General features: G+C 51.6%; 54 protein-coding genes, 1 tRNA gene and 1 other annotated feature (1 of these 56 running past the window's edge). Of the genes, 35 read left to right on the top strand and 20 right to left on the bottom strand.

Annotated elements, in window-relative coordinates; translation table 11 throughout:
* The 4 genes in view from AC5JO6_RS02375 to AC5JO6_RS02360 are tightly spaced (at most 50 nt apart) and all read right to left on the bottom strand, a layout consistent with a single transcriptional unit that may run on beyond the window.
* Window positions 1–428 carry the 5' portion of an energy-coupling factor ABC transporter ATP-binding protein gene (locus AC5JO6_RS02375; protein WP_496079434.1) on the bottom strand. Its footprint begins 343 nt before the window's first position, so the window shows 428 of its 771 coding nt (coding positions 1–428); the start codon lies at window positions 426–428; its stop codon lies beyond the left edge, outside the window.
* A gap of 29 nt (window positions 429–457) precedes the next feature.
* Complete coding sequence (gene cbiQ / locus AC5JO6_RS02370) at window positions 458–1,240, bottom strand: cobalt ECF transporter T component CbiQ (protein ID WP_496079433.1); 783 nt, start codon at window positions 1,238–1,240, stop codon at window positions 458–460.
* A gap of 41 nt (window positions 1,241–1,281) precedes the next feature.
* Window positions 1,282–1,638 carry a PDGLE domain-containing protein gene (locus AC5JO6_RS02365; protein WP_496079432.1) on the bottom strand — a complete coding sequence of 119 codons (357 nt, stop codon included), beginning with the start codon at window positions 1,636–1,638 and terminating at the stop codon, window positions 1,282–1,284.
* Between the two features lie 50 nt (window positions 1,639–1,688).
* Window positions 1,689–2,387: an energy-coupling factor ABC transporter permease gene (locus tag AC5JO6_RS02360; RefSeq protein WP_496079498.1), complete on the bottom strand. Its 699-nt coding sequence runs from the start codon at window positions 2,385–2,387 to the stop codon at window positions 1,689–1,691.
* A gap of 393 nt (window positions 2,388–2,780) precedes the next feature.
* Between AC5JO6_RS02360 and rplS the strand changes: the two genes are divergently transcribed.
* From rplS to rplL, 8 genes are all read left to right on the top strand, one after another.
* Window positions 2,781–3,146, top strand: a complete 366-nt coding sequence (gene rplS, locus AC5JO6_RS02355; RefSeq protein ID WP_496079431.1) for a 50S ribosomal protein L19 — start codon at window positions 2,781–2,783, stop codon at window positions 3,144–3,146.
* Window positions 3,147–3,263: 117 nt separating this feature from the next.
* A tRNA-Trp gene (locus tag AC5JO6_RS02350) sits at window positions 3,264–3,336 on the top strand.
* A 253-nt stretch (window positions 3,337–3,589) separates the two neighbouring features.
* Complete coding sequence (gene secE, locus AC5JO6_RS02345) at window positions 3,590–3,814, top strand: preprotein translocase subunit SecE (protein WP_496079430.1); 225 nt, start codon at window positions 3,590–3,592, stop codon at window positions 3,812–3,814.
* Window positions 3,811–4,452, top strand: a complete 642-nt coding sequence (gene nusG, locus AC5JO6_RS02340) for a transcription termination/antitermination protein NusG (RefSeq protein ID WP_496079429.1) — start codon at window positions 3,811–3,813, stop codon at window positions 4,450–4,452. Before secE ends, nusG begins: the two co-directional genes overlap by 4 nt.
* Window positions 4,453–4,460: 8 nt before the next feature.
* Entirely contained in the window at window positions 4,461–4,886 is a 426-nt protein-coding gene (rplK, locus tag AC5JO6_RS02335) for a 50S ribosomal protein L11 (RefSeq protein ID WP_496079428.1), read from the top strand.
* A gap of 147 nt (window positions 4,887–5,033) precedes the next feature.
* Window positions 5,034–5,747, top strand: coding sequence for a 50S ribosomal protein L1 (gene rplA, locus AC5JO6_RS02330; protein WP_496079427.1), 714 nt, complete (start codon window positions 5,034–5,036; stop codon window positions 5,745–5,747).
* Between the two features lie 109 nt (window positions 5,748–5,856).
* Window positions 5,857–6,018 (top strand) — a sequence feature (ribosomal protein L10 leader region).
* 66 nt (window positions 6,019–6,084) lie between these two features.
* Window positions 6,085–6,618 (top strand): 50S ribosomal protein L10, encoded by a 534-nt coding sequence (gene rplJ / locus AC5JO6_RS02325; protein ID WP_496079426.1) that lies wholly within the window; start codon window positions 6,085–6,087, stop codon window positions 6,616–6,618.
* A gap of 99 nt (window positions 6,619–6,717) precedes the next feature.
* On the top strand, window positions 6,718–7,110 hold the full coding sequence (gene rplL, locus AC5JO6_RS02320; protein ID WP_496079425.1) for a 50S ribosomal protein L7/L12: 393 nt from the start codon (window positions 6,718–6,720) through the stop codon (window positions 7,108–7,110).
* Window positions 7,111–7,255: 145 nt separating this feature from the next.
* Here rplL and AC5JO6_RS02315 read toward each other — a convergent pair whose 3' ends face one another.
* From AC5JO6_RS02315 to AC5JO6_RS02305, 3 genes are all read right to left on the bottom strand, one after another.
* Window positions 7,256–7,882, bottom strand: a complete 627-nt coding sequence (locus tag AC5JO6_RS02315) for a cytochrome c oxidase subunit 3 (RefSeq protein ID WP_496079424.1) — start codon at window positions 7,880–7,882, stop codon at window positions 7,256–7,258.
* Between the two features lie 67 nt (window positions 7,883–7,949).
* On the bottom strand, window positions 7,950–9,698 hold the full coding sequence (gene ctaD / locus AC5JO6_RS02310; RefSeq protein ID WP_496079423.1) for a cytochrome c oxidase subunit I: 1,749 nt from the start codon (window positions 9,696–9,698) through the stop codon (window positions 7,950–7,952).
* A 74-nt stretch (window positions 9,699–9,772) separates the two neighbouring features.
* On the bottom strand, window positions 9,773–10,831 hold the full coding sequence (locus tag AC5JO6_RS02305) for a cytochrome c oxidase subunit II (RefSeq protein WP_496079422.1): 1,059 nt from the start codon (window positions 10,829–10,831) through the stop codon (window positions 9,773–9,775).
* 632 nt (window positions 10,832–11,463) lie between these two features.
* On the opposite strand from AC5JO6_RS02305, the gene AC5JO6_RS02300 reads away from it, so the two are divergent.
* From AC5JO6_RS02300 to AC5JO6_RS02280, 5 genes are all read left to right on the top strand, one after another.
* Entirely contained in the window at window positions 11,464–12,450 is a 987-nt protein-coding gene (locus tag AC5JO6_RS02300) for a COX15/CtaA family protein (RefSeq protein ID WP_496079421.1), read from the top strand.
* A 131-nt stretch (window positions 12,451–12,581) separates the two neighbouring features.
* Window positions 12,582–13,559 carry a heme o synthase gene (locus AC5JO6_RS02295; RefSeq protein WP_496079420.1) on the top strand — a complete coding sequence of 326 codons (978 nt, stop codon included), beginning with the start codon at window positions 12,582–12,584 and terminating at the stop codon, window positions 13,557–13,559.
* A 151-nt stretch (window positions 13,560–13,710) separates the two neighbouring features.
* The gene (locus tag AC5JO6_RS02290; protein WP_496079419.1) at window positions 13,711–14,730 is read left to right on the top strand and encodes an ABC transporter ATP-binding protein; all 1,020 of its coding nucleotides are present in this window, start codon (window positions 13,711–13,713) and stop codon (window positions 14,728–14,730) included.
* A gap of 160 nt (window positions 14,731–14,890) precedes the next feature.
* Window positions 14,891–15,766 (top strand): ABC transporter permease, encoded by an 876-nt coding sequence (locus AC5JO6_RS02285; RefSeq protein WP_496079418.1) that lies wholly within the window; start codon window positions 14,891–14,893, stop codon window positions 15,764–15,766.
* Window positions 15,767–16,062: 296 nt separating this feature from the next.
* Entirely contained in the window at window positions 16,063–16,434 is a 372-nt protein-coding gene (locus AC5JO6_RS02280) for a hypothetical protein (protein WP_496079417.1), read from the top strand.
* A 104-nt stretch (window positions 16,435–16,538) separates the two neighbouring features.
* Here the strand turns inward: AC5JO6_RS02280 and AC5JO6_RS02275 are convergent, their stop codons facing one another.
* Together AC5JO6_RS02275 and AC5JO6_RS02270 are read right to left on the bottom strand one after the other, a co-directional pair.
* Complete coding sequence (locus AC5JO6_RS02275; RefSeq protein ID WP_496079416.1) at window positions 16,539–18,914, bottom strand: bifunctional serine/threonine-protein kinase/ABC transporter substrate-binding protein; 2,376 nt, start codon at window positions 18,912–18,914, stop codon at window positions 16,539–16,541.
* Between the two features lie 221 nt (window positions 18,915–19,135).
* A complete protein-coding gene (locus AC5JO6_RS02270; RefSeq protein ID WP_496079415.1) occupies window positions 19,136–19,510 on the bottom strand; it encodes a c-type cytochrome in 375 nt (124 codons plus the stop codon).
* 579 nt (window positions 19,511–20,089) lie between these two features.
* Between AC5JO6_RS02270 and petG the strand changes: the two genes are divergently transcribed.
* Entirely contained in the window at window positions 20,090–20,203 is a 114-nt protein-coding gene (gene petG, locus AC5JO6_RS02265) for a cytochrome b6-f complex subunit V (RefSeq protein ID WP_075600448.1), read from the top strand.
* A 31-nt stretch (window positions 20,204–20,234) separates the two neighbouring features.
* Here petG and AC5JO6_RS02260 read toward each other — a convergent pair whose 3' ends face one another.
* The 4 genes from AC5JO6_RS02260 to AC5JO6_RS02245 all read right to left on the bottom strand — a co-directional run bounded on the left by AC5JO6_RS02260 (window position 20,235) and on the right by AC5JO6_RS02245 (window position 26,391).
* Window positions 20,235–20,363, bottom strand: a complete 129-nt coding sequence (locus AC5JO6_RS02260) for a hypothetical protein (protein ID WP_496079414.1) — start codon at window positions 20,361–20,363, stop codon at window positions 20,235–20,237.
* Between the two features lie 14 nt (window positions 20,364–20,377).
* A complete protein-coding gene (locus AC5JO6_RS02255; protein WP_496079413.1) occupies window positions 20,378–20,869 on the bottom strand; it encodes an ureidoglycolate lyase in 492 nt (163 codons plus the stop codon).
* Between the two features lie 79 nt (window positions 20,870–20,948).
* Window positions 20,949–21,863, bottom strand: coding sequence for a peptidoglycan recognition protein family protein (locus AC5JO6_RS02250; protein ID WP_496079412.1), 915 nt, complete (start codon window positions 21,861–21,863; stop codon window positions 20,949–20,951).
* Window positions 21,864–21,966: 103 nt separating this feature from the next.
* Complete coding sequence (locus AC5JO6_RS02245) at window positions 21,967–26,391, bottom strand: WD40 repeat domain-containing protein (protein WP_496079411.1); 4,425 nt, start codon at window positions 26,389–26,391, stop codon at window positions 21,967–21,969.
* Window positions 26,392–26,919: 528 nt separating this feature from the next.
* Here AC5JO6_RS02245 and AC5JO6_RS02240 point away from each other — a divergent pair.
* From AC5JO6_RS02240 to AC5JO6_RS02215, 6 genes are all read left to right on the top strand, one after another.
* On the top strand, window positions 26,920–28,113 hold the full coding sequence (locus AC5JO6_RS02240; RefSeq protein ID WP_496079410.1) for a BMP family ABC transporter substrate-binding protein: 1,194 nt from the start codon (window positions 26,920–26,922) through the stop codon (window positions 28,111–28,113).
* A 3-nt stretch (window positions 28,114–28,116) separates the two neighbouring features.
* Complete coding sequence (locus AC5JO6_RS02235) at window positions 28,117–29,259, top strand: ABC transporter permease (protein ID WP_496079409.1); 1,143 nt, start codon at window positions 28,117–28,119, stop codon at window positions 29,257–29,259.
* Between the two features lie 98 nt (window positions 29,260–29,357).
* Window positions 29,358–30,308, top strand: a complete 951-nt coding sequence (locus tag AC5JO6_RS02230) for an ABC transporter permease (RefSeq protein WP_496079408.1) — start codon at window positions 29,358–29,360, stop codon at window positions 30,306–30,308.
* Window positions 30,309–30,485: 177 nt separating this feature from the next.
* Window positions 30,486–32,051 carry an ABC transporter ATP-binding protein gene (locus AC5JO6_RS02225; RefSeq protein ID WP_496079407.1) on the top strand — a complete coding sequence of 522 codons (1,566 nt, stop codon included), beginning with the start codon at window positions 30,486–30,488 and terminating at the stop codon, window positions 32,049–32,051.
* 125 nt (window positions 32,052–32,176) lie between these two features.
* Entirely contained in the window at window positions 32,177–32,869 is a 693-nt protein-coding gene (locus AC5JO6_RS02220) for a cysteine hydrolase family protein (RefSeq protein WP_496079406.1), read from the top strand.
* 161 nt (window positions 32,870–33,030) lie between these two features.
* Window positions 33,031–33,927 (top strand): carbohydrate ABC transporter permease, encoded by an 897-nt coding sequence (locus AC5JO6_RS02215; protein WP_496079405.1) that lies wholly within the window; start codon window positions 33,031–33,033, stop codon window positions 33,925–33,927.
* Between the two features lie 14 nt (window positions 33,928–33,941).
* Here AC5JO6_RS02215 and AC5JO6_RS02210 read toward each other — a convergent pair whose 3' ends face one another.
* Window positions 33,942–34,706, bottom strand: a complete 765-nt coding sequence (locus AC5JO6_RS02210) for a DUF1997 domain-containing protein (protein WP_496079404.1) — start codon at window positions 34,704–34,706, stop codon at window positions 33,942–33,944.
* A 490-nt stretch (window positions 34,707–35,196) separates the two neighbouring features.
* Here AC5JO6_RS02210 and AC5JO6_RS02205 point away from each other — a divergent pair, with 490 nt between their 5' ends.
* A complete protein-coding gene (locus AC5JO6_RS02205) occupies window positions 35,197–35,856 on the top strand; it encodes an NAD(P)H-binding protein (protein ID WP_496079403.1) in 660 nt (219 codons plus the stop codon).
* A 22-nt stretch (window positions 35,857–35,878) separates the two neighbouring features.
* Here the strand turns inward: AC5JO6_RS02205 and AC5JO6_RS02200 are convergent, their stop codons facing one another.
* The gene (locus AC5JO6_RS02200; RefSeq protein ID WP_496079402.1) at window positions 35,879–37,486 is read right to left on the bottom strand and encodes a Ppx/GppA phosphatase family protein; all 1,608 of its coding nucleotides are present in this window, start codon (window positions 37,484–37,486) and stop codon (window positions 35,879–35,881) included.
* Between the two features lie 431 nt (window positions 37,487–37,917).
* On the opposite strand from AC5JO6_RS02200, the gene AC5JO6_RS02195 reads away from it, so the two are divergent.
* Window positions 37,918–38,736 (top strand): sensor histidine kinase, encoded by an 819-nt coding sequence (locus tag AC5JO6_RS02195; RefSeq protein ID WP_496079401.1) that lies wholly within the window; start codon window positions 37,918–37,920, stop codon window positions 38,734–38,736.
* 14 nt (window positions 38,737–38,750) lie between these two features.
* On the opposite strand, the gene AC5JO6_RS02190 is transcribed toward AC5JO6_RS02195, so the two are convergent.
* The 3 genes from AC5JO6_RS02190 to pgl form a co-directional block, all read right to left on the bottom strand.
* Window positions 38,751–40,169 carry a protein kinase domain-containing protein gene (locus AC5JO6_RS02190; protein WP_496079400.1) on the bottom strand — a complete coding sequence of 473 codons (1,419 nt, stop codon included), beginning with the start codon at window positions 40,167–40,169 and terminating at the stop codon, window positions 38,751–38,753.
* A gap of 245 nt (window positions 40,170–40,414) precedes the next feature.
* A complete protein-coding gene (locus AC5JO6_RS02185) occupies window positions 40,415–41,203 on the bottom strand; it encodes a double zinc ribbon and FHA domain-containing protein (RefSeq protein WP_496079399.1) in 789 nt (262 codons plus the stop codon).
* 312 nt (window positions 41,204–41,515) lie between these two features.
* Complete coding sequence (pgl, locus tag AC5JO6_RS02180; RefSeq protein WP_496079398.1) at window positions 41,516–42,241, bottom strand: 6-phosphogluconolactonase; 726 nt, start codon at window positions 42,239–42,241, stop codon at window positions 41,516–41,518.
* A gap of 103 nt (window positions 42,242–42,344) precedes the next feature.
* Between pgl and AC5JO6_RS02175 the strand changes: the two genes are divergently transcribed.
* From AC5JO6_RS02175 to AC5JO6_RS02125, 11 genes are all read left to right on the top strand, one after another.
* Window positions 42,345–43,118, top strand: a complete 774-nt coding sequence (locus AC5JO6_RS02175) for an HpsJ family protein (RefSeq protein ID WP_496079397.1) — start codon at window positions 42,345–42,347, stop codon at window positions 43,116–43,118.
* Window positions 43,119–43,610: 492 nt separating this feature from the next.
* The gene (locus tag AC5JO6_RS02170; RefSeq protein WP_496079497.1) at window positions 43,611–44,330 is read left to right on the top strand and encodes a DUF502 domain-containing protein; all 720 of its coding nucleotides are present in this window, start codon (window positions 43,611–43,613) and stop codon (window positions 44,328–44,330) included.
* Complete coding sequence (locus AC5JO6_RS02165; RefSeq protein ID WP_496079396.1) at window positions 44,318–44,734, top strand: hypothetical protein; 417 nt, start codon at window positions 44,318–44,320, stop codon at window positions 44,732–44,734. Before AC5JO6_RS02170 ends, AC5JO6_RS02165 begins: the two co-directional genes overlap by 13 nt.
* Before the next feature lie 105 nt (window positions 44,735–44,839).
* The gene (nusB, locus tag AC5JO6_RS02160) at window positions 44,840–45,493 is read left to right on the top strand and encodes a transcription antitermination factor NusB (RefSeq protein ID WP_496079395.1); all 654 of its coding nucleotides are present in this window, start codon (window positions 44,840–44,842) and stop codon (window positions 45,491–45,493) included.
* Window positions 45,483–46,964 (top strand): signal recognition particle-docking protein FtsY, encoded by a 1,482-nt coding sequence (ftsY, locus tag AC5JO6_RS02155; RefSeq protein ID WP_496079394.1) that lies wholly within the window; start codon window positions 45,483–45,485, stop codon window positions 46,962–46,964. The genes nusB and ftsY overlap by 11 nt, the downstream gene beginning before the upstream one ends.
* Before the next feature lie 103 nt (window positions 46,965–47,067).
* Window positions 47,068–47,484: a hypothetical protein gene (locus AC5JO6_RS02150; protein WP_496079393.1), complete on the top strand. Its 417-nt coding sequence runs from the start codon at window positions 47,068–47,070 to the stop codon at window positions 47,482–47,484.
* A gap of 199 nt (window positions 47,485–47,683) precedes the next feature.
* Complete coding sequence (locus AC5JO6_RS02145; RefSeq protein WP_496079392.1) at window positions 47,684–49,225, top strand: PP2C family protein-serine/threonine phosphatase; 1,542 nt, start codon at window positions 47,684–47,686, stop codon at window positions 49,223–49,225.
* Between the two features lie 684 nt (window positions 49,226–49,909).
* Window positions 49,910–50,950: an adenosine deaminase gene (locus AC5JO6_RS02140; protein ID WP_496079391.1), complete on the top strand. Its 1,041-nt coding sequence runs from the start codon at window positions 49,910–49,912 to the stop codon at window positions 50,948–50,950.
* Between the two features lie 146 nt (window positions 50,951–51,096).
* Window positions 51,097–51,378, top strand: coding sequence for a hypothetical protein (locus AC5JO6_RS02135; protein WP_496079390.1), 282 nt, complete (start codon window positions 51,097–51,099; stop codon window positions 51,376–51,378).
* A gap of 358 nt (window positions 51,379–51,736) precedes the next feature.
* On the top strand, window positions 51,737–53,149 hold the full coding sequence (gene argH, locus AC5JO6_RS02130; RefSeq protein ID WP_496079389.1) for an argininosuccinate lyase: 1,413 nt from the start codon (window positions 51,737–51,739) through the stop codon (window positions 53,147–53,149).
* A 64-nt stretch (window positions 53,150–53,213) separates the two neighbouring features.
* Window positions 53,214–53,594, top strand: a complete 381-nt coding sequence (locus tag AC5JO6_RS02125) for a DUF8632 family protein (protein ID WP_496079388.1) — start codon at window positions 53,214–53,216, stop codon at window positions 53,592–53,594.
* Between the two features lie 51 nt (window positions 53,595–53,645).
* On the opposite strand, the gene AC5JO6_RS02120 is transcribed toward AC5JO6_RS02125, so the two are convergent.
* Window positions 53,646–54,974: a DUF58 domain-containing protein gene (locus tag AC5JO6_RS02120; protein ID WP_496079387.1), complete on the bottom strand. Its 1,329-nt coding sequence runs from the start codon at window positions 54,972–54,974 to the stop codon at window positions 53,646–53,648.
* 47 nt (window positions 54,975–55,021) lie between these two features.
* On the opposite strand from AC5JO6_RS02120, the gene AC5JO6_RS02115 reads away from it, so the two are divergent.
* Window positions 55,022–55,249 carry a hypothetical protein gene (locus tag AC5JO6_RS02115; protein WP_496079386.1) on the top strand — a complete coding sequence of 76 codons (228 nt, stop codon included), beginning with the start codon at window positions 55,022–55,024 and terminating at the stop codon, window positions 55,247–55,249.
* On the opposite strand, the gene AC5JO6_RS02110 is transcribed toward AC5JO6_RS02115, so the two are convergent.
* Window positions 55,214–56,197, bottom strand: coding sequence for a slr1353 family protein (locus tag AC5JO6_RS02110; protein ID WP_496079385.1), 984 nt, complete (start codon window positions 56,195–56,197; stop codon window positions 55,214–55,216). The two genes, AC5JO6_RS02115 and AC5JO6_RS02110, sit on opposite strands and share 36 nt — an antisense overlap.
* Window positions 56,198–56,569: 372 nt before the next feature.
* Between AC5JO6_RS02110 and phoU the strand changes: the two genes are divergently transcribed.
* Window positions 56,570–57,223: a phosphate signaling complex protein PhoU gene (gene phoU / locus AC5JO6_RS02105; protein ID WP_496079384.1), complete on the top strand. Its 654-nt coding sequence runs from the start codon at window positions 56,570–56,572 to the stop codon at window positions 57,221–57,223.
* Window positions 57,224–57,671 lie beyond the last annotated feature (448 nt).

Below are 57,671 nucleotides of genomic sequence, written 5' to 3'. Positions count from 1 at the left end.
GATAAGTTATTGGCATTTCGAGGTCCATAGTACGTCGGGTCTAAGCACACTGCTTTCATTGCCGCTGCGGCTCGATGTTCCAACTCATGTCCCTTGATACCCTGATTGAGCGGACCAAACGTCACATCTTCCCAGACAGTTGGCATAAACAACTGATCATCTGGATTTTGAAAGACCAGACCCACAAAGTTACGAATGGCTTTCAAATTTTGGGGTTCCATCGCCAGTTCACCCACCACGATCGCGCCTGTTTGAGGGAGCAAAAGACCGTTAAAGTGCAGCAACAGCGTCGATTTACCAGAGCCATTTGCCCCTACGAGAGCGACTCGTTCAGTTGCCTTGATCGAAAGATTGATCGCCTTCAACGCCTGCGTTTCGTCAGGATAGGCATAGCTCAAATTACGGATGTCAATGGGATTATGGTGCATGTATGCCGCAAATTAAACTATTAAGCAGCTTAAACGATCGAAAAGAGATAAACACCCTGCCCTAGCAGCGTTAAAACGACAGTGAGCGTTAAAGCAATCACATCACGACGATCGCCGGACGCTGAAGTTGTTGCAGGCGGCAAGCCCTCGTAACCACGAGACAGCATCGCCTGATGCACCCGCTCACCTCGCTCCAGGGTACGGATAAATAAAGAGCCAAACATGTTGCCAATCACCAGTCGCTGCCAGCGCTGATTCCCCATTAAGTTGCGGGACAGTGCCGCTCGCTGCATCGACTGAAACTCCCCGACCAGAACGGCAACGTAACGGTACATTGAAGCTAAAATCGCTACCAACAGCGGCGGCATTCGTAACACGGTCAGCGCGTGGAGCAGCTCTGGCACTGAGGTCGTCAGCACCAAAAGATTGGCTACCAACAGTGACAGCAGCGCTTTAGTCGCCACACTGCCCAACACCCATAGCCCCTCTGTCGTGATCTGTAGCCAGCCCCAATGCCATAGCACGACACCACCACCACGGAACAGAGTGCCCAGCAAAACAACACTGATAAACACTGATTCGACCGCCACCCGCTTGAAGAGAACCGACAGCGTAGCGCGGCTAAGCAAAACGATCGTACCAACACCAACCATGTAGATTGCCCAAGTCCACCAGCGTCCGTTGGGTGTGAGGGCGATCGCAAACAGCAGCAGCAGCGTACACAAAACGCGAGTTTTGGGCACAAGCTTATGCCAGGGCGAATCTTGCTGGCTATCAACGTCGAGATGAAAGGCACCAATGTGCAAAAGCATCCATGCCGTCCTTCAGGTGAAATAGCGCCGACAGCAAATCATTACTTTTCTGAAAGCGAATCTTCCGGGGGAAGACCAGGCTTACGCACCAACAGCTTTCCTGCTCCCCATGCAAGCCCAAAGGTCACTAGCGTTCCGGCTAAACCTGCAAGGGGCGTAGCAATCTGCTCAGGCACTCCTCTAACGGCATACTCGTCAAAAAGGGCATAGAACGGTAGTTTCTGAGCAGGCTGCTCTTCCAGCGCCTTCTCGCCAAATTTGAGGTCTTCAGAAACGCGATCAAGACCATCGGGATCTTTACTGGCGAACGGCGACAAAAAAATTGCAATTAGAAGCGCAATACCTAAGCCAGTCACGATAAAAGCGCGATTGCGCTGCTGATAGAGAGGGCTGCTCATAACGGACAAACCTTATTACCTTTGAGATGTTGAGTGTCTGATCGAGTTACTTAACGAGGTAAGAGTGATTCTGAAGCCAACGATCGCGCTCTACGTGGTGGATCGTAGAGTAAGTCAGGACGCGATCGCCAGATGAAGCTAACCGTTGTTACAGAAATGATCGCCTCACCGATCCCAATCAGGACGTGCCAAAATGTCATCGCTGTCAGAGCCACAGCAAATGGCACAGTACCAGACAAGGCAAGTTGGATTGCAGTCGCAATTGCAGCCACGACAACACTGACCCAAGCGGCGATCGCGACTGCAATCATTGTCTTGCCCACAGAGTTCCGTCCCAGCGCAAAGCGAATCGATCGATACAGATAGTAACCGCCAAAGGTGCCAATCAGCCCCATGTTAAAGACGTTTGCACCAAGAACAGTCAAGCCGCCATCCTGAAACAGACTTGCTTGAACGAAAAACACGACCGCCATGACGAGTGATCCTGCCCATGGTCCCAGCAGCGCACCCGCCAGCGTACCGCCTAGCAAGTGCCCTGACGTGCCACCGGGAATGGGAAAATTGATCATCTGAGCGGCAAAAATGAATGCAGCACAAACACCCATCAAGGGTACCGCCCGATCCTTATATTCAGATTGCACCCGCTGGAGCGACACTGCGATCAAGGCGATCGCCATCACCCAGGTCACCAAACTAACTGGCAGGCTCAGAAATCCGTCTGGAATATGCAGAGCCAAGTGATAGGGCATGACCGATCGCCATAGTTGGGCAGGCAATCGATAGAGATATGGAGAACCAGCTTCGACTATCATCAAAACAATATCCTCTTAGTAGTAGAAAATTGAATAGCCAGACAGTCTAGAGCAACCCAGCCAGCCAAGAGCCGTCAGCGAGTCAGACCACGTAAGCCAGACACAATACTTTCCAACAAATACAGCTAAGAATTCAATCCTCCACGGGGGCATCTGTGAAAAGAGCGCCGCCAAAATCTAACCATGAGCACTGCTGCACAAAAGATTTGTGTTGGGATAAGGTCTTAGCTGGTGGATACCGAAACTGCATTCCAACCAATTTGCCGTTTCCTCTAGACTTAAAGAATGTTTGTAAGCTACGATTGTAGACTGTGAGTTTTCGCCAAATCTATGCACGCCCAAGAAATTATCCGCTCCATTGAAGCGGAGCAAATGAAGTCAAATTTGCCGACTCTCTACATTGGCGACACGGTTAAAGTCGGTGTCATCATTCAAGAGGGCGGTAAAGAACGAACACAGCCTTACGAGGGCGTGATCATCGCTCGTCGCGGCGCTGGCATCAATCAAAACATCACGGTTCGCAAGACCTTTCAGGGCGTTGGTGTAGAGCGGGTCTTCTTGATCCATTCGCCTCGTATCGAAAGCATTAAAGTGCTGCGTCGAGCGAAGGTACGTCGCGCCAAGCTTTACTACCTACGCGATCGTATTGGTAAAGCAACTCGTCTGAAGCAACGGTTTGACCGCCCTCTTCAGTAAATTGCAGCTCTTGGTGGTTGGCGGCGAATCTGTTCAATCAGTTGTCTTGCCCCAATCACTAAAAACGTGCAGTCAACTGATAGACTGAGAATGCTAACGTTAGCGATCGGAGCACGAGCGCTCTTAGTTCAGTTGGTAGAACGCAGGTCTCCAAAACCTGATGTCGGGGGTTCAAGTCCTCCAGGGCGCGCTTACTCAACGGCAAAAACAGTGCCATGCAAGATCAACTGTAAGGCACCTCTGCGTCACTTTGACAATTGTCGTTAGGTGCCTTGTCGGTCTAGGCGTGATTGCTCAGCGCAGGTTTCTTGCAACAGCGCAAACCTCTAGTGAAACTGAGCTACATTGGTAGAGCGATCGCCACCTTTTAACTAATCCTAGCGCCCACCCAGGTGTAGGAGAGTGATACATCAAAGCTGCACTGAATGAGAGGGGATGAAGCCATGGCGAAAAAGGACGAAATTGAGTTACAGGAAGCAAAGCCAGGATTTGCGGTTTCAACCTTTTTGCAAGAAACGAAGGATGAGCTGGATAAGGTTGTCTGGCCCAGCCGCCAGCAGCTAATCAGCGAGTCGATCGCTGTCATTTTGATGGTGATCCTTTCCGCAACATTGATTTATCTCATTGATAATTTATTTGCTTGGGGATCTAAGCAGGTGTTTGGATGACTTTTGCAAGGGACGAATCTCAACAAAACTTGGCGCAAATTGACGCTGAGGAGGCTTCGGACGAAGCGTCCTCTCAAAACGGTCGCTGGTATGCTGTTCAGGTCGCTTCCGGCTGCGAGAAACGCGTCAAGGCTAACCTGGAACAGCGTATTGAGACGTTAGATGTTGCCAATCGCATCTTCCAGATTGAAATTCCTCAGACTCCAGCAATCAAGCTTCGCAAGGACGGTAGCCGTCAGAACACAGAAGAAAAAGTATTTCCTGGCTATGTGCTTGTCAACATGCTGATGGATGATGATACATGGCAGGTGGTTAAAAACACGCCCAATGTGATCAACTTTGTGGGCGCTGAGCAAAAGCGTCGATACGGTCGCGGGCGAGGACACGTGAAACCCTTGCCGCTGGGCAATGCAGAAGTTGAGCGCATCTTTAAGCAAGCTCAAGAACAGGAACCCGTTGTCAAGATTGACATGGCTCCCGGCGACAAGATTTTGGTGCTTTCTGGTCCCTTTAAGGACTTTGAAGGTGAGGTGATCGAGGTCAGTCCTGAACGCAGTAAACTCAAGGCGCTGCTTTCCATTTTTGGGCGAGACACACCGGTGGAGTTGGAGTTTAATCAGATTCAGAAAGAGAGCTAGTAGAGTCAATGGCAAAGAAAGTTGCTGCAGTCATTAAGTTGGCAATCACCGCTGGAAAAGCAAACCCAGCCCCTCCAATCGGTCCTGCGCTTGGTCAGCATGGGGTCAATATCATGATGTTCTGTAAAGAATATAATGCTAGAACGGCTGATCAGGCAGGCATGGTTGTACCGGTCGAAATTTCGGTTTATGAAGACCGCAGTTTTACGTTTATCCTTAAAACACCCCCTGCGTCAAAGTTGATTGCCAAAGCGGCAGGTATCGAGCGTGGTTCTGGCGAGGCAAATCGTAAGAAGGTGGGTTCTATTACTCGTTCTCAGCTGCAGGAAATTGCTCAGGCGAAATTGCCTGACTTGAATGCAAACGATATCGAGGCAGCGATGCGGATTGTTGAGGGTACTGCCCGTAATATGGGTGTAACCGTTAAAGAGTAGAGTATTGAGCGATCGGAGCTAAAGCGCTAAGCCTAAAGCTCAGATGCTAAACGCTCTAGTCTAAGCTTTCTGACTTAGCTCAGATAGCTAACTTGTAAACCAATAGCGGGGAAGAGGCAACGCTTCGTTAATACCCCAGGAGAACCGATGGCAAAAGTATCTCGAAGACTGCAAGAACTGCAAAAGAAAGTTGAGGAGCGCCCTTACGAACCGTTAGAGGCGTTAAATCTGCTTAGGGAAACAGCAACCGCCAAATTTGCCGAATCGGCAGAAGCGCACATTCGTTTAGGCATTGATCCCAAGTACGCTGATCAACAGTTGAGAACAACTGTCGCCTTACCCAAGGGTACAGGACAGTCTATTCGCGTTGCTGTGATTGCTCGCGGTGAGAAAGTGACCGAGGCAACCAATGCAGGCGCAGATTTGGCTGGCTCAGAAGAACTAATCGCTGAGATTCAGAAGGGGTCGATGGACTTTGATTTGCTCATCGCCACGCCAGATATGATGCCCCAAGTAGCAAAGCTAGGTAAGCTGCTGGGTCCACGTGGTTTGATGCCATCGCCCAAAGGTGGGACGGTCACGTTTGATTTGCCTCAAGCGATCGCCGAATTCAAAGCAGGTAAGCTAGAGTTTCGGGCAGATAAGACAGGCATTGTTCACGTCATGTTTGGCAAGGCAACGTTCCCAGCGGCTGACCTACTGGTCAATTTGAAGGCGCTGCAAGAGACGATCGATCGCAACCGACCTTCTGGTGCCAAGGGTCGCTACTGGCGCACAGTCTACGTTTCTGCCACAATGGGACCTTCGATTGAAGTCGATGTTAGCTTGCTACGAGACTTAAAGTTTGGAGAAGCGGCATAAAACTTTCGTTGTGAGCCGTTAGTTGTTAAACTGATGGATTCAGTGGCTTAAACATTGCAGACCGCTACAGTCGTAACACCATTACCCTAATTACGAAAAGTCCGCCACCAATACCTTAATAGCAAAGCCAGAGACAGCAGGCGCTTAGAAGCTTAATTTCCTGCTTAGGTTTTCGTTTTGTAGTTTTTTATGACATGTCACTTTGTTCGACGTGCTTGAAAAATCTACAGCGTAACCCCGGCTTTTTGTCCGGGGTTTTTTAATTCTAGCTTTGTCGCTTTAAGACTGATGCGCAACGCTGGATAGTACAACCACCCATTTAAAGGAGGTGAGATACATGGGTAGAACATTAGAGGGTAAGAAGGCGATCGTCGCTGAGCTCAAAGAAACGTTGAGTACATCCCAACTGGCAGTTTTAATTAACTATCAGGGTCTGACGGTTGCCGAAATTACAGACCTACGGAAACGGCTTTTGCCAACTGGTGCAACCTGTAAGGTCACTAAAAATACCTTGATGCGAATTGCTGTCGAAGGCAACCCAACGTGGGAGCCAATGACGAGTTTGCTATCAGAATCAACGGCATTTTTGCTGATCAAAGATGATGTTGCCGGAGCGTTGAAAGCGTACCAGGATTTCCAAAAAGCCACCAAGAAGACAGAGCTTCGCGGTGGCGTAATGGAAGGACGAGCGTTAACTGAAGCCGATGTCAAGGCGATCGCTGACCTCCCATCGAAGGAGCAGCTCATCGCGCAAATCGCTGGAGCGATCAATGGCGTAGCAGCGAAATTGGCGATCGGGATCAACCAAGTGCCCTCATCTTTGGCTCGTGCGATTCAAGCAGTTGCCGACAAAGACAAAGAAGCTGCTTGAAGCAGTTTTTAGTGATCAGCTTTTAGTTTTTAGACCATGATTTCTAACACTAAAAGCTAACGACCAACAACCAAGAACCAACAACTTAGGAGACAACAAATGTCTGTAACAACCGATGAAATTTTGGAAAAGCTAAAAACGCTATCACTACTGGAAGCGTCGGAACTAGTGAAGCAAATTGAGGAAGCTTTTGGCGTTAGTGCCGCGGCTCCAGCAGGCGGTATGATGATGGCGGCTCCGGGTGCGGCAGCGGCTCCGGCTGAAGAAGTTGAAGAACAGACTGAGTTCGATGTCGTGTTGGAAGAGTATCCGGCTGACAAGAAGATCTCAATTCTGAAGGTCGTGCGGACGCTGACAGGTTTGGGACTAAAAGAGGCAAAAGACCTTGTGGAAGCAGCACCCAAAGCGGTTAAGGAAGGCGTTGCCAAAAGTGATGCCGAAGATGCCAAAAAGCAGTTGGAAGAAGCTGGCGCGAAAGTAGCGATTAAGTAAAAGCAGCGAAAATATTATGTTTTCGTGAGGAAGTTACGCATAACGTCCCTACGAACACACAACATTTCAATGCAAAAGGGGGGACATTCAATGTCTCCCCTTTTTTGTACATCTCGCGTTTGCAGATTGGCTCAAGCTTGATCGCTCAAAGAATGTAGAGCAATAAGAAAAGGAAAATCCAAACGACATCAACAAAGTGCCAGTAAATTTCAGCGGCTTCAACGCCAAAATGCTTTTCGTTGCTGTAATGACCTTGCTTGAGCGATCGCCATAGCACTGCCAAGATGAGCACCAGTCCAAAGGCTACGTGTAAACCGTGAAAACCAGTCAGGACATAGAACGTACTGGCAAACAGATTTGTCTTCAGCCCAAACTCTAGGTGGAAATATTCGTATAGCTGACCCACCAGAAAGATGGCTCCCATTGCAGCCGTGATCGCAAACCACTTCTGCAAGCCCTTCACGTCGTTCTTCTTGATAGCAGTATCCGCATTGTGAATGATAAAACTGCTAGAAATCAGAATGATGGTGTTGATCCCTGGCAGCAATAGCTCTAGCTTTGGTGTGCCTTCAGGGGGCCAACTTGGGGCGACGGAACGGAACGTCAAATAGGCTGTAAAAAGCCCCAGGAAAATCATCGCTTCCGCGATTAAAAAAATAGTGATGCCAAAGAGACGATAGTCGTGGTGCTCAGTGTGATGAGCGACAACTTCGGTTTCGGTATGGTGATGATTAAGAATCGTTTTAGTCGAGTCGAGAGTGGAGCCTGTCATAGTAAAGAGTCGTTGATTGTTGGTTTTTAGCCGTTAGCCCTTCGTTTTCTTTACAGTCTGAGGGCGATCACTCATGACGATCGTCTTGAGACACCGCTACAGCCGGATCAGGTTCAGCTCTCAGCACTGAATTGGGACCCGCTGCCAGCACCGGATCTTGCGAGTCAGAAAACGGTACATCAACGGGAGTCGCACGATCGCCAAACCCGTAGTCATAAGGACCTGTTGCCAAGACTGGATCGGCTGCAAAGTTTTCGACAGGTGGTGGCGAACTGGTCATCCACTCTAGCGTTAGCCCTTTCCACGGGTTATCGCCCGCTTTCGGTCCATACATCCAGCTCCAAATTGCGTTGACGATGAAGGGAATCGTCGAAACAGCCAGAATGTAGGCACCGATCGAGCAAATGAGGTTCAGGAACGCGAATCTGGGTTCGTATTCCGCAATCCGGCGATTCATGCCCTCCAGCCCTAACTTGTGCATGGGCAAGAACGCCAGGTTGAAGCCAATCAGATTCAGCCAAAAGTGAACCTGTCCCCAGGTTTCGTTCAGCATACGTCCGGTCATTTTGGGGAACCAGTGGTAGAACCCGGCGTAAAGACCAAAGACACTGCCGCCGAACAAGACGTAGTGGATGTGCGCCACGATGAAATAGGTATCGTGAACGTGAATGTCAAACGGTACCGCAGCAACCATCACGCCGCTGATGCCACCAATCACGAACATCGATAGAAACCCAAGCGCAAACAGCATGGCACTATTGAGGCGCAGTTTGCCGCCCCAAATCGTCGCCAGCCAACTGAACACTTTGATCCCCGTTGGCACAGCAATGACCATCGTCGTGATCATAAAGAACATCCGCAACCAGGGTGGAGTGCCACTGGTAAACATATGGTGTGCCCAGACAATTAGCCCCAAGAAGCAAATAGCAAGGCTGGAATAGGCGATCGCCTTGTAGCCAAAAATCGGCTTACGGGCATGTACGGGCAGAATCTCAGAGATCATGCCAAAGACAGGCAGGATCATGATGTAAACCGCCGGATGCGAGTAAAACCAGAACATGTGCTGGTAGACGATCGGGTTGCCACCACCTGTTGGATTGAAAAATGACGTACCTACCAGCAAGTCGAACGCAAGCAAAATCAGTGCGCCAGCGAGTACAGGAGTCGCTAAGAGCGCCAGTGTCGAGGTTGCCAGCATTGCCCAGCAAAACAACGGCATCTGGTTGAACCCCATGCCCGCGATCCGCATCTTGAAAATGGTTGCGATAAAATTAATCGCTGCCAGAATTGACGATGTACCCAGTATCAAGACGCTCAGAATCCAGATTGCCTCGCCTGCCTGATCGGTTACCAGACTTAGCGGTGGATAGGATGTCCAGCCAGCACCGGGCGCACCCACAAAAAAACTGCAAAGTAATAAGATGCCCGCAGGAGGAATCATCCAAAAGGCAAGGGCGTTTAGCCTTGGAAACGCCATATCCCGTGCCCCAATCAGCAGTGGCACCAGGTAGTTGCCAAAGCCACCCGTTGTCGCAGGCACAATCCACAGGAAGATCATCACTGTGGCATGAACTGTAAAGAGACTGTTGTAAACCTCTCGACTGACGAAGTCTACTTCAGGGGTTGCCAGTTCTGTACGAACAGCGGTTGCTAGAGCGCCGCCAATCAGGTAAAAAACAAACGTCGTAACCAGGTATTGAATTCCAATTACCTTGTGGTCTGTACTGAAGCTAAAGTAAGTCCGCCAGTTTTGCTCATTCGGCTCGGCACCATGAGCAGGAAGGTTGGCGGTTTCTTGTAGCTGTGCTTGGGTCATAAGAATAAATCCATTGCGATCGGCTCATCGCTTGTTGCTTTTTCAGGTAATGGCGCTAACCCCTCGATCGACGATTAGCTTGCGGAAGACGCGTGTTCAGACGGAGAGTGGAGCTGGTGTAGCAGGCTGGGATCAATACCGATGCGATCGGCATAGGGAGCCAAGAACTCATCAGGCGTTTTGTCAGCAGGGTTGAGCGCGATCGTCTGCTCCAGTCCTTCGGCACTGGCAACCTTCTGCTCGTTAACCCAAGCATCAAAGTCAGCGGGCGATTCCGCAATCACTTTCGTTCGCATAGCACCGTGATACGGACCACAGAGTTCAGCACAGATAACGGGATACTCCCCAATGCGGTTAGGTGTGAATCGAAGTTCAGTCGGTTGACCAGGTACTGCATCTTGCTTCAACCGAAACTCTGGCACCCAAAACGCGTGCAGCACGTCACTGGCAGAAATATTCAGCAGCACGTCGCGCCCGACTGGAACATGAAGCTCACCTGCGACTACCCCACTATCAGGGTAGGTAAAAATCCAAGCATACTGCAGACCATTTGCCTGAATCACAAAGGGTTGGAGGGGGTTCTGCTGAGGCATCGCTCCCACACCGGGAGTCGTTGCTGTCCGCGAACCATCTTCGTTAGTGGTCACGCCACCGGGGATCGCTGCTTCAGCCTGAGGTGTCTCTGTTGAAGCTGCTACTAGCGTGTCATCAGTGGAGCCAGACGGCAAAGGCGCTGCGATCGCGGCACCAGACATCGCCATTTGATGCGTTGGCTGCCCATGCGCGACGGAATGCTCCATTGGGTTTAAGCCACCGATCTGGGTGTAAACCTCGAAGCTGTAGATCGCCAAGCCTAAAACAATGACCGCTGGAATCGATGTCCAAAGAATCTCTAGCGGAATATTGCCATGAACGGGCGACCCATCTGTTTCATCACCTGGCTGACGGCGAAATTTGAATACCGCTACCAGAATTACGCCCATCACGAGCAAAAAGAGACCTGTACCGATCGTCATCATCGTGTCAAACAGCCCATCAATCAGGGGGGCTGCTTCGGACGCTTCGACAGGCATCAAACCGTGGTTTTGACCGACCCAGACACTAACAAGAGTCAGTAGGATGCCAGCTAGCATCGTGGTAATGGAGCTTGGGATATTCACAATTCAAGTTCGCCTAAACAATAGCGATCGCAAGAGAGAAGCCACCGTTCGGAAGGAACAGAATGAGTCTCAAGAAAGGGCAGACGGTAGGAAGCAGCTTGCTGCCTCTATAGATCGTTAGATCTGCCTCTCTACAAGGTAAAGCAGTGCCCTCAAAAATGGAGCGGTTATTGACTATCCTTATAGATTTCTTCAGGATTGCTGTTGGTTTGCAACGCATTCCCAATTTAGTGAGCTAGTGGAGCGGCTCCAGCACCAAGAAAAGCGCAGAGTCACGTACACCAATTTGAGCACATTCAGGACACCGTCTAAGCCACTGCTCTATTCTGTCTAAGCCACTGCTCTATTCTGTCTAAGCCACTGCTTTATTCTGTCTAAGCCACTGCTCTATTCTATAGTCTGGTTTTCTGCAACGGTGGTGGTGCAAACGCGACGTAATCCAAAGAAATTCCAAAGGGGTTAGGGCAAACGTAACAGCCTCATTAAAGTAAGAGCAAAAGGCGAAACAAACCCGCATTTGAGAATGTAGTGCTAGGTTTGGAGTGTATAGTCACTCTTGAGTTTCATTTCGCCGCGTTGAACTTGTGATTTTCAAGGATAAGCCGATGGCTGATGCTATCTTCCATCAATCTGCTGTTGAGTCATCTCGACCCCGATCGCGGGTGAGCCGCTTTGCCCTGGCGATGGCGGCAGAAACGCTGTTTCTTATGGCTCTGGGTAGTGCTACGCGCGTCATGAACGCGGGTCTTGCCTGCCCTGACTGGCCCCTTTGCTACGGCGAACTGGTACCCCGACAGCAAATGAATTTTCAGGTTTTTTTGGAGTGGTTTCACCGCTTAACGGCATCGTCAATGGGCTTATTTGCGATCGCCCTTGCAGCCACTGCCTGGTGGTACCGTCGCTCATTACCTGGCTGGACACCCTGGGCAACCACGTTTGCGTTAGTACTGGTCGTTACTCAGGGGCTGCTCGGTGCGCTGACTGTTACCGAACTACTCCGTTTTGATATCGTCACTGCTCATCTGGGAACGGCGCTCCTCTTTTTTGTGACGCTACTGGCGATCGGCGTTGCCCTCATGCCTTACCAGGGGATGGGCACGGCTGGTAAGCTGCCCTGGGTTGGTCTCTCGGCGGCACTCCTGGTCTATGTACAAAGTATTCTGGGTGCGTTGGTGGCATCCCGGTGGGCGCTACATCAATGCCTCAATGATTCTGGTCTGTGTCTGGTGATGCATAGCCATCTTGCAGGCGTAGTACCACCGACGCTGGCAACGCTAACGCTGGTTTTTTTAGCATGGCGAACTCCAGCACTCCATCCCACATTGCGGAAGCTGGCAAGCGTAGCCAGCGGCTTAGTGCTACTTCAAATTCTTTTGGGAGTGGCGACGTTTAAGCTAAGGCTGCAAGTGGAGCCACTGACTGTCTCGCATCAGGCGATCGGCGCTGCGTTACTGGGCACGTTGGTCACGTTTACAGTATTGGCACTGCGTGACGGATCGTCAGTTGTCGTTGATGAATCGTCCTCCGCGTCGGTACCCTCGGCGATCGCTGATACGTTCCCCAGCGATCGCACCAATGGGCAACCTGCCTGACTTGACTTGAGGTTGATGGAGTGGGATCAAGCGAACGAGGCTCTGTCAAACCACACGGGTGAGCGTCGCCTCACTTACAACTCCAGTTCTAGTCTGTCTTTATTCAGTTTGTCTTCTTTAGGAAAGGGCGAATGCAAGAAACTGTCTTAACTGGTATTTCCCGCCAACACGAGAACATCTTACAGGTTCTCCAAAGCTACTACCAACTCACCAAGCCTCGCATTATTTTGCTGCTGTTGATTACAACGGCTGGAGGCATGTGGATTGCGGCAGAAGGTGAAGTAAACCCCGTTCTCTTGCTGGTGACATTGTTCAGCGGTGCCTGCGCTGCTGGGGCAGCTAATACCATCAATTGCTTCTACGATCGCGACATCGATTACATCATGGAGCGAACTCGTCATCGCCCCCTGCCGTCGGGACGAATCCAACCACGTGATGCGCTGATTTTTGCGATCGCCCTTGCAACGCTTTCGTTCACGCTGTTGACTGTTTTTGCCAACTTGTTGAGCGCTTGCCTTGCGATGTCCGGTATCGTCTTCTATGTGCTGATTTACACCCATTGGCTCAAGCGGCACAGCACACTTAACATTGTGATTGGGGGTGCTGCTGGGGCGATTCCACCGCTGGTTGGCTGGGCAGCCGTCACGGGTGATTTGAGCTGGGCAGCGTGGGTGCTGTTTGCCATTATCTTTTTTTGGACACCTCCGCACTTCTGGGCACTGGCAGTCTTGATTCGAGAAGACTATGCCAAAGTGGGTGTGCCCATGTTGCCTGTTGTCGTTGGCAATGAACCGACTGCCCGCCAGATTTTCTACTACACGCTGGCATTGATCCCAGTCACCTTGCTGCTTGTTTACCCACTGCATGTGATGGGAACCGTATACGCTGGCATTGCCTTGCTGCTGGGCGGCGTTTTCGTTCAAAAGGCATGGCAGCTTATGCAAACACCGTCCGATTTGGCGGTTGCGCGATCGGTCTTTAAATATTCCATTTTATACCTGATGCTCCTCTGTGCAGGTATGGGACTTGATAGCTTACCCGTCACGCATCACATCACGGATGTGGTTGCGGCGAATGTACACACTCTCATGGGATCGCTGAAAGCTTAGACGACTGCCAAGGAACCGTTATCGCCTGTCCAGCCAGGTGAGAGCGGTAGAGCCGTTACTTGCAATGGCTCTCTTAACAATGAACGCTCGATCGCGTCAACTACGATAGGATGAAAGAGTGTTGAGATTTGTATAGCTTGGGAGGAGTACGATGGCTCCTGCGGTGTTGATTGAAAAGCTGAAGAAACAGTACGGCTCTGTAGAAGCTGTGAAAGATGTCTCACTTCAGATTGAGCCAGGAGAAATTTTTGGTCTTCTGGGACCCAATGGGGCAGGCAAAACGACCACTCTACGCTGTCTCTGTACGTTGGCTGAGCCTGATTCTGGCAGAGTGGAAGTCTCTGGTATTTCAGTCATCGATCAGCCCCGCCTCGCTAGGCAATGTCTGGGCTATATCGCACAGGAAGTAGCGCTAGACAAGGTGCTGACGGGACGCGAGTTGCTTCAACTGCAAGCAGCGCTCTATCATCTTCCTCGCGCGATCGCCAAAGAACGTATCGCCCTTGTCCTCAAGCTATTGGATTTAGAAAGCTACGCCGACAAAAAGACGGGTACTTACTCCGGTGGTCTAAAGAAACGCCTGGATCTGGCAGCCGGATTGCTACATCAACCGCAGGTGTTAGTTTTGGATGAGCCAACCGTTGGGCTGGATATTGAAAGTCGTATTGCGGTTTGGGATTTCCTTCGGGGGCTGCGGGCGGATGGCACTACTGTTCTACTGACCAGCCATTATCTTGAGGAGGTAGACGCACTCGCCGATCGTGTTGCCATTATTGATCAGGGTTCGGTGATTGCGTCTGGTAAGCCCTCAGAGCTAAAGGATCAAGTGGGGGGCGATCGGGTGACGCTTCGCATCCGTGAGTTCTCGCCACCTGAAGAGGCTGAACGGGCAAGAACGCTGCTTCAGTCGCTGCCAGCCGTGCAAGAAATCATTATCAACAGCGCTCAGGGCAACTCGCTTAATCTGGTCGTTCAGCCCCAAAGCGATGCTCTTGCCACCATTCAGCAAGCTCTACAAACCGCTGGATTACCAACCTTCGGCATTGCCCAATCGCGCCCCAGTCTTGATGATGTCTATCTGGCAGCAACTGGACGCACCTTATTGGATGCTGAAATTGCTAGTGCTGGTAGCCGCGACACGAAAGCAGAGCGGAAGCAGGGTATGCGCTGACCAAGATTTACCAGCCAAAACGACTGTATGGGCTAGTTTCACAGCGCAACGCTATTTGCAAGATACTATCTGTAAACGCTGTCCCATGAAACCCTTAAACTTATCTCATTTCTTTAGGATTCAACTCTGTAGTGCCACCTTCATCTTCGCGGTTTAACTTATGAGTACAACCTTTGCACCGTCTGAAACTGAGCTAGACAAACGTACTGAAATTCAACCCAACTCGACGTTTGGCGATTTCTTACAGGAGACAGGAGCACTGACCCGCCGTCTCTTTATTCAACTCCAGCGCCGTCCGTCTACTTTAATTGCAGGTATTATTCAGCCGATTATGTGGCTGGTGCTGTTTGGGGCACTCTTTCAAAATGCGCCACAGGGTCTGTTTGGGACGGATGTCAGCTATGGACAATTTTTGGGCGCAGGCGTAATCGTTTTCACAGCGTTCGGCGGGGCGCTGAATGCTGGACTACCAGTCATGTTCGATCGCGAGTTTGGCTTCCTCAATCGCTTGCTGGTAGCGCCTCTGGCATCGCGGTTTTCGATCGTGATGGCATCTGCCATTTTTATTACAACGTTGAGCCTGATTCAGACCGGTGCGATCGTTACGATGAGTGCCTTACTGGGAGCAGGCTTGCCAAATGCGTTGGGTCTGGGATTGGTCGGTTTGATTGTCTTGCTGCTGGTGTTGGGTGTCACAGCCTTGAGTTTAGGGCTTTCCTTCTCCTTGCCTGGTCATATTGAACTCATCGCCGTGATTTTTGTCACGAACCTGCCGCTACTCTTTGCCAGCACTGCATTGGTGCCCCTATCGTTTATGCCGCTGTGGTTGCAGTGGGTCGCAACGCTCAATCCCTTAAGCTACGCGATCGAACCCATTCGCTACGTTTATCTGCATAGTGACTGGTCGCTGAGCAGTGTCGTCATGCAGGCTCCCTGGGGTTCTGTCACACTGGGAGCCGCTCTACTGTTGCTGCTTAGCTTTGATGTTGTGGCGCTAATCATCATTCAGCCAAGACTCCGTCAGACGCTAGCTTAACGATTCGGCAGAGACTTCTGAACACATTTAGGACTTACGCAGAAACCGGGTTTCTTTACGAAAAGCTGTCGTTTGAGCCTACCAATTGTGTCAAGAAAGCCGGTTTCTCTCACCGTGCGTAAGTCTTAACATTGTTATTCTAAACACATTGCTAGAACGGCTTTTGAGTTGAGTGCTAAAATACTTTTGGAGTCAGGGAGCATTCTGCTAACCAGCAACGTCTTGGCTAGAGATTAGTACGGCAGCTTTCAGATGATGTTTCGGGTAGAGAACGTTTTATGACTACAACAATGAGAATGTCAACAGTATTCGCATGTAGGCTTACCCAGTTCACTTTCGGTTTTGCGGCGGCGATCGGGTTGATGACGGGGCTTTCTCACTCAGCTTCGGCTCAGCAAGAAGGTGTGGCTCAACCGCAAGAAATTTTTCAGGATGGGCAAACCCGCGATCCCTTTTCGGGTCGGGGTAGCGACCAGTCTGGTGGCGTAATGGACTTAGTGCATCGGGCAATGCAAGCAGGCTCCACCAGCAACGAAGACTTTTATAACCAGCAGAAAGAGAATCTCGATTCAGCAGCAGCAGATTTTCGGGCGGCACAGCAACAGCGTTTGAATAGTCCGCAGACTACCCCCGCAACGGCTCAAGGCACGGTCGCTCCCACGAAATAGCCTTGATGATTGTGCTGATGGTCGCGTCAAAGCTGGAAGCGTCGTTAAAGTGCGCCTTGCTTTAGTCTTTCCAAAAAGTCTTTACGTCGTCTCCTGCTTCACCTCTACTTTGCAGATAGTGGCTTAAACTCGTAGGCTGTCTGGCTTCCGACTGCCACTGGAACGATCGTCACTAAGAGTACGCTACCCTGGCGATCGCCCGATGGTAAAAAGCGCACAGGAGTAGTTGCACCATGTGCCGCAAACGTGGTTTGAGATAGCACTCTTTTAATGCCCGTACGACTGGGATCGACTCGTATGGCAGCGATGAGAGCTTGAGTCGCATCATATGCCAGAGCAGTGCGCCAGCTAACGGAAGCATCAAGCCCCCAGAGTTGGCTCGATTGTCGTTGGAAGAGAGACTGAGCAAGATCAGCAGGAACCGCGACAGTTGTACCGACGGCATCCTTGCCAGCCACTTTGAGTATTTTTACGGTCGAGATACTGTCACCAGCAAGCACTTTGAGGCGACGGTGGTTTAGCTGCACAATCTGGATCGCCTGATCAGAAACGGTATTGTCTGATGCCAGCATGATGACTTCGGCACCCTTAGCGATCGCGGTTTCAACGCTATCAGCCGCATCAAAATCGGGGCGGGAGAAGTCAAACTCATTCATCAACTCCACACCATTGTAAAATAGAGCGTTTTTGAACTCGGTTTTGAGCGACACGCTGTACGCGCTGGCAGCGTTGAAAAAGACCACCACCTTACGCTTTTTCAGGCTATTGAGCATATAGGTGCTTAGCACTTTGGCAGTGAGGCGATCGCTGGGCATCGTGCGGAAAATGTAGTCGCCAAAACTGGATAATTGCACCGCAGAACTGAGTGGCGATACCATCACTAACTGATTTGCCTGATAGACAGAGGCGGCAGACAGCGACGTGTCACTAATGCCATGTCCAATCACACCTAGAACGTCTGATTGGCTTGCCAGAACGGTCGCTAACTGTTGAGCCGTATCGGGCTGGTTGTCATCGTTGGCAATGACGACCTTCAAACGGATGCCATTAATGCCACCAGCCCGATTCAACTCGTCCTGCGCCTTGGCAACCCCTCTCAGAATTTCGAGCGCCGAGCCAAAGGTATCACCCAGTGGTACAGCAACCGCGATTTTGTAGGACGTTTCAGTGCCGATACGTGCGTTGTTGAGGTAAATCAAGGTTTCGGGATCGCCCTGATTGCTCTGACGTGCTGCCTCCAGCGCCACAACTGCCTTCGTATATTCTCCAGCAGCAAGCCGCTCAACGCCTTCTTGCTTTTTGGGGTTGACTTGCCAGCGGCTTAGCAGCGTTTCACCCGCACTGATACGATCGAGCACCAGGCTCTGCGTTGGCTTCGGCGCTGAGTCAGATCGTGAGGGCACTACAGCAGAAGGCAGTAACCCACGTACCAGAGCAGTCAGAGCAAGAGCAGCCACGATCGCGCTACCCACGATCGTCAGCAGTTTAGTACGGTTGAAACGAGGATGAGGGCGTTGCTTTGAATGCTCCACTTGAAACTGAGTTTGGAGTAGTGGAGTCATGGTGAGCGGGCTTGCTGCTGCACGACCGAGAAAATTAGCGGTGCGGCGATTGGCAGGTGCGCTACCAGAAATAACCTGCTGTAGTGCTTGCCGTGCCTCTAAAGCGGACTGGTAGCGATGGATGTAGTGATAACAAATCATCCTGTCCAGGAAGGTTGCCAGCGACTCACCTACCTGTGCCTGGTCTCGCCAAATGATTTCAGATGTGTTGAAGTCTTGCGGTAGCTGCGATGGACGCATCCCCGTCAGGGTCTGAATGGCGACCATACCCAATGAATAGAGGTCGCTGCTGAACTGCGGTCTGCCCAGACATTGCTCACTAGCGCCATAGCCAGACGTGTAAATCGGGATGCTCAGGCTGGTCTCACCCGTGGCTTCAGCGATCGTGTTGCCCAGCGTTTTCACGGCACCAAAGTCAATCAAGACAAGCTTGTCATCGCGATCGCGGCGAATCAAATTTTCAGGTTTGATATCTCGATGGATCACCCCTTGAGCATGGACGAACTCCAAAACGCCCAAAACATCCTCTAATAGCCTGATCACCTGGCTCTCAGAAAAGTGGACACCTTCAGTCAGCTCATCACTAACAGGATGACCCTCCACAAACTCCTGCACCAGATAAAACTCTTGATTCTCTTCAAAGTAAGCAAGCAGTTGCGGAATCTGGTCGTGCCTGCCCAATCGCTCTAACGTCTCTGCCTCTGTTTGAAAAAGCCGCCGCACTTGCAGAAGCACAGAGGCATTGGAGCTAGCGAACGTGAGATGCTTCAGTACACAGCGTGGGTTCCCAGGACGTTGAGTGTCTTCGGCAACGTAAGTATGACCAAAGCCTCCTGCTCCCAGGACATTGATAATTTTGTAGCGCGCACCGATGAGTTCGCCCAGCATTGCAGTCACAGCTAGCGGTAACTTCGCCACCTATACAGGCGAAATCACTTTCTAATGACTCTACCGTGATGCCGCTGATCCTGCCAGGGGAAATCTAAGCAGACACAACACAAAACCTGTCACACTTGAGACAGCAACCTTTTACGCTCTGCCTGCTGACTATCCTGGTGCAGAACTTGGCGTGTAGAATTCAGGAGTCAGAAGTCAGCTTCTAGAGCGACTTATCCCTTTTGACTCCTGGTATAGATGTGTTAAAGACTGTTCAAGTAGCTAAGCAGGTCTGCCATTTCCTGAGCGCTTGGCTGAAACTGAGGCATTGGCGGCGTTTTCCCACTGGTTACTTGATGGATAATGCCGACCTTGGACTTACGGCTAGAAACTTCTCGTAGGCTTGGACCAACCCATCCATTCGCTTCAGTCCCATGACAGCCAGCGCAGTTCATGAGAAAAATGGCATGTCCCTGTATAGAATCACCTTGATGTGACATGACATCGCGCACGTAAGGTGAAGAGGCGCTCAACTGATAGATTCCTAGAACAGCTAGGAACACAGCAAAAAACGTTGCCAGAACGACCAGGGCAATCCGCTGAATGGAACTTTCGTGATTAAGAAGCTGGTTATCCAAAAGTTGTGCAAAAGAGCGCCTGTGGGCAAGTGTGTAGCGATAAAGATTTCGATCGATTCACTCTTATACTTTAAAGCCTCTTTAGATAACTTTGCAATTCTCTCATGCTTCAGGAAAGGAACGAAGCGATCGACGGACATCTTCGTCAGCGACTCTTTGGCTGTGCTCAGGGTTCAGACGACGCAACTTCTTTCAAGTTAGGAGTTGTACAGAAATAACAGCATGGTCTGTAGCTGTCAGCCGTTAGCGAAAAGCTGATCGCTGATTCAAAAGCGTGCAGTTATTTTTATACCAATTCAACGTGGAGCAGCCTTAGAGGTAGGGTGTGTTAGCGAAGCGTAACGCACCGCATCCCTAGCAATGATGCGTTTTGCTGCCGCCAACGCATCCTACGATCATGTGCATCTTCAAATGAATGCGGCAAATGAATGCGGTATTGGCAAGCTCTGATCTTAATGTCGATACCACTTTGAGCGAAAAAACTCACTGTATGCGCTGCGTTTTGTCGTTGAACCTAGTACCATAGGCACAGAGCATATCGTTCACGTCAGAGTTGCTGGACTCAAAAGGAGATTTAACTTGGTAGAGCCACTTCTTTCAGGTATTGTGCTTGGATTAATCCCGATTACCCTTGCTGGGCTGTTTGTCGCCGCATATTTGCAGTACAAGCGTGGCAATCAGTTAGGTCTTTAGATTTTCCAACCATTCTTACTACTAAAAAAGTCTAGTGGATTGCTAGGCTTTTTTTAGTCATCTGATGCGGCGATTGATTAAGCGATCGTCCACTGACTTGCAGTGACCCACGCAATGCCATTACAGCCTTAATGCCCGTCTGCTCCGATGGCGCTCCCATCAATCAGGGTGCCGTCAAGCAATCTCAAATTCGACACCATAGCTCTCTAATAAATTGCAGGTGTCATGGTCAACCAGGTTGGTATCACTCAGTTCAAGGTTGTAGAAGTCTACCCAGGCATCGTCAAAATAGGGACCAGCGTGCCAGGTGCCCATTTCGAGCTTAATGAAACAAGTGCCAGGGATGCGAAAAACCACCACATCTTCCCAGGTAGGAAGTGGTGCTGTACCGGGCGGAGCCACGCCCAGGAACCATTCTTTACCGCCGAGAGAACCTAGACATTGTGTACAGCGTTGATGGCGCGTTATTTTGTGAAACTTGCGTCCGTGCTGATGCAACCGCATGATGTAGAAGCGAGGAATGCCGTTTTGCAGCTGTAATTGGGCATCCTCAGTCCCAAAAGGCGTGTGGTCATCCAACGCAACGATCACTTGACCAAACGGAAGGAATGCTGCTGAGCTAAGCGGCTGGGGTGGGATTTCTCTTAACTGGTATGTCTCCATCATCAAATTTAGAGTCTAGCCTTTGATGAAAAGATACTAACAGACTTGTAACAGCAGTACGTTTAACCACTCTGTTCGATCGCTACTGGGGCTGAGTGGGTAAAAGCGGGGAATCGGTACAGCGGATAGCAATGGCAGTGGTTCTAGGTTGTGCTTTTAAGAGTGCCAAGAAGGTCGTGTTGCTAAAGCTGCGTGGATCGATGCGCGATCGAGAGCGATCGACCGCCCTATGGGTCGTGATTCGTCCATCTGCGACGCCTGTATTAGCGACTACCCAGGCAAGCGACTGATACTGAGCTTGCGTGTAGCCACTGTGTGTATAGCCGTTGTGGTTGCCATCGTAGGGTGTTTCGAGAGAAATGTGATAGGCAAAGTTATTGACTGACGCTGACAAAGCGGAACTGGTTCTCACAGCTTCTAGACCATTGGCACCAACAAAGGCAGAATTGCCCGCTCCAAAGGCTCGTTTGTCCGGTGGTACCAGGTAAACGACTGTGCCATTCCGCTTAATCAATGTGTGATAGCTCACCTGATCGTTATCATTGAGATGAAATGCCTTGAAGAGACCGATCGCGCTACTCGCAGAACCAACGGTTTCGTGCAGAACGACCAGCGGTTCCAGGTTTGCGGGGTTGCCATTGATATCGTTAAGAAAGCGATCGCCGTAGTTGGTCGGATCAATCAGCGCTACCTCTTCTCTCGGTACGTAACCTGTAGTTGCCTTTTCAGCGTTGTCAACGCTTTGAGACGCTACAGGCTCTTGCCGAAAACGTGAGAGAGAGACTGCACCATCTGCAAGCAGCTTGGCACGCCGTTCCAGCATCGCTTTTTTACGTGCCTTGGCGCTCCCTTGATCAGGCTGTACGGCACAGGCAGTAGAAGCAGGATTGGCTGGCGATGCAGAAGGAATCAGTGGAGCTAGCGTCGGTTGTGACCGCGTTTCTGCTCCCTGAGCGGTTGCTAGATTGCGACTGTTGATCGCTAGTACAAATGTCATCAGGCAAAGTACAGCTGCCAGAATAGCGGTTAAAAGTCTTCGGTTCATCTCGATTCGTTGTAAACCTTTAGTTCTGCGATGATCCGGTTCTGATCGGACCTGATCATGAGTGAGCGACTGATGGGTCGAGTGATGTTGGAGGGGCAGGCACTTGCTCGATCGCCCCAAGCAGCTTCAACGTGCCCTTCTGAGCCGCTGTTAGCCCTGTCACACCCGTGATATTAGCGTTCTCATACGGTCGTTGCACTCTCAAGGTCTCCAGGCAAGCAGCCTCTTCATTAACGCTTCGACTGCTTTCCCGCTCTTGTTCGCTGAAGGACTCATTGAAAGACTCACTCAGCATCTCCTGAGTGTCGCTCATACAGCCCATCTTTGGGACATCCTTTGGGCCTAAACGCGCTTCCCACAGCTTGACAGTACCATCTTGGCTACAGCTTGCCAGCAAGCGTCCATCGGGGCTATAGGCAAGGAAGCGTACCCAGTTTTGATGTCCGTGAAGGTTTTGGAGTAAGGGGAGAGGGGTAAGGGGTGAGGTCGTGCTAACGACTGACGGCTGACGGCTGACGGCTGACGGCTGACCGCTAACCGCTGTTATGTCCCACAGCTTGATGATGCCGTCACCACCGCTACTCGCAAGCACTGGTTCGTTGTGGCTGAAGGCAACGGTCAGCACCAAACTAGCGTGGGCTTGAAACACATGCAGCCGATCGCCCGTTTCAGCATCCCACAAAATCACGATGCCGTCTGAGCTACCGCTTGCCAGCCACCGACCGTCCGGGCTAAACGCCAGACAGCGAATCCAACTGGTATGACCAATGAGCGTCTTTAGGTGCTGCACCGCAACAGGGAGAGGCTGTCCAGTGATGCCACCCAGCAGTGAAGCCTGAGTTGTCAGCCCCCAAAGCCGAATGGTCTGATCTTGGCTACCGCTGGCAAGGAGGTGGCGCTGCGGCGATCGGGGTGCAAAAGCAACCGCGCAGACACCGCCCTCATGTCCTTTAAGCATATGCTGCTCATAGCCCGCTTCCTGCCAAAGGCGAATCGTACCGTCGAGACTACCGCTGGCAATGATTTGACCATCAAGGCTAAAGGCTACAGACCAAACTGCGTGAGTGTGTCCCGTGAGGGTGAGGGGTGAGGGGTGAGAGGTGAGGGGTGAGGGGACGAAAGTTTGAGGTTCGAGGTTTGAGTTAAGTTCTTTCTGATCGCTGACCGCTGACCGCTGACTGCTATAGCTTGCTTCCGCTCTGCGGTGTGCTGACCGCTGCTTCCCAAACTCAGAGGTATTCCAGAGGCGAACCGTGCCATCTTCGCTACCGCTTGCAACGGTCTGACCATCTGGACTAAAGGCAACAGCCCAGACCCAACTGGTGTGACCGGCAAGAGGGTAGGGTGTGGGGGGTAGGGTGTGGGGGGTGAGTACGTTTTGAGTAGCGCTGAGTTCTTTGGACTCGCTTCGCGTTTCTTGTCTGCCGTTCGCTTCGCATTTGACAGAAAGTTTTGGGTTTTGAGTGACGGCTGACGGCTGACGGCTGACGGCTGACACATCCCAGAGTCGAATCATCCGATCTTGTCCGCCACTAACCAGGGTCTGCCCATCAGGGCTGAAAGCGATCGACCAAACACCGCTGTTGTAGCCTTGGATCAGCCGTACACATTGATTAGTGCCGCTGTCCCAAAGTCGTACAGACTGATCTTCACTGCCACTTGCCAGCAAACCACCCTTGGGGCTAAACGCAACCGCAGAGATCCAACTTGTATGCCCCTGTAACATTCGCAGACAGTCACCGTTTTCATTCCACAGCCTGACTGTGCGATCGTCGCTACCGCTAACGAGACAAGCGCTGGTCGGATCTTTACCTGTAGAAGCGGCAAAGGCAATGGAGCGGACTGCCGCAGCGTGCCCCAGCAAGGTTTTGTAGCACTGCTGCGTTTGCACATCCCAAAGCTTAATCGTGCGATCGCTACTGCTGCTGGCTAAGGTTTTGCCATCGGGGCTGAAGGCGATCGACCAGACCCAATCGGTGTGTCCGATGAGGGTGAGGAGAGAGGGGTAAGGAGAAAGGGGTGAGGAGAGCGGTGAGTTTCCCGTTTGACGGCTGATGGCTGATGGCTGATGGCTGACCGCTGACTGTTGGCTCCCCAACTGAGAGACATCCCATAGTTTGACGGTGCGATCGTAGCTGCCGCTGGCGAGGAGGCGACCATCAGGACTAAACGCAACCGAATGCACTTCATCAGTGTGTGCTGAAAGGACAGCCGTCAGTGCTCCAGTAGCGACATTCCAGATTCTGACATGGGAATCTTCGTTGCCGCTGGCAAGGTGCGTGCCTGCGGGGTTGAATGCCAATGAAAAAACGCGGCTTGTGTAGCCCTGTAGCGTGTGGATACAGTCGCCTGTTTGCACATCCCAAAGATGAATCGTGCCATTGGCGCTGCTGGCGAACACGCGGTTGTCGGGGCTAAAGGCAACCGTCCACGCCCAGCCATCTTTGGCTTTGCAGGTTAAGAGCTTTTTGCCATCGGCAACGCGCCACAGATGCACTTCATAGCTGATATCACTTGCCGCTAACAGGTTGCCATCGGAGCTGAAGGCAACGGCGAGAATTTGGCTGAAGGTTTCCGTAAAAACAGACTTGCTGAGATCGGAATGAGAAAAATTTGTCCCGTGCAGGCTCACTTTTTGCAGGTATGCTTGCCAAATTGTGAGGTTGGAAAAATCACGATCGCGCAACGTGCAGGCGACACGATCGAGCTTGGAAGCATTGCCCAACGTCCGATCGAAGGGCAAACGGTCTCTATCCTCTTGATCAACCTGAAGCTGACAGAGCAAATTAATCACGTTTCCACCCATGTAGCCAATCACCTGCGGGGCTTTTCCCCGCGCATCGTCAATGATTTGCATCAGTCGATGATCTAAAGCCACACGGCTACTGGTATGCAGCAAGCGATCGACGATCGGCTTGAGCAACAGGCGAATTTGTGATTCACGCACGTAGTCCTTTGCCTGCGCTTTGATCAACGCATGGGAGCGGAGTAGGGGGAACGGGTAAGAGGGTGAGGTGATGGGGCGATGGGGCGATGAGGCAGGGTTTTGCGCTTGTTCTAACGGCTGACCGCTGACCGCTGACCGCTGACCGCTGACTCCTTCAATCTCCTCGCAGACTCCCTCAATCAATTGTTCCAGCATATATTCCATCACGACAGGTTGCAGCGTGAAGGCATTGCCGTTGAAGATATTGCCGTTCTTTTCAATCAGAGAGCGGCGTTCAAGAGCGGTCAAGGTTTCAAGCAGGTGAGCAGGCAACACAGGTGGCAAACAGTCTGACTGCAAATCAGCGAAGCGAATCGGTTCACGGTTAATTGCCAACCAGAACATGACCTGTTGTTCCAGGTCAGAGAGACGACCAATTTGACGTGCCAGCAAATCCCGAATGTCTCCAAAAACGGAGCCGCCCTGCTGTGAAAAGTGGAGAAACTGCGTTAAGCTGCCATCGAAAAAATCGGCGATCGCAGTTGCCACAATCTTGAGCGCTAACGGATTGCCCGCATAATAATCGACCAGCGTTTGCCATTCTGTCGCGGAGCCAGAAAATGTGCCTTTGACGCTCAAGAGTTCGCGTCCAACCGCAGGGGGCAAACCAGCAAGCTGGAGCGATCGCACGGGCAATCGATCGCCTTCTTTCGGAGCCAATCCCTTCGGTTTTTCTCGGCTTGTCATGAGTAAACAGCTTTGGTGCGGCGTTTCGCCGACACAGCGCAAAAGCTGCCCATAGCCTTCATAGCCAGATTGATAGCCGCCATCGCGATCGCCCGGTTGCATCACCGTTTCAGCATTATCCAAAATCAGTAAGCAGCGATGAGCGCGTAGATAATGCAGTAACCGCAAAATTTGTTGATCCAGTGTGTCTGTCTCTGGCAAAAGCGGTTGCGTCTGCTGGTTTGCCACAAACTGAATGAGATCATGCAGCAGATTGTGAATTGGCGGAGCATTGCGGAGCGATCGCCAGATGACGTACTCAAAGTTCGCCTGAATTTGCTGCGCCAACCGAACAGACAGCGCTGTTTTGCCAATGCCGCCCATCCCATACAAGCCGATGAGTCGGCAGCGGTCTTGCAGCACCCATGCTTCTAGAGTCGTGAGTTCGGTCGATCGACCGTAGAAAACCGAAACATCGCTGGCTTCGCCCCAGTCGAGGTGGGGTGAGGAGTGAGGGCTAAAGGATGAAGCTGACTGCTGACCGCTGACCGCTGACCGCTGACCGCTGACTTCCCCTCTACTCACATACCGCTTCAAGACAGCCTGGAGGTTCCCTTTGCTGACCCGTTCTCCCATCGCTTTTGAGAGCGACTGCCAAAGTTGTGAGCCGATTTGTTTGATGTAGCCCACTTCATACCCCGATCGCTGGGCAATCTCCTGGTATGACAATTCGTCCCACGCTTGCCGAAACACGATCGCCTCTAGCCGCCCCAAACATTCATCGCTCAAGGCTTGCTCAACAATTCTGAGTGCTTCATCAGCATCCATAGGTAAAAAGTAGGCGCTACAAAAGTAAACAGTGATTGAAGGGCGACTTCTCGAAGAGTGGCTTCTTGAAGGTTTATCATCAAAGCCTTGACCAGCACTAAGTTCGTAGTTTGTGTGCTCTAAGTTGCAAGCGGTCTTTAGAAACCGCTCTCGCATGATCCAGTACGGTGCGTTTGCAAAGGCGCTTGTGCCTGCTAAAGTGCTGATAAAAGGAGCTGAAACGTCATCTAGATTGCTGACCTAGACGATCTTAGATGCTTATCCTATGAGCTTCTCGCTCAGCGCTTTGTTGTAGTAGTGACATTCTTCTCACTTTACACGCACCTCTAGCGCACCCTGCTGAAACCGCTAAATGTCAAATTTGGCACATTTTGAGTTTTTTTTTTCTCATAGGCTGACGACATCTTGCTACGGCTGTCTTATAAGTGATCGTTGCAGTCCCAAATGTCGCGTCTCCGCTTCACAGCGCCCCTGCACACTGTTAGTAACCCCTTTCCCCTTCATACTGTTTCTCAGGAGAATTAGAACGTGAGTACGAGAAGACCTCTATATATTCCCCGTCGTCAGATCATTCGGGGTTTGATGGCAACCGCTGCTTTTGGTGCCACGTCTAAGCTGTGGACGGGATGTTCTTCTGCCCCCCCTGAGACCCAGGCAAGTAGCGGTGGTACAGCCAGTCCGGTTTCAGACAAACCGATCGTGATTGGGTTTATCTACAACGCGCCCAAAGATGACTACGGCTGGAACCAGGCACAGGCAAAAGGTGCTGCCGCGATCGCCGCGATCCCTGGCATTAAAATCGTGGAGCAAGAAAGCGTTCCTGAAACCAAAGAAGTTCAGGAAGTCATGCGTAACATGATTGACCAGAACGGGGCGACAGTCATTGTGCCTACCTCCTTTGGCTACTTTGATCCACACGTCCTGGCAGTCGCAAAAGACTATCCAGAAGTGCAGTTCTTCCACTCCGGTACGCTCTGGAAAGAGGGTTTACCGAATAACGTGGGCAGCTATTTTGCGCTGATCGACGAGGGACAATACCTGGCTGGGCGCATTGCTGCCGAGACCACGAAAACAGGCAAGCTGGGCTTTGTCGGCGCGAAACCCATTAATCCAGTCCTCCGTAACATTAATAGCTTCATTCTGGGTGCCCGCAGCGTTAAACCCGACCTTAAGGTGCAGGTGATCTTTACAGGCGATTGGGCATTGCCTGTGAAAGAGGCGGAAGCCACGAACTCTCTGGCTGACCAGGGCGTGGATGTCGTTGGTGTACACGTAGACAGCCCCAAAGTGGTGATCGAGACCGCTGAGAAACGCGGCATTTTTTCGAGCGGACTCCACTCTGACCAGTCAGCCCTGGCTCCTAAGGGCTATCTGACTGGCACTATGTATAACTGGGCAACGATTCACAAGAAATATGTGGAGTTGCTTAAGTCAGGTAAGACCTTGATGAATGGCGGCATTCCACACCAGGTGATTGGCGGCATCAAGGAAGACTACATCAGTTTGGCAACCTTTGGTCCAGCGGTATCAGCCGCCGCCAAAACGAATGTTGACGCAACGAAAGCGAAGCTGATTGACGGATCGCTAGTGGTGTACAAGGGCGCAATTAAGGACAACACAGGCGCGGTGAAGATTCCCGCAGGTACCACTTACAAAGTGACGGATGCGGCACCGACCCAGATCAATTGGTTGGCTGAAGGCGTTGTTGGGAAGGTAAGTTGACCTATGGCACTCAGTCGTTCTAACTGGCGATCGACCGCTGAAGCAATCTGCATTCCTCTGGGTGCCTTGATTGTCGCGTTGATCATTTTCGGTGTTTTCTGCGCCATCTGTGGCAGAAATCCGTTTGCTATCTATGAGGCGATCTACAAGTCGGCGTTTGGCAACTGGCGATCGTTCCAGGGCACACTCTTACGCGCGGCACCGCTGATGCTGACGGCTCTTTGTACCGCACTGCCAGCTCGTTTGGGGCTAATGATCATTGGCAACGAAGGTGCGTTGGTCATGGGTGGCATTGGTGCTGCGATCTTCGGGCTTTTACTCTCTTACGGCAGCGTTCTTCCATCGCCTGATCAGGTGCAGAGTCTTCTGGGCTTGCCCCCGCTCGTCGTGCAGCTTGGCATGGCGCTCGGTGGGATTATCTTCGGTGGCGTGTGGATTGCGATCGTCGGTGCGTTACGGCATTACCGGGCAGTCAACGAAACCATCAGCAGTTTGTTGATGAACTACATTGCGATCGCCCTCCTCAATCACCTCGTCGAAGGTCCGATGAAAGACCCGGCATCGCTCAATAAGCCCTCTAGCTTCCCAATTCCGGACATTTACAAGATTGGCAACATCTTCTCCACCCGAATTCACTACGGCTTGATCTACGGCATTATTGCCTGCGTCATTGCCTACTTCTTGATTCAGCACACCACCTTTGGGTTTGCTGCCCGTACCGCGGGTGGCAACATCAAAGCCGCTCGTATTGCTGGGCTACCCGTTGGCAAGCTCACCATCATCATTTGTTTTCTAGCAGGCTCTTGTGCTGGACTGGCAGGCATGGTTGAGGTCGCGGCTGTTCAAGGACAGGCAAACGCATCCATCATTGCAGGCTACGGCTATGCGGGCATTTTGGTTGCCTTCGTTGCCCGCTACAATCCGCTTGCGGCAGCGCTCGTGGCTATTCTGTTAGGTGGCATCATTGCCAGCGGTGGTGCGCTCCAACGCGTGTTTAATATGCCGGATGCAACGGTTCTGGTGTTTCAGGGCATTGTCTTCATCGTTGTTTTATACAGCGAGTCGCTTTACGGACGCTTGAAGATTTTCAAAGAGCCAGAGCTGAAGGGTACTCCACCCGCTACCACAACAGCGGCGATCGTCTAGCCGGAAAGGCTAAAGGCTGAAGGATAAAGGCTAAAAATTTTAGCCTTCAGCCTTTAGCCTTCATCCTTTCATTCATTTACTTTATTCGGAGCACAGCAATGGCAACAGAGGCATTAGGCGCATGGGGCGTTGTACTAGGGATTTTTGCTGGTACGCTGCGCGGGAGTGCCCCCTTCTTATTCGTGAGTTTGGGCGAGTGCCTAACCGAGAAGAGTGGCAAAATCAATCTGGGTCTGGAAGGCACGCTGCTGACGGGGGCAATGAGTGCCTACGCAGTGTCGTATCTGCTACAAGATAAGGTGGGTGCAGCCGTGTCTCCCTGGATTGGCGTTTTAGTGGCAGGCATCGCAGGCATGGGGCTGGGCTTCATCCATGCATGGCTATCACAGCAGCCAAAGGTGAATGACATTGCCGTTGGCATCGCCATGATTATTTTTGGCAGCGGTATTGCGTTCTTCCTGGGAAAACCATTCATTCAGCCGAAAGCGCCACCGTTGCCCACGATCGATCTGGGTAACTGGAGTTCGATTCCAGCGGTACAGTCGGCACTCAAGATTAGTCCATTGTTTATTCTCGGCGTGGCGATCGCGCCTCTCATGTTCTGGTTCTTCAAATCGACGCGCTGGGGTTTATTTATCCGTGCCGTTGGTGATAGCCCTGATGCCGCTCTCGCAATGGGCATGTCTATTTCTAAGGTGCGGATGCTCTGCATCGTAGCAGGTAGTTTTCTCGCAGGCATCGGTGGTGCCTCTCTCTCCCTCTACTATCCCGGTCTGTGGTCTGAGAGTATCTCCAGCGGTCAGGGCTTGATGGCGGTCGCGCTGGTGATTTTCGCCCGTTGGAATCCCATTCAATGCTTATGGGCATCGCTCTTCTTTGGAGGTGCGCAAGCCGTTGGTCCTGCTTTGCAATCGGTTGGCATTGAGCAAGGACGCTACCTGTTCAATGCGGCTCCTTACGTATTGACCTTGCTGATCATGGTGATCACCTGCTCACCTAAGAAAACGCTTTCGGGCGCACCAGGCGCGTTGGGAACCATTAGTGGTTAAGGTCGAGATTGGAGGCGGTAGATTGGGATTGCTAAAAGAAGCCTGCTGCCTTTAGCCAATGTAACCATGCTGAAGACGTAGCGAAACCAACCTCTCACGTCGATCGCCCACTTAAACGCATCAAGCTCCTAGAAACATCGATTCAGAATCATCACTCTCACCCCTCCAGGAGGCAGCATGACCGAAGTTGCAGACCCGTTAACCCACACTTCAACGAACAACGCCCACGCCTTGATCGGTCCACCTGATTTAGAAGTGGTCAACATGACCAAGCGCTTTGGCTCCTTCACGGCGCTGGAAAATGTTTCGATGAAGCTGAAGCCTGGAACCTTTCATGCGTTGCTGGGGGAGAACGGTGCGGGCAAAAGTACGCTCGTCAAGTGCATCATGGGCTTTTATACCCCTACGTCGGGTGAGGTGCGGATTGATGGCAGCGCGCGCACGATCGACAGCCCCCGTGATGCCCATACCTACGGCATTGGGATGGTCTACCAGCACTTCACGTCTGTACCCGCGATGACGGTTGCCGAAAACTTAGTCCTGTCTCGCTTTGATAACACTAACCTCATCAACTGGAAGAAAGAGTTTGAAGGTCTATCTGCCTTCATGGAGACTGCGCCCTTCAAAGTACCCCTAGATCTGACGATCGCTCAGCTTGCAGCCGGACAAAAGCAAAAGCTCGAAATTCTCAAGCAGCTCTATCTGCAAAGCAAGATTCTCATTCTGGATGAACCAACGTCTGTTCTTACGCCTGCGGAAGCCGATGAAGTCTTGGGCTTGATTCGGGAGCAGGTGACAGATGGCAAGTTGAGCGTCCTGATGATTAGCCATAAGTTCCGCGAAATTACCGCTTTTGCTGACGAAATCACCGTGCTCCGCAAAGGGCAATTTGCTGGTAACGGCAGAGTCAAAGACATGACTGTCTCCGAAATGGCGGAGATGATGATGGGCGAAAAACGCGACCCGCAAAAGGTCGAAAAAACCATTCACGGCGAACCTGCCGCAGTGCTTCAGATCAAAGACCTTCACGCGAACAAAGACAACGGTTTGGAAGCCGTCGGTGGCGTGAATCTTACCGTTCATAGCGGTGAAGTCGTCGGCATTGCGGGCATTTCTGGCAACGGTCAGCGCGAACTGGTCGAAGTGCTGGCAGGTCAGCGTCCTGCAACCGCTGGCGAAGTGTTGGTCGATGGCAAAGTGTACAAAATGACCCGCGCCGAAATGTTTAAGAATCGCGTGTTTGTGCTGCCGGAAGAGCCGCTCCGCAATGCGTGTGTCGCGCACATGAGCGTAGCTGAGAACTTGGCGCTGCGTACCTTCGATCGCCCACCCCAGGCAAAAGGCATTCTGCTTATCTTCAAGGCAATCCGCGAAATGGCAGTCGGCTTAATCAGTTCCTTTAAAATCAAAACGCCCTCGCCCGACACGCCCGTCGGCAACCTCTCTGGGGGCAACGTCCAGCGTACCGTTCTCGCACGCGAACTTTCAGAAGACCACATCAAGCTGCTGATTGCTGCTAACCCCTGTTTCGGGTTGGACTTCGCAATGGTGGACTACATTCATGGACAAATTCTCGAAGCCCGCAATCGCGGTGTTGCCGTGTTGTTAGTGAGCGAAGATTTGGACGAGTTGCTGAAGTTATCCGATCGCATCTTCGTCATCAGCGGTGGCGAATTTGCCTACGAAAGCAAGATCGAAGACGCAGACTTTGCCGCGATCGGTCAAAGTATGGCAGGACATTAGAAGCACTCAGCGATTAATTTGGAGAAGTTGTTGGTTTTTAGTTTTTAGAAGGACTAAGAACTTTGAGCCAACGGATGTCGATCGTAGATTGTTGCTTAACAACTAACAACCAACAACTAACAACTATGGCTACAATTTCTGCCTTGCCCTATGACTACGAACTGCCTAGCTCCAGCAACGTTGCGTTGATCGTGATTGACATGCAGCGAGATTTTATGGAACTCGGTGGTTTTGGCGATATTTTAGGAAATAATGTTAGCTTGCTGCAGGCGATCGTCCCTACACTCAAGCAACTGATTGATGGGTTTCGTGCGTTAGAATTGCCGATTTTTCATACAATCGAATGCCATCAATCTGACTTATCCGATTGTCCACCCTCCAAAATTAAGCGGGGTAAAGGTGAGTTGACGATCGGCAGCAAAGGACCCATGGGACGCATTTTAATCAAGGGCGAACTGGGCAATGGCATCATTCCCGAATTGGCTCCTTTACCCAATGAAACGGTTATTTATAAGCCTGGAAAAGGTGCTTTTTATGCAACCGAATTGGAAGCAATGCTGAAAGAAAAAAACATTACGCACCTATTTATTACAGGCGTGACGACTGAAGTGTGTGTGCAAACTACTATGCGTGAAGCAAACGATCGCGGCTACGAGTGTGTCATGGTCGAAGACTGCACCGAAAGCTACTTCCCAGAATTCAAACAATCAACGCTAGAAATGGTTCGCGCCCAGGGCGGCATCGTCGGCTGGACTGCTACTGCTGCGGACGTGCTCAAAGGGCTGGAAGCCTGGAAGCCTGCGAAAGCATTAGTTTAGCGGTCAGCTATCAGCCGTCAGCCGTAACTCGAAACTCTCTAGCGAAGCGGCGCAAAGCGCTACTCAAATCTCCCCCTGCTTCCCTTGCTTCCTCTGCTCTCTCCTCTCCACATTCCCTTATGATGAGCTAGACCTGCTTATCGTTTGTCGCTCACGTTGCAATGCCCAAATGGATGCTGAAGGATCGGAGTCTGCTGCTACAGCGCCTCACGCCTTATCTTTTTTTGCTGCCTGCACTGATTGTCCTTAGCCTGACCGTATTCTATCCCGCGTTGCAGGCGTTCTACCTCAGTTTTACGCGCTACGATGACCTCTACCAACCGCCTGTGTGGATTGGTTTGAAGAATTTTTGGCGGCTGTGGAGCGATCGCGTCTTTTGGGAAACCTTTCGCAACACGATTTTGTACCTGGTTTGTGTTGTGCCAATTCTGGTCACGCTGCCGCTGGGACTGGCAATTCTCGTCAACCAAAAGTTGCGCGGCATTCGTTGGTTTCGCGTCGCGTACTACACCCCAGTCGTCATTTCAATGGTCGTCGCTGGCATTGCCTGGAAATGGCTCTACGCTGACAACGGCTTACTGAACCAACTATTGAAACTGTTAGGCATTTCGGCAGATGGCATTCCCTGGCTCACCAGCCCCAGTTGGGCGATCTTCAGCGTCATGGTTGTCACGGTTTGGAAAGGATTGGGCTACTACATGGTGATTTACCTGGCAGGCTTGCAGGCAATCCCCGAAGATTTATACGAGGCAGCGGCGATCGATGGCTCTGACGGGATCAGAAAGCATTGGGACATCACTGTACCGTTGATGCGACCTTACTTGTTGCTGGTTGCCGTCATTTCTGCCATTTCTGCCACAAAAGTCTTTGAAGAAGTCTACATCATGACGCAGGGTGGACCACGTAATAGCTCAAAGACGATCGTGTATTACATCTACGAGCAGTTTTTTGAAAACCTGAGCTATGCCTGTACGATCGGACTGGTGATGTTTTTGATCATTCTAGGGCTGTCAGTGCTGCGGCTCAGCGTTGAACGACTAACCGCGAAAGAGAACTGATCGGGCAGACTGTGCTACACGGTAGGCTCGTTGCCTGATGGCTCATCCAAAACGCTCTCTGATTTTTGGAAAAACCAGCGTTTGGCAAGTTTGGGAGCAGGCAAGCCGTGAGTTTTGTGAAAATCTTCCAGCACTTTGCGCGTCAGACGGTTAGATACCTGACGTACAATTTGGCGCAGCAGGCGATCGCCCGTACTCTGCACCAGATTTTTGGGCAGCGCGTGAATAAACCGTGGAAATTGAATCGACACGGTTAGGTCTAATTGCCACTCCACTCGCGTCATTTTGGGGGCTAATTTCCCAGCGCGATCGCTACCGTCAAGGGACTCGGCACCCGTTTCAATCAGCGTCATCGCTGCACGAAAATCAACGTCATAGCCAGGAGTCACATACCCAGGGACAGGAATCGTTTCAATGCGGTAAACCCCGTGGTCTTGAGGCAGCAGATGTAGCCCAATTTTTGGCTCGATCTGATAGCCATACGAGCCAAAACGACCAATGACCAGTGCATAGCCGTTGTCTCCCAGCGGCTCTACTATCATTGGCTGAGCACAATTGCGAAACCAGTCTGCGTGAGCATCGAAATACGCAGCCACCGTAGGGACATCTGCGGACATTTCCATACAGTCCACAAAGTGGCTACGAAACTGAGTCGGCTCAAGCAAATTTTGGTCAGAATCCTCTGTCATCAGGTAGTTCATATCTGGAATGACCGACGCGGTGTGCAGGAAACCCTCAGGAAGCTCAGCCGACTGGGGTTCAGTGGAGTGTGACTGCATGATGGACGGCTCGACGTTAATTTGCTGGTTGCATAAGCCTATAGTGCCCCTTTAGCACTTCACGCTCTCACCGAGGTTTCACGGATTTCTGCCAAGTCTAACCTAATCGGCATCAGCGCATACAACATTGATCTGCTGACACTAAAAGCGCACGATCGCACGTCAAAGGCTTCAAAGCCGCCGCTTGGAATATCTTACCTTTAGCGACAGCCACGTCTTAACATTCATTAACATATCACTACTATGCGATCAGGGTGCAACGCGATCCGAAGTGATAACTCCATCCATACGGTAGGTTTGTTTGCACAGGGGATTCGATAAAGTCTGTGTAAAGACGATCGATTGGTCGCGGTGAAAGAGTGACATCAAGGGCTAGTCTTTTAGGCTGCTTAGCACTAGCCTTGAAGCTTAGAGGCAGTCTCTACCCATTGCCTATCCCTCTTACTAGCCACTTATCAAACCATAGACACCTATTTGGAGGAGCAGCGGTATGAAAGCGTTTGTAGCTGGAGCCACGGGGCAAACGGGTCAGCGTATTGTGAGGGAACTTGTAGCACGAGGCATTCCCGTTCGTGCTTTAGTGCGTGACCTGGACAATGCCCGAACCATTCTGCCGCCAGAAGCTGAGCTAGTAGTGGGTGATGTTTTAGACCCTAAACGGTTGGCAAGTGCGCTGGCGGATAGCACTGTTGTACTCTGTGCCACTGGTGCAAAACCTGGTTTTGATCCCACTGCCCCTTACAAAGTTGATTATGAAGGCACCAAAAATTTGGTGGAGGCTGCAAAAACCCACGGCATTGAGCAGTTTGTTTTTGTCTCGTCTCTATGCACCTCGAAATTCTTTCATCCCTTAAATCTCTTTTTTCTGATTTTGGTGTGGAAAAAGCAGGCTGAAGAGTACCTTCAGAAGAGCGGACTGATGTATACGATCGTTCGCCCGGGTGGACTGAAAAACGAAGACAATACCGATGCTGTAGTCATGTCATCTGCCGATACGCTGTTTGAAGGCAGCATTCCCCGTACGAAGGTTGCACAGACCTGTGTTGAAGCGCTTTTTCTGCCCTCTGCTCGCAATAAAATTGTTGAGATCGTAGCGAAAGCGGACGCGCCTGCTCAGAGCTTTGAGGATCTTTTTGTAGCGGTTGCTTGAAGTGGTTGTCAAGAACAAACTGCTACCGCGCGACTACGGCTGCCCTTTCCAAAACGGGCACTAGCTTTAAGCCAAACTCGGTTTCAAAGCTCGCTTTTTTGTAGTCGAGGCTCCAAAGTTCAAGCGCGCAGTCATCATCAGGGTTAGCTGGCTGAATGAGGAGCCGAAACTCCTGGGATTCAGGCTGTGGTTGACAGAGTACCTGCTTAACCGCACCAATTTGACGACGATCGAGGGCAACAGCCAGACGCAGTAGAGCGCTCAGTTGGTCTACTACACGGCGATGACGCTTGCTGGTTAAGTTGCGATAGCTTTCGTGCTTTTTCTTAGGCGTACTTTTACGGTGATAGCGAGCGAGGTTGGCGATCGTTTCAATTTCGGTTTCGGTGTAGCCCAACAGGTCGCTGTTGCGAATCAGGTAGTAGGAGTGCTTGTGATGGTCAGCATGGCTCACGTGATGCCCACAGTTGTGCAAGATAGCGGCTGCCCAGAGAAGTTCCCGCTCTTCTTCACCCCAGTTGTGCAAAATGCCTTGAGTTTGGTCAAACAGACTAAGCGCGAAGTCTGATATTTTTTCGCTGTAGTCGAGCTTGACCTGGTATTTACTCGCGGCGTTGAACACGCTGCGCTGGCGCACAGAGCCTTGATAGCGAAGGCGATCTTCAATTAAACCGTGAGTTAGCATCCAATCGACGATCACGCCTTCTCGTAGCGATCGCTCACAAATGACGATCGCCTCCATGCCTAATAGCGTCATCGCTTCTTGAAGAATGAGCGCGCCTGCCAGAATAATTTCGGCGCGGCGATCGTTAATACCAGGAATTTCAGCCCGTTTTGCTACAGAAAGATGACGGAGGTGAGTCACCGTTTCCTGTAAATCCTTCAGACTAAATTCGTAGCCATTTAGCGGTGATGGCACGACACCTGTTTTCTCCCGCGCGTGAATCATGGCTAACGTTTCGATCGTGCCCGATGTGCCGACTAACCGTGGGGTTTCGTCTGGTTGCAGGACTGCTTTCAGCTCTTCTACTGGGCGTTCCAGCATACCCCTAATGTATGCTTGAAGCGACTGAAATTCGATATCGCTGATGGGATCGGTAGTAATGTGCTCAACGGTTAGGCGAACCGCGCCAATTTTAGTGCTGCTTAGAGTGCGGGGTTCATGCCCATCACCCAGCACCAGCTCAGTTGAGCCACCACCAATATCAATGATGATATGAGGCTGACCGTTGAGTTCCATCCCTGACAGCACGCCTAAGTAGATGCGACGTGCTTCTTCAGGACCCGAAATCAGGTTGATCCGTAGCCCTAGCTCTGCTTCGATGTGCTGCAAAAAGTCGCGCCCATTCGGTGCTTCTCGCATTGCGCTAGTGGCAACCGCGATCGTTTGCTCTGCATTCAAGCTTTTGGCGATTTCCTGGCAGCGCTTGAGGGTGTCGATCGCCCGCGCCATCGCTGCATCTGTGAGATTGCCATTCTGCCGATTGCGATCGCCTAACCGCACCATCGTCTTTTCTCTGGCAATAATTGTAAAAGCAGGGAGCGCAGGCTGAATGCACACCACAACCATATGGATGGAGTTGGTACCCACATCGATCGCAGCCAGAATACGCTCATGCGCTGTAGTCATCACAGGGATGCTCACCAACTTCCTTTTAATCTTATGAACTGAGCTGACCATCTTGATATACCTAAGGACTCAATCAACTGAGCTAAAACGGTTGATACTTAGTGCTTCTGTCTACGCTTCATGGACGAATTAATCAGGATATGAGCCGCATTAAGATCGTTCTCTAGGTATGTCAGGGTTTATTTAATCACCTTTTAAGCGCATTCTGATAACTACCAGAAGACTCTTTAAATTTCGCTGGAGCATCAAGTTTCACTAGCACTAAAGCCTTACAAGCTAAAGATGTTGACCGCCAAAGCACTATTCCAGTTCCATGTGAAGGTACACAGACAAAATTTGTAACATAATGTTAAGGTGACACCAGTTGAGTGCTTTGCTGCCCAAACGCATTGCTAATGCGTCAACTGATCACTTGCCTTCAACCTCGCTCTATGTTTTCGCTTCCAAACAACGAGTCAGCCACCTTTCCACCGAGCCAAACTGCTGTGGTCACTGAGCCAGCCGACGATCGCTTACTGCAAGCACTATTGGAGAACCAGTCGCTGAAAGAGCAAATTGCTCAGCAAACGCAACTGATGCACCTGCTTACTCATCAACTGGCGACACCGCTGACGACGTTAGGTGGCTCTGTGCCGCTGCTAGCAGAACCCAGTTTGGATGCAGAGCATCGTGAGGAATTCTTGGATGTCGTGCAGCAACAAGTGCAGCGCTTGAGACATCTACTGCAAGACTTAATGGCGCTCCGCAATCTAGAAACGGGTGTGCTGGAAACCCATGCGGTCGGTTTTTGTCTGCGAAGCCTGGTCGAAGAGGTAATGGCAGGCTTTCGCGACGCTGCGGTAACGTATCAGCTTGAGCCAGATTTACCACTGGTCTGGGGCGATCGGTGGCAACTTTCGCAGGTGCTGGTCAATTTACTGTCGAATGCGATTAAATATTCTCCCAACGGAACCCCAATTGCAATCGGTGCCGCAGCTCATTCGCCTGGTTGGGCAAACGTTTGGGTACGCGATCGCGGGTTAGGGATTCCCGCAGCCGACCAGCCCCATCTGTTTGAGCGGTTTTATCGGGTGCAGCACCGCGATCGTCACACCATTAAAGGCACGGGATTAGGGCTGTCGCTTTGCAAACTGCTGGTCGAAAACCAGGGTGGACAGCTTCACTTTGAATCCACACATGGCGAAGGTAGCTGCTTTTCCTTCACCGTGCCGTCAGTCAAAGATGGGGCTGCTGCCTCTACGCAGTGGTAGACACGCTCAAGCCTTTACGCAGTAATAGATACACTCAGAAGCGCATCCGCGACTTCTTTCGCAGTGGCGTAACGGTCTGCTGGCTGTGGGCTGGTCAGACGACGGACGATCGGCACCAGTGCGGTTGCTAGACCGGGCACATACTCTGGGTAAAAGCGAAACCCTTGCTCTCGTTGAGCATAAAACGCACCAGGCGCTTGACCCGTGAGCAGATAGACCAGTATCGGTCCGAGCGCAAACAGATCGGCAGCGATCGTCTTTTGTCCCTGTGCCTGTTCTGGAGCCATATAGGCTGCTGCCCCAGAGTTCTCACTGGCGATCAATGAGCGAAGGGAAAGAAACCCGACGATCGTGATGCTACCTGTCGCTGTGGTTTGTTGAAGCAAATTTTCGGGCTTCAGATCCTCATGTAGTAAGGGTGGGGATTGCTGATGCAGATAGTCTAAAATATTGCAGACTTGCACGATCGTCGCGATCGCCTCTGCTGGTGTCAAGAACCCCTGGCGGCTCACCCGCAGTTGCAAGCTTTGCCCGTAGACGCGTCTCCGCACTAGATAAGGCTTGCCGTCAGCTATAAAGAAATCAACAAAGTGAGGCAACCCCGGATGCTCAAGCGTCAACAATTGCTTTGCTTGCTGTGTAAAGGTTTCTAAAACGTGTGGCTGCTGCCATTCGGGGTTTAGCGATCGCAATACCAGACTCTGACCATTACGCCAGACTAGCTGGGTCATGCCGATCGTATCTTGGCGAACGGTTTTAACCACCTGATAGTCACCGACAACCTGTGTAACCTGTAGCGGTTGACCGCAATCGGGGCAAAACAGCACGCTGCCTTGAGCGCGAGGATGAGTACAGTTAGCTGAGTCGATCGCGGGCGGCTGCACAGCGCTCAACCCATTGACGGCATTCATGTCAGTCGGTCGCTGCACAAGCTCCCCAGATGGTACATCCAGGGGCGATGAGTCATCTTCTGGCTGTTGGGTTACAGGTATAGCAAGATTGGGTAAAAGCGATGCTCCACTTGGCTGCACGGGATTGCTTGTTTCAGCCGACGAGATGCCGCTGAGTTTGGGTTTCACCCGTTGTGCTAAGGTCTGCTCGCCCTGCAACGTTTTGCCACTGTCAGCAGAGAGAGAACCAACGTGAATCTGAATGTTTGGACCCGATCGCGCCAGCCGAATCACCAGGCTGTCCACAATGGGCATCTGCGTAATGCGCTTTCCGTCGACATACGTGCCGTTTGCGCCTAAGCTGACCACTTCCCACTGCGAATCGTCTCGGCGCAACTCGACATGATGGCGCGACACAACGGCGCTGTAAAGAACAACGTGGTTATCGGTTGATCGTCCAATCCGAATGACAGCGTCGTGTTCAAAGATCCAGCTTTGAACCGGAATGGACTGAATCGGATGCAAAAGGGTGAGGGTAATCACACTGGCGGTATAAAGTCTGAGTAATAACCTGCGGCAAAGACTGCTACCGTCCGAAAACGTGCTTCTATCCTACGGCGCTTTTGCTGCTGTAGAACCGAAAATTTTCGTGATCGATCGCGGCAAGTCTCCTAACGATACACGACTATCGAAAGTAACGTGTGAGACGACATCTGACTCATAACGTAGCAGTAACGATCGTGTGTGACTAGCTACCTTCACCTTGCCCCACCCACCCACACCCGACATCAGGAAAGCTGGAACAAAAATGTCACCTTGTCACCTTTGCCTAGAGAGATGCGATCGCCCGGTCGTAGGCGATGTCGATTGCCCATTGGCAGCGGCACGTTGTTAATGTAGGTGCCATTAGAACTCCCCACATCCTCCAGATAATAGGCATCACCTTCTAAGCGAATGTCGGCGTGAATCCGCGACACAATCTCAGAATCTGGAAAGCCAGACACATCAATATCGGGCGGGATGCGATCGTTGGGTTTGCCAAGATGAATAACGGTCAAACTTTGCGGCAGCTCCAACGAAGCGCTAGTTTGCAGATGTAAGAGCCGTGCAGTGTGCTGTTGAAGCTGTGTCGCCGAGCTGCTTTGTCCCGGCATCGGTGGGGCAGCTTCACCGCTTTCAGGTTGACTGGGCAAAGGAGTCGGTGTCATCACAGGCATGGGATCAGGAACAGGCTCACGTGCGGCTGGCGGATCAGGCAGCGCGATCGGCAGTGGGGGTGCAACAAGCGGATCGGGTGGCACAAGTGGATCAAGCGGGAGCAAGTCTGGAATTGGTGGTGCAGCAACCGCTAAGGTTGGTGAGGCAACCTCTGACGGTGAGGCAGAAGCGTCATCGCTCGACTGTAAACCAGCAGCAGTGCGAAGGTTATACCCACACTGACCGCAAAAGCTAGCGTCCGTCTGAACTGTAGTACCGCAGTTCGGACAGCTCATGGTTGCAGGTAAGGGCGTATAACAGGCTTCGCATTGAACTGCGCCATCAGGATTTTGATGGTTGCAATTCGGACAAACAATCATGAACTCTTTCCCCTATATCAATTCCATCATAAAGAATCTGGTTACAAGACGACAGCGCTACTTAGAAGCATAGCCGACATCAAACAGCCCTTTTTGCTGCCAGTTTACGCTGATTTGCCGCTATCCCAGTTCTACTTTGGCACAAGGCTCACTGTCATCTGGCTTTCACCAGGCTTGTCAAAAAATAAGCAGATGGTTTGGGAGAGGCGCAGCCATTAGCGGTCAGCGGTCAGGAAGCCATCTATACTGGTCGCTAATCAAAGGCTGATAGCTGATAGCTGACTGCTGATAGCCCACCCAATATCGTTTGTCTTAGCTCACTTTAAGTGCTTGCCCTGCGGCTTGATCAAGTAGCCACACAAGTTCACCTTCAGGCTGGATCAGGCGGGCAGGATAGGTTGCACTATCAGCAACAGGCGCGAAAATTTGCGCTAGCGCAGGGCGTTTACTGGCTCCAGCCACCATGAAAAGAACGGTACGGGCGTGGTTAATTAAAGGAACGGTGAAGGTGACGCGCGGTTGTCCGTCTTTGTTACCAACTGTAATAAGACGATCTCTCACTTGCAATGCGTCTGTATGAGGAAACAGAGAGGCGGTATGTCCATCATCGCCAATGCCCAGCAAGATAAGATCGAAGCGCGGGTAAGCTCCGGGCTGAAGCTGAAAGAATTGCTGTAGCTCCACCTCATGCTGACTGGCGGAAACTGCTGGATCAGCATTGGCTGTGGGCATCGGGTGAATATTGGCGGACGGAAACGCGACTCGATCGAGCCAGGCGTGACGCGCCATCCCTTCGTTACTGTCGGGGTGGTTGGCTGGCACATAGCGCTCGTCACCCCAGAAGACGTGGATCTGCTCCCAGGGAAGGGTTTGCGTAGCGAGCTGTTCATACAGCGGTTTGGGTGTACCGCCGCCTGCAAGCGCGATCGTGCTCTGTCCCCGCTCCGCGATCGCCCTCTGAATCTTAGCTACAACGATTGCCAGCGATCGACGAATGAGCGCGTCCTTATCTGGCAACACCTCGACAATTTTGTTCATGCGTTCAACCGCCCAATTCTTTCGAGAGATCCAACTCCGTAGTCTACTATAAGAGGTTGCTAGAGCAGTTGCAGTCAATTGCCCATCAAATCTATAGAAGTCGATGAAAACACTTAACGCTTCCCCCCTTACTGCCCTCATTCTCAAAGTCGTTGGACTCGTGCTGATCGTACTCTACCTGTTAGATTGCGTGGTCGTGCTCTCGTCCGCTCGGTTCCAGGATAGTCAATGGCTGTTTACGACCACGACTCAATTAGTCGATCGCGGCTTTGTTCCTATGATGGGCTTCGGCTTCTTATTCATCGGCTTCTGGGTCGAAAGCGCTTTGGAAACTCCCAGTGCGGTCGAACGATCGCGCGGTTTAAAAATGGGTGCGGCACTACTATCCAGCCTGCTCAGTTTAGTCTTTTTGCTGTTGATTCCCCTCAGCGTCAATGCCACCAATACAGCCGCAGACGACCAAATGAAGCAGATCACCCAAGATGCTAGTCGAGCCGAAAGCCAGATTGATGGTCAGGTGCAGCAGCTAAAAGCGCAGATTGATGCCCAGTCAAGCCAGATCGATCAGCTCATTCAGAGCGGTCAGCTTCAAGGAGCGCAATTGACACAGGCGAAACAGAAACTGGATCAGCTCCAGAAATTTAAATCTGATCCTAAAGCGCTGGAAGCACAGATTGCCCCTGAACGTGACCAGAAATTGACGCAGATTCGAGACAACAAGCGCAAGCTGGAAACTCAAGTCAACGATAATAAGCTGCGATCGGGGATGCGAAGCGGTATTGCGAGTTTGGTGCTGGCGATCGGCTATGCCATCATCGGTTGGACAGGGCTGCGGTATCTTTTGTCTACCCAAAACCAGCGTAGCTCCTCATCTTAGTAGAGCTGTAGAGCCACATCCCCGACTTCTCTAAGCAGTCGGGGATCTGATGGCAAAAAATAGTGTTAAGTGTGATACCGAATCGCCGTAGGGTATTCTGATGATTAACTCGATTGATTGGCGCACTTACGGTTAACTTTTGCGATCGCTAAACGCTGTGTGTCAGCAAACTGGGCTGTAGAAGACCCTGTAAATGACGGGGCAGCACCTCTAGAGCCAAAGAAACGCCCAAGGTTGGATGAACGCTGTAATATTTCTTTACGTTGTTCGTTACAATCTTCAAAGACAGCTTCTTTTGAAGATCGCTACACAGCTAGTCACTGGTTGAACGCCCTTTCTAGCAGTCTGTAAAGATAGATTCGGCAACGTCTACTCCAAGCGCTTAAAAAGTGGGTTCAACTCCTTTCTCAGGCTGGATGCTCCACGGATTTTGGTCTTTTTGAATCGCTAGTGTTGCTACAGTTGCCGCAAATTACAGGAGAGTGGGTGCCCATGCTCCAACGCCTCAAACAAGACCTCAAAAATGACCTGATCGCAGGGCTGCTAGTCGTCATTCCTCTGGCAACGACGATTTGGCTAACCATCACGATCGCCAACTGGGTCGTCAATTTTCTCACTCGCATCCCCAAGCAGCTCAATCCCTTTGATGGTCTGAATCCAATTCTGGTCAATCTGCTGAATTTAGTAGTGGGGCTGACGGTGCCACTGCTTTGCATTCTGCTCATCGGCTTGATGGCGCGAAACATTGCCGGACGCTGGCTACTGGACTTTGGTGAGCGTACGCTTCAGGCGATTCCATTAGCAGGTTCAGTCTACAAAACGCTGAAGCAATTGCTTGAAACGCTGTTAAAAGACTCTGGCAATAAGTTTCGGCGTGTCGTGCTGGTGGAATATCCCCGTCAGGGCGTTTGGTCGCTTGGTTTTGTGACGGGAGTGTTGAGCAGTGAGTTTCAGGCACGCTTTGCGAGTCCCATGTTGGGCGTGTTTATTCCCACAACGCCCAATCCCACCACAGGTTGGTATGCTGTCGTGCCCGAAGATGCCGTGATTAACCTTTCGATGCCGATCGAAGATGCGTTCAAAGTAGTGATTTCCGGTGGTATTGTCGCTCCCGATGCGTCAGTGATTGTGCCTAGCAAACGCACGTTAGACTTGTTCCCTGAGCAAAATCGGCAGGCGATCGCGCTAGAAGACGACGTATGGGAAAGCTGAAGAAATTTTCGCTTGTTTTCATCACTGCTCTCATCGCCTTACTTTTAGTGCAATGCCACGTTGGATCTCTGTCTCCAATTACTGTTGGCAAAAAAGTATGGCTTAAAAACCCCGCTGCTGCTTGGGAAAAAGAAGTCCGTCATCATATTTCAGTGGGAAGCTCGATTGCGAGTGCAAGAGAGCTTTTGGAATTTAATGGCTTTGAGTGTGCTTACGTGAAGGACAACGATGAGACGGAGAACAGGTGGAATCCATCTAGAGCCAGCGGAGAGGGTGATTACCTCTCGTGTAGCGAAGAAAAATCCCCGTGGCTAGCTTGTACTGAGTCTTATCAAGCGTATGTTCGCTACGTTAGAGAAAAAGCGACCGAGATCAACGCTTATGTTGGACAATGGTGTCTTTGACCCTCTCTTCTGCGTTTCAAGCACTACGTCTTTGCTGAGGTTTAACGTCCATCTGATTGTTCGCAATAAACGTTATCCTTAAGCCTTTATCCTTCATCCTTTCCTATGCAAGCCCGTCGAATTGCTCGTGAATTAGCGCTGTTGAGTATCAGCCAGCTACCTGCCAACCAGGAGCGCCTGGAGATGCAGCAGCTCCAAAATGTGGTTGTGGCAGCCGTGCGGACGCTGACCAGTGAGGCGCAGGATGCTCTGGAAACGGCATCGGCTGAGCTACAGCAGGGAAGCGCCCGTTTGTTGACCAGCGAAACCCGTGCAGCGGATGTTGAGAGCGCTAGAGCAATGGTGAATGAGGCGATCGCGCTCACTCAGACTGCCATCAATCGTCTGGGCGTAGCGATCGACGTGCCTGAATTTATTCAACTGGCAAATCAGCAAGATGTGCGCCACTATACGCTTGAAATTATTGGCAAACTGAAGGCAAATCGGGACGAAATTGATCAAATTCTGTCTACAGCGCTGGTCGATTGGCAGCTCTCTCGCCTTGCCTGGATCGATCGTGATATCCTCCGCATCGCTGTCACGGAGATTCTTTTTTTAGGCATTCCCGATCGCGTCGCTGCAAACGAAGCCGTGGAGTTAGCAAAACGATACAGTGGCGAAGACGGACATCGCTTTATCAATGGTGTACTGCGACGAGTGACGGATCAGCTCAAAGCAGACAAGAAAGCAATGGGAGGGCTGGGGCGAAATGACGTTTGATTGGTTTCGTCGGCAATATGACCAGAATGCTGAGAGCGTTCCAGCAGCAGAAACTGATCCAGCAGCACAGGAATCAGCGGTAGAGAATGAGGCGGCTCCTGCCGTTGCTGAAGATTACCTGAGCTGGGCAAAGGTTGCTTACCAAAACATTCAAAAGCGGCAACAAACTGAGGCGATCGCCACACCTTCAGAGGTGCCCGCAGCAACAGAAACAGTGAAGGACGCGATCGCCGATGTTGAATCAGCGTCCTCAGACATCGCTGTACCAGCCGCTACTGATGTGGCGGCTGCAGAACCAGCTACACCGCTACCATTTTGGGCGCAATCTGAAGCCGATCGCCAGGAGCGGCTAGAACGCCTCAAAGAAAATGCCATTGTCGAACCAGAGCCTGCGATCGCGCCAACTACAACGGCTCCAGACCCAACCGCACCCGCTACAACCGCTGTAGATGACGCTGAGCTGGTTCTTGATGAAGGTTTTCTCTGGTCATCGGAAATTCTCGCTGCGCAAGGGCGACGACCAGACCAGATTTCGCTAGAAGAAATTACCTGGCTCAATCGTCTGCGGCAAGGGTTAGACAAAACACGACGCGGTTTGATTAATCAACTACGGTCGATCGTGGGGCAGGGACCGCTGAACGACGATGCCGTAGACGAAATTGAGTCGGTACTCCTGCAAGCGGATGTGGGTGTTGCTGCAACCGACGCGATCATTAGTGCCCTGCAAAGCAAGCTGCGGCAAGAAACGCTGCCACCGGATGCTGCCCTTACTTATTTGAAGCAGATCTTGCGCGACATGCTAGATGCGCCGTTAAAGAACGCTAAGACCCGTTTCTTTGCACCCGAAGACGAGACGCTCAATATTTGGCTAATCACGGGCGTAAACGGTGCTGGGAAGACAACCACGATCGGCAAACTCGCCCACATCGCCCAAAAATCGGGGTACAACTGCTTGATTGCGGCGGCTGATACGTTTAGAGCGGCAGCCGTCGAGCAAGTGAAAGTGTGGGGCAGTCGCAGTGGCGTAGAAGTCATCGCTAACCCAGGACAGAACACCGATCCCGCAGCCGTTGTCTTTGACGCGATCGCGGCTGCCCAGTCACGCGGCACCGATTTACTGCTCGTCGATACGGCTGGACGCTTGCAAAACAAGAAAAACCTGATGGATGAACTCAGCAAAATCCGCCGCATTATCGACAAAAAAGCGGACAACGCAGTCGTCGAATCGCTACTGGTGCTGGATGCAACCCTGGGGCAAAACGGGCTGCGACAAGCCGAAGTCTTTTCAGAAGCGGCTCAGCTCAGTGGTGTGATTCTCACGAAACTAGATGGCACGGCGAAGGGCGGCATTGCGCTGGCGATCGTGCAGCAGCTTGGTTTGCCCATCCGCTTCATTGGTGCTGGAGAAGGCATCGAAGATCTCCGCCCCTTCTCCAGCTATGAGTTTGTGGAAGCGCTGCTGAATGGTTAGGGATAAGGGCTGAAGGATAAAACAAGCATCAGCTGACGCACCGCGATCGTGGTTCACCACAACGGAAGGTTCACTGCAACGAAAAAAACAGGACATCTAAGTTATGGACAATCCCTTACAACAACGCATCAATCAATATCAACTGCTCAGTGAACTACGGCTGAAGTTACTACGCTTGCACAAGCTTTTATTAGAAGCAGAGCGCATTGCCTATGAACAGGTACAGGGACAAGTCTCAAAAGGACAACTGCTGCAATTAGTCATCTCCCATGACCAATTTGCCTGGTTGCATCGGCTTTCTCAGATCATTGTGCAAATCGATGAGCTACAACAAGCCGATGAACCTATTACGCTAGAAACGATCGAAACCTTCCTGACTGACGTGCGAACACTGTTAACCCCCTCTGAAGCAGGTGATGATTTCGCTACAAAATACGATGCGGCGTTGCAGCAAAACCCTGATGTGGTACTGGCACACGCCGACGTTGTAGCACTGCTTACCACTACATCTCAACGTTGACTGCATCAATTCAGAGCTTATCTGCTACCGTTGGTAAACTAAGCCCCAAGTTTGGTAAGCCCCAAGTTTGGTAAGCCCCAAGTTTGGGCATCCTCCCATAAAGTCAGTCCAACCAAAGGTGATTCTAGGGATATATTCGTTAGAATCAATTGCGCTAACTGTCTGCTCTCGCAGTAATCGTTCGTTTACCTCAAACCCAATGACTGCTGTGCCTCTTCCTCGACAGCCAGCGCAACGATCGGAGACTGGGACAGTGCCACCGTCTGCGGCAAACACTCCAGCTACCGAAATTCTGCGCGATCGGCTCACTGTTCGTACCCCTGGTGGTGCGAATAGCGGTGGTGCGCCTGAAGTCACACCCGTCTTTGCCCTCAAAGAATTGGTGGCACGGCTAAACCGAGAACAGCACAAAATTCAGGATTTACTGAGTTCATTGGGCTTTGCGCTGCGGAGTTTCAACAATCTCAATCAGTTCTTGGAGCTGATCCCGCTGATGGCAAGCCGGGTCACAGACAGCGATGGTGGAGCGCTACTACTGTTTAAGCCGAATGGTCAAGTGCGTTTAGAGCGGCTCCACTGTCAGGATAGTCGCTGGTGTCAGGACATTCGTAAAGCGCTAGAGACGGCAACTCGCCAAGTAACATCCTCGCTGCCTACAACGGCTGCTGGCGAGACGATCGCCCTTACGCCCAGCGCGATCGCCACCCTTGATCATCAGGTCAGCCATTATTTGGGTGCCGATGTGCAGCTTTTTGGCACTGCCATTCTGGTCAAGAATACAGAACGCGGACGGCTGTACGTCTTTAGCCGCGATCCACAATATGGGTGGACAGAAACTCGTCAGAAACTGGTGCGCCTGGTTGCCGACCAGACCGCAGTGGCGATCGAAAACGATGAACTGACCGTCGAACTTCGCAAAAAAGAACGCCTCGATCGAGAGCTTGAAATTGGAGCCGAAATTCAACTGCGCCTGCTGCCGCGATCGTGCCCCAAAATTCAAGGCATTGAACTAGCCGCCCGCTGTCAATCAGCCAATCGAGTCGGCGGCGATTTCTATGACTTCATCCCTGCCAGCTACGACCAGATTCGCTCCAAAAAAGATGGCAGCAGCGAATGGGGACGCTGGAGTTTGGTGATCGGTGATGTCATGGGCAAAGGCGTGCCCGCTGGCTTGATCATGACTATGACGCGAGGTATGTTGCGGGCAGAGGTACTCAACGGGCACTCACCTGCGCGCATTTTGCAGCACCTCAACCGCGTCATGTACGCCGACCTGGAAAACTCCAATCGCTTCGTCACGCTTTTTTACTCAGAATATGATCCCAAGACGCGGCTCTTGTCTTATAGCAACGCTGCCCAAAACCCGCCCTTGCTGTGGCAGGCTGCAACCAAAACTATCCGGCGGCTAGACACACTGGGAATGCTGATTGGGCTAGATGCCGACACACACTATCATGATGCCCAGGTGCAGCTTCAAGCAGGCGACACGCTGATTTACTACACTGATGGCTTTACCGATGCTGCTAACCAAAGTGGCGATCGCTTTGACGAAGAGAATTTGACGCGATCGTTCCAATGGGCGTGTCAGCACTGCAATCATCCCCAGGCAATTCTAGAATACTTGTTCAATCAAGTGCAGAAATTCACTGGCACGGCAAACCGCAACGCAGATGATATGACCCTCATTGTGATGCAGGTGAAAAGTGCTGTCAGCGATCAGCCGTCAGCCATCAGCCCTTAGCTTGTCTCCACCCCTAATCGCTGAATACAGTTATCAGGCACACCTGTCCAGTGCATGACGCTGCGATCTGAACAGGCGCACGCGATCGCCTCCGGTCGTGATCCAATTTCAAAGAGCAAACACGGCAGGTAGAAACGGGGTGCAGGGATAACGCCCTCACACCCAATCTGCAACCCTTATCTTTAAATTGGTCAGGACTGACGCATCAGGTGTTTAGATCCCCGACTTCTGATTAAAGTTCTGTCTTAAAAGCCAACTCAAGCATAGAAGTCGGGGATCTTTGCATAAATCCTATTGGTATGATTTTTTGTTAACGTTTGTTTGCCGTGATACGACATGTAACGGTTGAAATCGGCGATGCTAGCCAAACCCAAAGTCCGATCGGTCGCTTGCACCTGGGGTGAAAAAAGAATGTCTGGTTTTTGCCCTCAGGCTGATCGCTGAATGCTGATGGCTGACCGCTAAATTAACCTGGAGTGAAAAAAGAATGTCTGGTTTTTGTCCTCAGGCTGATCGCTGAATGCTGATGGCTGACCGCTAAATTAACCTGGGGTGAAAAAAGAATGCCCGGTTTTTGCTCTCAGGCTGATGGCTGAATGCTGATGGCTGACCGCTAAATCAACTGTGTATAGCGGTGTTCTAGCAAGCCCTCTTGTTGAAAGAAACTGACGATGGAGATCATATATGGAAGCCTGGATTCGTGACCTGCCCAAAGCCGAACTACACATTCATATCGAAGGGTCACTGGAACCGGAGTTAATGTTTGCGATCGCCCAACGCAACCAAATTGACCTGCCCTACACCTCAGCGGCAGCAGTCCGCGATGCCTATCAATTTAGCGACTTACAGTCGTTTCTGGATATCTACTATGCCGGGGCAGGGGTATTGCTGCATGAGCAAGATTTTTATGACATGACCTGGGCATATCTGGAGCGGTGCGCGGCGCAGAATGTACGCCATACCGAGATTTTCTTTGATCCGCAAACTCACACCGATCGCGGTATTCCCTTTGCTGTAGTCATCAACGGCATCCATCAGGCATTAGTGGATGGCAAACAGTTGGGTGTTTCATCGCAGTTGATTTGCAGTTTTCTCAGGCACCTCAGCGCCGATTCGGCAATGGCAACGCTAGAGCAGGCGCTACCGTTCCAGGATTGGCTGGTGGGCGTGGGGTTAGATTCGTCTGAGATGGGACATCCTCCCGCTAAGTTTCAGGCGGTGTTTGAACGGGCACGGGCGGCAGGCTTTCTCACAGTGGCACATGCGGGTGAGGAAGGACCACCGGACTATATTTGGCAGGCAGTGGAACTGCTGAAGGTCGCACGGATTGATCATGGTGTGCGGTGCTTGGAAGATCCAAAGCTGGTGGCATATCTTGCCGATCGCCAGATTCCACTCACCGTTTGTCCACTCTCAAATGTCAAGCTCTGTGTGTTTGATGACATGACAACGCACAACCTGAAGCAACTGTTAGACGCGGGACTCTGTGTGACGATTAATTCGGATGATCCAGCGTATTTTGGCGGTTACCTTGCCGAAAACTTTCAGTCGATTCGCGATCACCTGATGTTAACAACGGCGGAAATCCACCAACTGAGCCGCAATGGCTTTCAAGCTGCTTTTTTGCCACCTGAAACCAAGGGGACATTGCTGCACGAGGTCAATCGCTTTATGGCAACAGTCGGCGTGGAACCAGAGGGTCGCACGATCGCGGATCGCGCGTAGAGCGATCGCGCATGAGTTCCGGTCTCAGATAGCTTCTCCACAGCCCTCTTCGTGCGATCGTTCACATAATTTTCTGGTATCCTTTCAGTCCTGTAAGATAAACGTGTGCGCTGGTTGGCATCCATTAGAAAGGGGAGAGAGCGGCAATGGTCATCGGCATAATACCGGATGTAACGATCGGTTTAATTGATCCAACGTACTGGCTGGATGTGTCTTGGCTGGATGCATCTTGGGCTAACGTATTACAGCCAGCTCACTGGCATCTACCCATTGACTTAGCGGCATTTGGCGACAAAAAGCTTGAAGTTGATCTGGCAGGTGACGTGCAGAGAGCATTCAATAACTTTGTCAAAACAGGGCAGGTTTGGGCATTTCTCATCGGCATTATTTTTGGCTACTTTGTGAAAGCATTTACGTCCTTTGGCTAAACCAAAGAATGAGCGTTGGGCGTTGCTGATTTGGTGTATGAATGCTCAGGTTTGCCCACCCTTCGTGAAGCAAACTACACCCTAGCCGTCTCCCAAAAGGAGAGGGGACAAGCGTTTTAGCTCCCTTCTCCTTGGGGAGAAGGGTATAGCCCTTCGGGCATTCAAGAAAGGAGATGAGGGTGATTCATACTCGCATTCAGCAACGCCCTGAGAACAGTTCGGGGTTGTTTTTTGTGGTATTGAGTGTAATAGATTTGAATTCCTTCCAGGGTTTGCCAAGCGTTCAGGTAAAAAACTGGGCTAACCAATTCTGCAATGCTAGACAAAATCCAAACGCTTTAACACAGTGAGAATTGCTTTGAATCAAGACCTCTCTCAACCATCAGCAGCCATTCAGCCGTCTACCTGGAGCCAGCGCTTTGAGTCGGCACTTCATCCCGCGATCGCCCGCTTTAACGCCAGCATCGGCTTTGACATTCAACTGATTGAGTACGACCTGACGGGTTCTCAAGCTCATGCACGAATGCTGGCACACACGGGCATTATTGCTACTGAAGAGGGAGAACAACTGGTCAAGGGTCTGGAGCAAATTCGGCAAGAATACCGCCAGGGGCTTTTAAAGCCTGGTGTTGAGGCAGAGGATGTCCACTTTGCGGTTGAGCGTCGTTTGACCCAAATCGTAGGCGATGTCGGCAAAAAACTCCACACAGCACGATCGCGCAATGACCAGGTAGGCACCGATACGCGCCTCTATTTGCGCGACCAGATTCAGCAAATTCGGCAGCGAGTGCGATCGTTCCAGTCGATCTTGTTAACGCTGGCAGAACAGCACGTCGAAACGCTGATTCCTGGCTATACGCATCTACAACGGGCACAACCCCTCAGCCTTGCCCATCATCTGCTTGCCTATTTTGAAATGAGCCAGCGCGACTGGGAGCGGCTGGGCGAAATCTATCAGCGGGTGAATATTTCGCCGCTTGGCTCTGGTGCGCTGGCAGGTACGACCTTTCCCATCGATCGCCACTACACGGCTGAGTTGCTCAATTTTGGTGGTGTCTATGCCAACAGCTTGGATGGAGTGAGCGATCGGGACTTTGCGATCGAATTTCTCTGCGCTGCCAGCCTCATCATGGTGCATCTCAGCCGCCTGTCCGAAGAAGTCATCCTGTGGGCATCGGAGGAGTTTGGCTTTGTCACGCTTAAAGATAGCTGCTCCACAGGCTCCAGCATTATGCCTCAGAAGAAAAACCCTGATATACCCGAACTCGTGCGTGGCAAAACGGGCAGGGTTTTTGGACATCTCCAGGGATTGCTGGTACTTATGAAAGGCTTGCCCCTGGCTTACAACAAAGATTTGCAGGAAGACAAAGAGGCACTCTTTGATGCGGTTATCACCGTGCAGGGCTGTCTAGAAGCGATGACGATCTTGCTGCAAGAGGGGCTAGAATTCCGCGTGGCGCGACTTCAAGCAGCCGTTAATGAAGACTTTTCTAACGCAACGGATGTGGCGGATTATTTAGCAGGCAAAGGCGTACCCTTCCGCGAGGCATACAATTTGGTGGGGAAAGTGGTGAAGACTTCTCTGTCTCAAGGCAAGCTGCTAAAAGATCTGACGCTAGACGAATGGAAGGCGCTTCATCCGGCATTCGAGTCTGATATTTACGCCGCGATCGAGCCTGCACACGTTGTCTCTGCCCGCAACAGCTATGGTGGTACAGGTTTTGCCCAGGTGCGACAGGCATTGCAAAACGCCAAAGCAGTCCTTTCATAGGTGATGTTACATTCTGTAGGGACGTTACATGTAACGTCCCTACAGACGAGAACAATCAATCGTTATGTCTCACCCGCTTCAGCATGGGCAGGTCTTCTTTAGCCCCGGTTGCCACTTCAGCTACCGCGTCATTGGTGCCTGCTGCCGCTTGTTCGATCGCGAACAGTTGCCCTATCCCTGCTGCCGACTTCAGTGGCGCGGCAAAGAACCAAGCTGGCGACGCATTGGTAAACGCTTCATTGTCGATCTATCCACCAAAAAACATCCCTCTTACAGCGTCGAGATTTTGGGACAGGGCTTACTAGAACCGATCGTCATTACCCTTTATGCCGTGAATTTACCCGAAGAGACGAGAAGCTGGTGGCACAGCGATCGACCAGAGCAGCGCAATGGTGATTCACCTTCTGGAGTAGCCTCTGTAACGAAGCCAGTTATGACGACATGACCACGACTGGAAAACTCCTGAGAGTTGAGTTGAGTCGGATCAAGCATCGTGTTAAAGCTGATTGCGGGCTTTGAGCTGAAGGTAGCGATCGACTAACTGATCACTAATCTGATCAGCAGGTGCATCCAGCACAAGCACACCTTTTTGTTTGAGTTTTGCCAGCGCTAACTGACGTTGTGCCAGTAAATCGAGCGCCACCGCACGAGCATAGGTCGTAGGAAGATCGGTAGTGAGAGCGTGTGCTTGCGTATCAACTTGAGGATCGCGCAACGTCACGCAGAAAGGTAGATGGCGTGGGGAGAGTCGTCCCATTGCTACCAACAGTTCTGTCGAAGCAGTTGAGTCAATCACTTCAGTAATGAGAACGACTAGTGCACGGCGCGTTTGACGGGTAGCAACGGTTGTGACTGCACTGACGTAGTCTGGCTCCAACAGCACGGGATGAATGGGTGTCAAGCGCTCGATCATCTTGGGCAACTGGGCTTGACCACGATCGGGCGGAATCCAGGCGTGCATTTGGCGATCGAATACTCCAATGCCGACTCGATCGCCTCGGGTTAGCCCAGCTAGCGCCAACGATAACGCTGCATTCAAGCCCCAATCAAACCGTGCTAAGCCTTTCACCTGAGCGGTCATCAACCGTCCGCGATCGAGTAATACCAGCAGGGTTTGTTCCTGCTCTGGCTCCAGCACTCGCACCAACACGCGACTGCGACGAGCGGTGGCATTCCAGTCAATCAGGCGTGGATCGTCCCCTGTTGCATATTCGCGCAGTTCTGAAAACTCGGTGCCCATGCCCTGACGACGGGCACGACGCAGATTACCGCTGGTTTGTAGCGTCAGGCGAATGGACAGCGATCGCAGCCCGATCAAATCAGGATAGACGGCTACAGTGTCGTGCTTGGGGACTTTCCAGTTGTGCCACGCTAACCCCCAGGCTCCCAACTGACGTACCTGAATACCGCCCCACGTGTACTCGCCTCGTTTAGATGGAAAAACCTGATAGGTCAGTGCTTCGCGGCTGTGGGCGGGTAATGCCAGGTGCAGCGGTTGGGTGGTGGTTGAAAATGCCTGCGGGTAGAAATCTCGAATTTGCAGCACAGCAGGCTGGTAGCCCGTTTTCACCGTTAGCTGTACCGGGTTGTTGCGCCCAATCGAAAGGCGATCGCTGTGATCACGCTCCACCACAGCCCGACCCGATCGCACTCGGCGCTCATCGATCACTGCCAGCACCAGCACAGCCGCATCAAACCCTAACGTCAGCAGGATTGATACACCCAGAAACTGCGGGTTAATGACATCGGACCCGATCGCGGCAACGCCTAGCCCGATCGCAGTACCCAGCAGCAACAGTTGATAAACGCGACTGGATGGGATCATAAGCGAAATGGACGGTTAATAAGAATCGACCTTATCCTAACTCTGTGGTGAGGAAAATTTTCAAGTCGAGCCGCTGGCTTTTAGCTTTTAGCTTTCAGCGTCTAGCCCATCCCCTATTCCCCACTCCCTATTCCCCACTCCCTATTCCCCACTCCCCGCTCCCCACTCCCTATTCCCCACTCCCCGCTCCCCACTCCCTATTCCCCACTCCCCACTCCCCACTCCCCACTCCCCACTCCCTATGGTGTCACCGTTGCAGAAGGCTGAGTGTTTAGATACGTCAGAAAGTCTTCCAACTCATCGTCCGTGAGTTCACTACGCGTTTTTTTACCGTAGGTTTTTTGTAGGTAGGTGCTGCCCTGTCGCTTGCTCCAGCCGATGCGATCGATCTCCACGCCAATCTGCGAGATCAGTGAGGACAAATCTCTCGACGCACTCCCAGACGTATCAGCCTCCGGTGCTGCCGGATCTTTGCTGGCACTTGGCTTGCGGGGCTTGCTTTTAGGCGCTGGTTCCTCAGTTGCTGTGGGAGAAGCATCATCTGTGCTGGCGCGATCGCCAGTTGCCTCTTCCACAGTTAGCGGTTCAGGTTCCTCAAATGGTTCGTCGTCATAGGGTGAGGGTGTATCATCAGGCGCATCGTCATAACTGGGCAGGGCATCATCAAGCAGCACGCCATCGGGTAGTGCATCAGATGTATCCAGTTCCATTTCAGAGACGTAGGGTGTTGCCGCAGATGGGTCAACTGACGCAGTAGAGAAGGGCACTGGAACGTCGGGAATGAGCGCTGGCTCGAACGCTAACGTGGGAAAAGGTGAGGGAGGGGCGATCGCTCCCTCAGCACCCGGCGATGTTATTGAAGTCGCACCGTCTTGAAGCGCGCCGCCATCCAACGTTTTGGGAAACCGCGTCATGTCCTTGAAGGCACTCATCAGCGGGTTCGTTGGAGCGCTGAAGTTGGGAGCAGGCATCGCAGGGATACCAGATGGAGCGGGATGAATGCCTAGCAGTGCCAACACCCGCAGCCGCGCCTGATCTTCTGCTTGCTCAACGGTTGCAGCATTGGACAGGCTGGTTGCTAGTGTCATACTGCCTAGCTGCACCAGCGCCCGTACAACAAAATGGTCAGCGTGAATTTGCACTAACTCGGTTAGTAGTCCACTGGTGGGATAGCGGGTTTGCAATTGTCTAAACAGCGAATGCAGGTCAAGTGATTCAGGCATTGAGATGGCAGGGGTTTAAAGGGACGATCGGGTCATCAGTAACGATGTTAAGCGACTGAAGAGAGACAAAGCATCCTCTTGGAAAAAGCGCTATAGCGGTTCTCGTTTGATTGCAGTCTAAATTTCTAGGTTTTAAGGCAGGAGGCAGGAGGCAGGAGGCAGAAGGAAAACTGCCCTCTGCCCTCTGCCCTCTGCCTCTGAAGAATGCTCACCATCAAATGCCGATACGCTTAAAACCGGATGTCTTGCAGCGGACTGCTAGGATTCTTCATGTGCTATAGACTTGACAACTATACTTATCTACAGGTAATGCTGCGAACGGCTTAAAGCTGTTTCAGGTTAGAGTTGTAGACTTCACATGCGAGTACGTTGTTGGAAAGCCCAAGACTCATCCGCACTCATTTTGATCGCCAAACTAAACGCATCCAGCGTGACGTTTTGCGAATGGGTGCTTTAGTGGAAAATTCCTTCTGGATGGCGCGTCAGGCACTGTTTGACCGCGATCTAGACGCTCCCGCTAAAATCGCGGTGCAAGACAAACAAATTGACAAGCTTTATCGCCAGATTGAGCAAGATTGCGTGAACTTAATTGCGCTTCAGGCTCCCGTTGCTCAAGATTTACGCCTCCTCAGCGCTATGATGCAGCTTGTGCGTGATCTAGAACGCATCGGCGACTACGCTGAAGATTTGGGCGAAATCGCTATTCGTCTGTTTCACTACCCGCCGCCAGTCTATATGGGACAAGTGCAGATGATGTGCGATCGCTGCCGCGCCATGCTGGCAATGAGCCTCGCCGCTCTTTCTGACCTGGATGCCGAATCGGGACTGCAAATTAAGATCAAAGACGATGCGGTTGATCTCGACTACGAAACGCTCTACGACCTTCTGGCACATCAGCGCGATGTTCCCGGCATTGTTGAGCCGATCGTGCTGATGATCCTTGTCATTCGACACATGGAGCGCATGGCAGACCACGCCACTAACATCGGTAAGCGCGTTGCTTACATCGTCACTGGGCAGCGGTAGGAGAGGTGAGGGGTGAAAGGGGGTGAGGAGTGAGGGGTAAGGGGTGAGAAAGTTTTGAATTGAAAAAATCAGGCGTTGGGCTTGGAATGTCGCGCTTGAAAGTCGGAGTGTCGAGCTTTGAACTCGGAGTGTCGAGCTTTGAGGTCGGAGTGTCGAGCTTTGAACTCGGAGTATCGAGCTTTGAGGTCGGAGTATCGAGCTTTGAGGTCGGAGTGTCGAGCTTTGAACTCGGAGTGTCGAGCTTTGAACTCGGAATATCGAGCTTTGAACTCGGAGTGTCGAGCTTTGAACTCGGAGTGTCGAGCTTTGAACTCGGAGTGTCGAGCTTTGAGCCTGAGCGGTCAAGGTTTAGTCGAAAAACCTCGCATCGCCTACCTCACTCCTGCCTCCTGCCTCCTGCCTCCTGCCTCCTGCCTCCTGCCTCCTGCCTCCTGCCTCCTGCCTCCTG

The organism is Tildeniella sp., from assembly GCF_059505325.1.
The sequence above is the reverse complement of the archived record's forward strand: the minus strand, read 5'-3'. Positions and strand labels throughout refer to the sequence as shown.

Coding starts and splice junctions, on each gene's coding strand:
- cbiQ (WP_496079433.1), bottom strand. CDS start 1,240: ATGCTTTTGCACATTGGTGCCTTTCATCTCGACGTTGATAGCCAGCAA.
- AC5JO6_RS02365 (WP_496079432.1), bottom strand. CDS start 1,638: ATGAGCAGCCCTCTCTATCAGCAGCGCAATCGCGCTTTTATCGTGACT.
- AC5JO6_RS02360 (WP_496079498.1), bottom strand. CDS start 2,387: ATGCCCTATCACTTGGCTCTGCATATTCCAGACGGATTTCTGAGCCTG.
- rplS (WP_496079431.1), top strand. CDS start 2,781: ATGCACGCCCAAGAAATTATCCGCTCCATTGAAGCGGAGCAAATGAAG.
- secE (WP_496079430.1), top strand. CDS start 3,590: ATGGCGAAAAAGGACGAAATTGAGTTACAGGAAGCAAAGCCAGGATTT.
- nusG (WP_496079429.1), top strand. CDS start 3,811: ATGACTTTTGCAAGGGACGAATCTCAACAAAACTTGGCGCAAATTGAC.
- rplK (WP_496079428.1), top strand. CDS start 4,461: ATGGCAAAGAAAGTTGCTGCAGTCATTAAGTTGGCAATCACCGCTGGA.
- rplA (WP_496079427.1), top strand. CDS start 5,034: ATGGCAAAAGTATCTCGAAGACTGCAAGAACTGCAAAAGAAAGTTGAG.
- rplJ (WP_496079426.1), top strand. CDS start 6,085: ATGGGTAGAACATTAGAGGGTAAGAAGGCGATCGTCGCTGAGCTCAAA.
- rplL (WP_496079425.1), top strand. CDS start 6,718: ATGTCTGTAACAACCGATGAAATTTTGGAAAAGCTAAAAACGCTATCA.
- AC5JO6_RS02315 (WP_496079424.1), bottom strand. CDS start 7,882: ATGACAGGCTCCACTCTCGACTCGACTAAAACGATTCTTAATCATCAC.
- ctaD (WP_496079423.1), bottom strand. CDS start 9,698: ATGACCCAAGCACAGCTACAAGAAACCGCCAACCTTCCTGCTCATGGT.
- AC5JO6_RS02305 (WP_496079422.1), bottom strand. CDS start 10,831: ATGCTAGCTGGCATCCTACTGACTCTTGTTAGTGTCTGGGTCGGTCAA.
- AC5JO6_RS02300 (WP_496079421.1), top strand. CDS start 11,464: ATGGCTGATGCTATCTTCCATCAATCTGCTGTTGAGTCATCTCGACCC.
- AC5JO6_RS02295 (WP_496079420.1), top strand. CDS start 12,582: ATGCAAGAAACTGTCTTAACTGGTATTTCCCGCCAACACGAGAACATC.
- AC5JO6_RS02290 (WP_496079419.1), top strand. CDS start 13,711: ATGGCTCCTGCGGTGTTGATTGAAAAGCTGAAGAAACAGTACGGCTCT.
- AC5JO6_RS02285 (WP_496079418.1), top strand. CDS start 14,891: ATGAGTACAACCTTTGCACCGTCTGAAACTGAGCTAGACAAACGTACT.
- AC5JO6_RS02280 (WP_496079417.1), top strand. CDS start 16,063: ATGTCAACAGTATTCGCATGTAGGCTTACCCAGTTCACTTTCGGTTTT.
- AC5JO6_RS02260 (WP_496079414.1), bottom strand. CDS start 20,363: ATGGGAGCGCCATCGGAGCAGACGGGCATTAAGGCTGTAATGGCATTG.
- AC5JO6_RS02255 (WP_496079413.1), bottom strand. CDS start 20,869: ATGATGGAGACATACCAGTTAAGAGAAATCCCACCCCAGCCGCTTAGC.
- AC5JO6_RS02250 (WP_496079412.1), bottom strand. CDS start 21,863: ATGACATTTGTACTAGCGATCAACAGTCGCAATCTAGCAACCGCTCAG.
- AC5JO6_RS02245 (WP_496079411.1), bottom strand. CDS start 26,391: ATGGATGCTGATGAAGCACTCAGAATTGTTGAGCAAGCCTTGAGCGAT.
- AC5JO6_RS02235 (WP_496079409.1), top strand. CDS start 28,117: ATGGCACTCAGTCGTTCTAACTGGCGATCGACCGCTGAAGCAATCTGC.
- AC5JO6_RS02230 (WP_496079408.1), top strand. CDS start 29,358: ATGGCAACAGAGGCATTAGGCGCATGGGGCGTTGTACTAGGGATTTTT.
- AC5JO6_RS02225 (WP_496079407.1), top strand. CDS start 30,486: ATGACCGAAGTTGCAGACCCGTTAACCCACACTTCAACGAACAACGCC.
- AC5JO6_RS02220 (WP_496079406.1), top strand. CDS start 32,177: ATGGCTACAATTTCTGCCTTGCCCTATGACTACGAACTGCCTAGCTCC.
- AC5JO6_RS02215 (WP_496079405.1), top strand. CDS start 33,031: ATGCCCAAATGGATGCTGAAGGATCGGAGTCTGCTGCTACAGCGCCTC.
- AC5JO6_RS02210 (WP_496079404.1), bottom strand. CDS start 34,706: ATGCAGTCACACTCCACTGAACCCCAGTCGGCTGAGCTTCCTGAGGGT.
- AC5JO6_RS02205 (WP_496079403.1), top strand. CDS start 35,197: ATGAAAGCGTTTGTAGCTGGAGCCACGGGGCAAACGGGTCAGCGTATT.
- AC5JO6_RS02200 (WP_496079402.1), bottom strand. CDS start 37,486: ATGACTACAGCGCATGAGCGTATTCTGGCTGCGATCGATGTGGGTACC.
- AC5JO6_RS02195 (WP_496079401.1), top strand. CDS start 37,918: ATGTTTTCGCTTCCAAACAACGAGTCAGCCACCTTTCCACCGAGCCAA.
- AC5JO6_RS02185 (WP_496079399.1), bottom strand. CDS start 41,203: ATGATTGTTTGTCCGAATTGCAACCATCAAAATCCTGATGGCGCAGTT.
- pgl (WP_496079398.1), bottom strand. CDS start 42,241: ATGAACAAAATTGTCGAGGTGTTGCCAGATAAGGACGCGCTCATTCGT.
- AC5JO6_RS02175 (WP_496079397.1), top strand. CDS start 42,345: ATGAAAACACTTAACGCTTCCCCCCTTACTGCCCTCATTCTCAAAGTC.
- AC5JO6_RS02170 (WP_496079497.1), top strand. CDS start 43,611: ATGCTCCAACGCCTCAAACAAGACCTCAAAAATGACCTGATCGCAGGG.
- AC5JO6_RS02165 (WP_496079396.1), top strand. CDS start 44,318: ATGGGAAAGCTGAAGAAATTTTCGCTTGTTTTCATCACTGCTCTCATC.
- nusB (WP_496079395.1), top strand. CDS start 44,840: ATGCAAGCCCGTCGAATTGCTCGTGAATTAGCGCTGTTGAGTATCAGC.
- ftsY (WP_496079394.1), top strand. CDS start 45,483: ATGACGTTTGATTGGTTTCGTCGGCAATATGACCAGAATGCTGAGAGC.
- AC5JO6_RS02150 (WP_496079393.1), top strand. CDS start 47,068: ATGGACAATCCCTTACAACAACGCATCAATCAATATCAACTGCTCAGT.
- AC5JO6_RS02145 (WP_496079392.1), top strand. CDS start 47,684: ATGACTGCTGTGCCTCTTCCTCGACAGCCAGCGCAACGATCGGAGACT.
- AC5JO6_RS02140 (WP_496079391.1), top strand. CDS start 49,910: ATGGAAGCCTGGATTCGTGACCTGCCCAAAGCCGAACTACACATTCAT.
- AC5JO6_RS02135 (WP_496079390.1), top strand. CDS start 51,097: ATGGTCATCGGCATAATACCGGATGTAACGATCGGTTTAATTGATCCA.
- AC5JO6_RS02125 (WP_496079388.1), top strand. CDS start 53,214: ATGTCTCACCCGCTTCAGCATGGGCAGGTCTTCTTTAGCCCCGGTTGC.
- AC5JO6_RS02120 (WP_496079387.1), bottom strand. CDS start 54,974: ATGATCCCATCCAGTCGCGTTTATCAACTGTTGCTGCTGGGTACTGCG.
- AC5JO6_RS02110 (WP_496079385.1), bottom strand. CDS start 56,197: ATGCCTGAATCACTTGACCTGCATTCGCTGTTTAGACAATTGCAAACC.